The following is a 57,042-nucleotide window of genomic DNA, read 5'->3' as shown; positions in this document are numbered from 1 at the left end:
TTCTGCGGCCTGTGTGAAGAGGCGTGCCCGACCACCGCGATCCAGTTGACCCCGGATTTCGAAATGGCCGAGTTCAAGCGTCAGGACCTGGTGTACGAGAAAGAAGATCTGCTGATCTCCGGCCCCGGCAAGAACCCTGACTACAACTTCTACCGTGTTGCGGGTATGGCCATCGCTGGCAAGCCGAAAGGCTCTGCGCAGAACGAAGCCGAGCCGATCAACGTGAAGAGCTTGCTCCCATAAGGACAGAAAGATGGAATTCGCTTTCTACTTCGCATCCGGGATCGCCGTGGTCTCCACCCTTCGGGTGGTGACCGGCACAAACCCCGTGCACGCCCTGCTCTACCTGATCATTTCGCTGATCTCCGTGGCGATGATCTTCTTCTCCCTGGGTGCGCCGTTCGCCGGCGCCCTGGAAGTGATCGCCTACGCTGGCGCCATCATGGTGCTGTTCGTCTTCGTGGTGATGATGCTCAACCTGGGGCCGGCTTCGGTCGCCCAGGAGCGTGGCTGGCTCAAGCCGGGCATCTGGGCAGGGCCGGTGATCCTCGCCGCCCTGCTGCTGCTGGAGCTGCTGTACGTGCTGTTCGCCAATCCGAGCGGTGCTGCCATCAGCGGTACCACGGTTGACGCCAAGGCCGTCGGCATCAGCCTGTTCGGCCCCTACCTGCTGGTGGTCGAACTGGCCTCGATGCTGCTGCTGGCCGCGGCCGTCACCGCCTTCCACCTGGGCCGCAACGAGGCGAAGGAGTAAATCATGGGTGCTATCCCTCTCGAGCATGGTCTGGCGGTCGCCGGCATCCTGTTCTGCTTAGGTCTGGTCGGCCTGATGGTCCGCCGCAACATCCTCTTCGTGCTCATGAGCCTGGAAGTCATGATGAACGCCGCAGCCCTGGCGTTCATCGTCGCCGGTGCCCGTTGGGTCCAGCCCGACGGTCAGGTGATGTTCATTCTGGTGATCAGCCTGGCAGCCGCCGAGGCCAGCATTGGCCTGGCAATCCTGCTGCAGCTGTATCGCCGCTTCCACACTCTCGACATCGATGCTGCCAGTGAGATGCGCGGATGAACCTTCTCTTCCTGACTTTCGTCTTTCCCCTGATCGGCTTCCTGCTGCTGTCGTTCTCGCGCGGGCGGTTCTCGGAGAACCTGTCCGCCCTGATCGGCGTCGGTTCGGTCGGCCTCTCGGCCGCGACCGCCGCCTACGTGATCTGGCAGTTCAACGTCGCGCCGCCTGAAGGCGGTGCGTACAGCCAGCTGCTGTGGCAGTGGATGTCGGTGGACGGCTTCGCGCCGAACTTCACCCTGTACCTGGACGGCCTGTCGGTCACCATGCTCGGCGTGGTCACCGGCGTTGGCTTCCTGATCCACCTGTTCGCGTCCTGGTACATGCGTGGCGAAGCCGGTTACTCGCGCTTCTTCTCGTACACCAACCTGTTCATCGCCAGCATGCTGTTCCTGATCCTGGGCGATAACCTGCTGTTCATCTACTTCGGCTGGGAAGGTGTAGGCCTGTGCTCCTACCTGTTGATCGGTTTCTACTACAGCAACCGCAACAACGGTAACGCGGCACTGAAGGCCTTCATCGTCACCCGCATCGGCGACGTGTTCATGGCCATCGGCCTGTTCATCCTGTTCGCCCAACTGGGTACGCTGAACGTCCAGGAACTGCTGGTGCTGGCACCGCAGAAATTCCAGGCGGGCGACACCTGGATGGTCCTGGCCACCCTGATGCTGCTCGGTGGTGCGGTCGGTAAGTCGGCCCAGCTCCCGCTGCAGACCTGGCTGGCCGACGCGATGGCTGGCCCGACCCCGGTTTCGGCACTGATCCACGCCGCGACCATGGTCACCGCAGGCGTCTACCTGATCGCCCGTACCCACGGCCTGTTCACCCTGGCGCCGGACATCCTGCACCTGGTTGGCGTAGTCGGTGGCATCACCCTGGTACTGGCCGGCTTCGCCGCGCTGGTGCAGACCGACATCAAGCGTATCCTCGCCTACTCCACCATGAGCCAGATCGGCTACATGTTCCTCGCCCTGGGCGTTGGCGCATGGGATGCGGCGATCTTCCACCTGATGACCCACGCCTTCTTCAAGGCCCTGCTGTTCCTTGCCTCCGGTGCGGTGATCGTTGCCTGCCACCACGAGCAGAACATCTTCAAGATGGGCGGCCTGTGGAAGAAGCTGCCACTGGCCTACGCCAGCTTCGTGGTCGGTGGTGCTGCCCTGGCCGCCCTGCCGATCCTGACCGTGGGCTTCTACTCCAAGGACGAGATCCTCTGGGAGGCCTTCGCCAGCGGCAACACCAACCTGCTGTACGCAGGCCTGGTCGGCGCGTTCATGACCTCGCTGTACACCTTCCGCCTGATCTTCATCGCCTTCCACGGCGAAGCGAAGACCGAAGCCCACGCTGGCCACGGCATCAGCCACTGGCTGCCGCTGGGCGTGCTGATCGTGCTGTCGACCTTCGTCGGCGCCTGGATCCACCCGCCGCTGGCAGGCGTGCTGCCTGAGAGCGCCGGTCACGCCGGTGGCGAAGCCAAGCACTCGCTGGAGATCGCCTCGGGCGCCATCGCCATCGCCGGTATCCTGCTGGCTGCGGTGCTGTTCCTGGGCAAACGTCGCCTGGTCACCGCGATCGCCAACAGCAGCATCGGTCGCGTCCTGTCCGCCTGGTGGTTCGCCGCCTGGGGCTTCGACTGGATCTACGACAAGCTGTTCGTCAAACCTTACCTGCTGATCAGCCACATCCTGCGCAAGGACCCGGTTGACCGCGGTATCGGCCTGATTCCTCGCATGGCTCGCGGCGGCCACGTCGCCATGAGCAAGACCGAGACCGGTCAGCTGCGCTGGTACACCGCCTCTATCGCCGTAGGTGCCGTGCTCGTGCTCGGCGCCGTGGTAGTGGCCGCGGTATGACCATGAATATTGCGAACCTCGCGAACCTTGCGACTCTGCGAAAGGAAACGAACCCGTCATGATTCTGCCTTGGCTGATCCTGATCCCCTTCATCGGCGGCTTCCTGTGCTGGCTGGGTGAGCGCTTCGGCGCCACCCTGCCGCGCTGGATCGCGCTGCTGACCATGTCCCTGCTGCTCGGTATCGGCCTGTGGCTGTGGGGCACCGGTGACTACACCCTCGCCCCCGCTCCGGGCGCCGAACCTGCCTGGGCTGTGGAATACAAAGTCCAGTGGATCCAGCGCTTCGGCATCAGCATCCACCTGGCCCTGGACGGCCTGTCGCTGCTGATGATCCTGCTCACCGGCCTGCTCGGTGTGCTGTCGGTGCTGTGCTCGTGGAAAGAGATCCAGCGCCACGTCGGCTTCTTCCACCTCAACCTGATGTGGATTCTCGGCGGCGTGGTCGGTGTGTTCCTGGCGCTGGACCTGTTCCTGTTCTTCTTCTTCTGGGAAATGATGCTGGTGCCGATGTACTTCCTCATCGCGCTCTGGGGTCACAGCTCGGCGGATGGCAAGAAGACCCGGATCTACGCGGCGACCAAGTTCTTCATCTTCACCCAGGCCAGCGGCCTGATCATGCTGGTGGCGATCCTTGGCCTGGTGCTGGTCAACTACAACGCCACCGGGATGATCACCTTCAACTACAGCGACCTGCTCAAGGCACAGCTGCCGCCAGGTGTCGAATACCTGCTGATGCTGGGCTTCTTCATCGCCTTCGCGGTCAAGCTGCCAGTGGTTCCGTTCCACTCCTGGCTGCCTGACGCCCACGCCCAGGCGCCGACTGCAGGCTCCGTCGACCTCGCCGGCATCCTGCTGAAGACTGCGGCCTACGGCCTGCTGCGCTTCGCCCTGCCGCTGTTCCCGAACGCCTCGGCCGAGTTCGCGCCGATCGCCATGACCCTGGGCCTGATCGGTATCTTCTACGGTGCCTTCCTGGCCTTCGCCCAAACCGACATCAAGCGCCTGATCGCCTTCTCCAGCGTCTCGCACATGGGCTTCGTGCTGATCGGTATCTACTCCGGCAGCCAGCAGGCCCTGCAGGGTGCGGTGATCCAGATGCTGGCCCACGGCCTGTCGGCTGCGGCGCTGTTCATCCTGTCCGGCCAGCTGTACGAGCGCCTGCACACCCGTGACATGCGCCAGATGGGTGGCCTGTGGCACCGCATCGCGTATCTGCCAGCCATCAGCCTGTTCTTCGCCGCCGCGTCGCTGGGCCTTCCGGGCACCGGCAACTTCGTCGGCGAGTTCCTGATCCTGATCGGCAGCTTCGCCCACGTGCCATGGATCACCGTGATCGCCACCACCGGCCTCGTGTTCGGTTCGGTCTACTCGCTGATCATGATCCACCGCGCCTACTTCGGTCCGGCCAAAGCCGACACCGTGCTGGCCGGCATGGACGGACGCGAGCTGATCATGGTGCTGGGCCTGGCGGTGCTGCTGATCGTGCTGGGCGTCTACCCGCAGCCGTTCCTCGACACCTCTGCCGCCACCATGAGCGGTGTGCAGCAGTGGCTCGGTTCCGCTTTCACTCAACTCGCTTCGGCCCGGTAAGAGCGCTATGGAATTCACCACTCAACACTTCATCGCATTGGCGCCGATGCTGATCACCACCATCACCACGGTGGTGGTGATGCTGGCGATCGCCTGGAAGCGCAACCACTCGCAGACCTTCCTGCTGTCCACCGTGGGCCTGAACCTGGCCCTGCTGTCGATCCTGCCGGCACTGAAAGTCGCACCGCTGGCGGTCACCTCGCTGGTGACCATCGACAAGTTCGCCTGCCTGTACATGGCGATCATCCTGGTGGCCACTCTGGCATGCGTTACCCTCGCCCACGCCTACTTGGGCGAGGGCTCCAAGGGCTTCCCGGGCAACCGTGAAGAACTCTACCTGCTGCTGCTGATGTCAGCGCTGGGGGGCCTGGTGCTGGTCAGCGCCAACCACCTGGCAGGCCTGTTCATCGGCCTGGAGCTGCTGTCGGTGCCGGTCTATGGCCTGGTAGCCTATGCGTTCTTCAACAAGCGCTCGCTGGAAGCCGGCATCAAGTACATGGTGCTCTCGGCTGCAGGTTCGGCCTTCCTGCTGTTCGGCATGGCCCTGCTCTACGCCGATGCCGGCGCCCTGACCTTCGACCAGCTGGGCAAGGCCCTGGCCGCCACCAGCATGCCAAGCCTGCTGGCCCAGCTGGGCCTGGGCATGATGCTGGTAGGCCTGGCCTTCAAGCTGTCGCTCGTGCCTTTCCACCTGTGGACGCCGGACGTGTACGAAGGTGCTCCGGCACCGGTCGCCGCCTTCCTGGCCACCGCCAGCAAGGTTGCGGTATTCGCCGTGGTCGTACGCCTGTTCATGCTCTCCCCTGCCGCCAGCAGTGGCGTGCTGAGCACCGTACTGGCAGTGATCGCCGTCGCCTCGATCCTGGTCGGTAACCTGCTGGCGCTGACCCAGAGCAACCTCAAGCGTCTGCTGGGTTACTCGTCCATCGCCCACTTCGGTTACCTGGTCATCGCCCTGGTGGCGAGCAAGGGCCTGGCACTCGAGGCCATGGGCGTGTACCTGGTCACCTACGTGATCACCAGCCTGGGCGCCTTTGGCGTGATCACCCTGATGTCCTCGCCGTACGCCGGCCGTGACGCCGACGCGCTGTACGAATACCGCGGCCTGTTCTGGCGTCGTCCGTACCTGACCGCGGTACTGACCGTGATGATGCTGTCGCTGGCCGGTATCCCGCTGACTGCAGGCTTCATCGGCAAGTTCTACATCATCGCCACCGGCGTCGAATCGCACCTGTGGTGGCTGGTCGGTGCTCTGGTGATCGGCAGCGCCATCGGTGTGTACTACTACCTGCGGGTCATGGTGACCCTGTACCTGGTAGAGCCGAACCTGCGTCGTCACGATGCGCCGCTGAAGTGGGAACAGCGTACCGGCGGCGTCATGCTGCTGGCCGTTGCGATCCTGGCCTTCGTGCTGGGTGTATACCCGCAGCCGTTGCTGGAACTGGTTCAGCAGGCTGGCCTGCACCTGGTGGGCTGATTCGTTCTGCGCTCGCTGTATCAAGACACCCCGCCTCGGCGGGGTGTCCTGTTTTTGGCATCGGTAAAACCGACCTTCAACCACAGCGGGCACGGTCGCGTGCCGGGCACTCAGCTCGGTGCAGGTTCAACGCGGTATTGATAATGCCGATGTGGCTGAACGCCTGGGGAAAATTCCCCAGCATTCGCTGCCCAAGCGGATCGTACTGCTCGGCCAGCAGGCCCACGTCGTTGCACAACCCGGTCAGGCGGTCATACAAGGCCTGCGCCTGGGCCTGACGCCCCAGCAGCACATACACGTCAGCCAACCAGAACGAACACACCAGGAAGGTCCCCTCCCCAGGCGCAAGGCCATCGCTGCAACTGTCGCTGTCATAGCGCAGCAACAAACCATTCTTCAGCAGACGATGCTCGATCTGTTCCAGCGTGCGCAAGAAACGCGGATCTTCCGCTGGCAGAAAACCGGTCAGGGCAATCTGCAACAGGCTGGCATCGAGCTCGTCCGAACCATAGGCCTGCACGAAGTACTGCCCACCAGCGTCCAGCCCTTGCTCGCACACCTCTCGGTGAATCTGCTCGGCTACCTGACGATAGTGCCTGCCCCGTTCGCGATCCTCCTCGGTGGTTTCAGCCAGACTCGCCGCACGGTCGAACGCAACCCAGGCCATCACCTTCGAATGCACGAACTGTTGGCGACCGCCACGCACCTCCCAGATTCCTTCGTCGGGCTCGCGCCAGATGCGCTCCACATACGGCATGATCAACCGGGCGATTGCGGCACTGCGAGGGTGGCGGGGCAGCCCGCCCTTGATCGCCTGGGCCATGGCATCGGCCACCTCACCATAGATATCCAGTTGGCGCTGCCCGGAGGCTGCGTTGCCGATGCGCACCGGGCTTGAGCGTTCATACCCGGCCAGCCAGGGCAAGGTGAACTCGGCCAGGTCGCGCTCGCCTGCCAGGCCATACATGATCTGCATCTGCTCCGGATTACCGGCCACCGAGCGCAGCAGCCATTCGCGCCAGGCCTGCGCTTCATCGAAGTACCCCAGGTTCATGAACGCCAGCAGGGTCATGGTGGCGTCCCGCAACCAGCAATAGCGATAGTCCCAGTTACGCTCGCCACCAATGCGCTCGGGCAGCGAAGTGGTGGCCGCGGCGACGATCCCGCCGGTGGGCGCATAGGTCAGCGCCTTGAGGGTTAGCAGCGAGCGACGCACCAGGGCGCTGTGCGGCCCCATGTCAGGGCAGCGGGCAGCGAAGTCCTGCCAGAGCTCCAGGGTGCGTGCGAGCGCCTGATCGGCGTCGAAATCCGGCGTGTCGGGCAGGTGCGAGGGTTGATGACGCAAGGCGAACACCTGCCGCTCGCCCGCGCCCACATGAAAGCGGCAGACGCTGTGATGGTCCATTGCATGCAACCCGACCGTGCTACGCAGGATCAGCCGGTCGGGGCCGGCAACGGCACTGAGGGTCAGTGGATCGAGCCGCTCCACCCAGGGAACACTGCGGCCATAGTCGAAGCGCAGCACCAGATCGAGCTCGAATCGGGTCTCCCCCGAAAGACCTTCGACGATGCGTAGCACGGCGTTGTCTTCACCCAGGGGCATGCAGTCGAGTACCCGGGCACGGCCGCTGGCAGTGGTCCAGGTGGTTTCCAGTACCAGGGTATCGCCCAGGTACTTCCGGCTGCACTGCTCCACCGGGTCGCTGGGCGCCAGGCGCCAGCGACCATTTTCTTCATTGCCGAGCAAGGCGGCGAACACCGCCGGGGCGTCGAAACGGGGCAGGCACAGCCAGTCGATCGAACCATCGCGGCTGACCAGGGCTGCGCTACGGCAGTTGCCAAGCAGGGCATAGTCTTCGATGTGCGCGGGCATTGGAGCTCCTTGGATTGAGGCTTGGGTTCGCTCTGTTGCTTGTGACCACAACCGAGCACGCTTTGCACCCCTCGCCCGAATCCTGCAGTACATCAACGACGTCGCCCCCCTGGCCTGCTACTGTTCTCCCCAGCCCCAACCCGTGAAGGATCACCCTGCCCCATGTCTTCCGACCTGCTCCTGGTCCTCGGCCTGCTGGCCATCGTCGTCACCCTGTTCATCCTCAACCGCCCGCGCATGGATGTGGTTGCCCTGTTGGTGATCCTGTTTCTGCCGCTGTCCGGCATCCTCACCGTCGAGCAGGCCCTGGCCGGCTTCAGCGATCCCAACGTGGTGCTGATCGCCGCGCTGTTCGTGATCGGCGAAGGCCTGGTGCGCACCGGCATCGCCTACCGCATCGGCGACTGGATGAGCGAGCGCGCCGGCAACAGCGAGGCACGCTTGCTGGTGCTGTTGATGGTCGCAGTCGCCGGGCTTGGCTCGGTAATGAGTTCGACCGGGGTGGTGGCGATCTTCATCCCGGTGGTGCTGAGCATCGCTGCGCGTCAAAAGCGCTCGCCAAGCCGCCTGATGATGCCGCTGAGCTTCGCCGGCCTGATCAGCGGCATGCTCAGCCTGGTGGCGACGCCACCGAACGTGGTGGTGCACAGCGAGCTGGTACGCCATGGGCTGGAGGGCTTCAACTTCTTCAGTTTCACCCCGTTCGGCCTGGTCATCCTGGTGCTGGGCGTGGGCTACATGTTGCTGACCCGCCGCTGGCTCAACGGCGAGGTGCGCAAGGACGGCCGCAGCGAAAGCCGTCGCACCCTGCTCGACCTGGTGCTGGACTACAAACTCAGCGGCCGCGAGCGGCGGCTGCGCATTCGTCCACATTCGCCGCTGATCGGCCATACCCTTGGCGAGCTCGAATTACGTACCCGCCATGGCGCCAATGTGGTCGGCATCGAGCGCCAGCACAAATTCACCACCCGGGTGATCGCCGCCGACTCCGGCACCTTGCTGCAACAGGGCGATGTGCTGCTGCTCGACCTGTTCGCCAATCGCGACGATCTGCGCAGCCTGTGCCAGACCATGCAACTGGAACCCCTGCACTTCAAGGCCGCCTACTTCATCGATCAATCGCAGGAGGTGGGCATGGCCGAGGTCTCGCTGCCGCCCGGCTCGCAACTGATCGGCAAGACTATCCTGGAGCTCGCCTTTCGCAGCCGCTACGGCCTCAATGTGGTCGGCCTGCGCCGCGAGCAGAACGCGGTCGATGAGCAACTGGTGGAAGAGAAACTACGCCTGGGCGATACCCTGCTGGTCATCGGCCCCTGGAAGGCCGTGCGCCAGCTGCAAAGCCAGCCGCGCGACTTCCTGGTACTCAGCCTGCCAGCCGAAGTCGATCAGGTCGCGCCTGCGCGCGCCCGTGCTCCCCACGCCTTGCTGAGCCTGGCGGTGATGGTCGGGCTGATGGTCAGTGGCCTGGTACCCAATGTCCTCGCTGCGCTGATCGGCTGCCTGTTGATGGGCGCCGGACGCTGTATCGACATGAACAGCGCCTACCGCGCAATCCATTGGCAAAGCCTGGTACTGATCGTCGGCATGCTGCCCTTCGCCCTGGCCCTGCAGAAGACCGGCGGTATCGACCTGGCCGTCACCGGGCTGGTCGGCCTGCTCGGCGGCGCCGGCCCGCTGGCCATCCTGGCCTGCCTGTTCGCCCTCACCGCAGTGATCGGGCTGTTCATCTCCAATACGGCTACGGCAGTGCTCATGGCTCCGGTTGCAATCAGCACGGCGCAACAGCTGGGGATGTCACCGTACCCCTTCGCCATGACCGTGGCCCTGGCCGCCTCGGCAGCCTTCATGACGCCGGTGTCCTCGCCGGTGAATACCCTGGTGCTCGGCCCGGGCCAGTACCGCTTCGCCGACTTCGTCAAGATCGGTGTGCCCTTCACCCTGCTGGTGATGGGAGTGACCGTGGTGATGGTGCCCTGGTTCTTCGGGTTGCAGTGAGCCGGCTGAAAACCTGTACCAAACCTGAAATATCAGGGAGGATCGGCACAAACTAATATCCAATTGACATCAATTCGTTTCATGAACCACACTGCAAGCCATGTGTCCCAGGTGTTCGCTGTAGTCGTCCTGGATTACGTTTCCGCTTGTCGGTCGAGCCCATGGTGTTTTCAGCCCAGTCGCGCCTGCTGCCTCCGTTGATCCTGTTTGGCCTGACCTTCGCCCTGACGCTGGGCGGCATCCTGGCCAGGCCGATCGAATCCCTGTCGCTGTTCTGGCCGGTCAATGCGGTGTTGGCCGGGGTTCTGCTGCGCCATCCGCGCCAGGGCAGTATCCTGGGCGTGGCCCTGATGTACGTGGCGATGGTCAGTGCCGACCTGATCTGTGGCAGCGAGTGGCGCCCGGCCCTGTGGTTCAACCTGTGCAACGTCGGTGCGATCGTCACCTTCTGGCGTTTGTTGGCGCACTTGCCCCGCTCCCACCGGCGCCTGCGTACACCTCACGGCGTACTGCGCGTGTTCGCTGCCTGTGCCGCAGGGGCCGTGGTGGCTGCGAGCCTCGCCTGCGTGATGGCCGCGCCCTGGTTCGATCAGTCATTGCGCGCCACCTGGCTGGCCTGGTTCAGCGAACAGTTCTCCACCAGCGTACTCGTGCTGCCGATCATGCTCACTGCGCCGTCGCTACCGGCCCTGGTGCGCAGCGGAGGGCTGCCTGTGCGACTGGCACCCTTGCTGGTGCTGCTGGCGTCGCTGGTGCTCAGTATCGTTTTCGGCGGCCCTGGCGCAATCGCCTTCCCCATTTCTGCGCTGCTGTGGTGCGCCCTGAGCTATTCCCCCTTCATGCTTTCGTTGCTGTCCCTGACAGCGGGCAGCACCCTCATCGTTGCCGTGGCCCAGAACCTGATGCATTTCAGCGTGCCGCAGAGCGAGCCTGGCGTCACTGCGCTGATGTCGGCTCGCCTGGGCATCGCCATGCTGGTGCTCGGGCCGCTGGTGGTGGCCTGTGTGAGTAATGCCAACCGTGCCCTGCTGTCGCGCCTGGCGCACCAGGCGACCATCGATCACCTGACCGGCGCCCTGACCCGCAGCGCCTTCGCTCGCCAGGCCAACGCCCTGCTCGAAGGCCGGCAGCAGCATGCCCAGGCGCTGCCGCTGACCTTGATGATGCTCGATATCGACTACTTCAAGGCCATCAATGATCGCCATGGCCACGCCGTCGGCGACTACGTCCTGCGCCAATGCGCCAGGGCGCTGCAGGACCAACTGCACGATGGCGAATTGTTCGCACGCCTGGGTGGCGAGGAGTTCGTCATCGTCATTCCGGGGCTGGCTCCTGAACAGGCCGCGTTCACTGCCGAGCGTCTGCGCCGGGCCGTGCAGGACCTGCAGATGGTGCAAGGCGAGGTGCCACTGCGTATCACCGTGAGCATCGGTGTCAGTGGCTGCAACGATAGCCAACCGATAGCCGACCTTGATGCCTTGCTGGCCGACGCCGACCAGGCGCTGTATCGCGCCAAGGCCCATGGCCGCAATCGTGTCGAGCAGGCCCAGCGCCAGGTCATCTGAGTCAGCCGATCAGGTCCCACGAAAGCTTGCCGATCAGCACGCACAGCAGCACCAGGAACAGCCCGCGCACGAACCCTGCCCCCTTGCGTACCGCCAGCCAGGTACCCGTCAAAGCCCCCAGGATGTTGAACACCGCCATCGGCAATGCAATGGCCCACAGCACGTTACCCGAGGGAACGAAGAACACCAGCGCTGCGAGATTGGTGGCGATGTTCACAAGCTTGGCCGACGCCGAGGCGTGGAGAAAATCCAGCGCGAAAAAGCGGATGAACAGGAAGATCAGGAAGCTGCCCGTGCCAGGGCCGAACAGACCGTCATAGAAACCGATGGCACCGCCGATCAGTACCGCCAGGCACTGTTCCCTGCGGCCGATGCGCGTCGGTGTGTGCACGGCACCGAAGTCCTTCTTGCAGAACGTGTAGATCGCCATCAATACGATCAGCACCAGCACCGCTGGGCGCATCACGCTGGGAGGGACCAACGATACGGTCGCAGCCCCGACGAACGACATCACAAAGGCACTGGCCATCGCCGGCACGATCAGCCCCCAGTCGAGACTGACCTTGCGAATGAACGAGCGCGCAGCGAAAGCCGTGCCGCACACCGACGCAAACTTGTTGGTGCCCAGCAGCGCTGCCGGTTGAGCACCGGGCAACACATTGAACAATGCAGGAATCTGGATCAGCCCGCCGCCGCCGACCGCAGCATCGATCAATCCGGCAGCGAAAGCGAACAGGGACAACAGGACGATATCCGTCATTTGAAAGGTTCCAGGCAGAGAGAGCGTGCGCAAAGCCTAATCAAATGGCCGCACCTGTGTTGAAATGCCATATTGCACAAACCGCAATGAGGAACTCGCCATGGCACTGGACATGCTGCGCGAAATACAGGCCTTCGTCAGCGTCGCCCACAAGCGCAGCTTCGTTGCCGCCGCCCGCGCGCTGGGGCGCTCCCCCAGCGCCGTAACCCGCGCGGTGCAAGCACTGGAGGACAACGCTGGCACCCGCCTGCTCAATCGCAGTGCCAACGCCGTGACCCTGACCGAAGCCGGTGAGCACCTGCTGCCACATGCACAACGCTTGCTGGAGGTGCAACGTGATGCCGCCGATGAGCTGGCGGCGCTGAGCGGTTCGGCACAAGGCTGGATCCGCTTCGCAGTGCCCGAGCTGTTAGGCCAGAAAGTACTGCCAGCGGTACTCGCCGACTTTTCCCAGCGTCACCCCCAGGTAACCCTGGACGTACAGTTCGTCGACCAGGCCCTGGACCCGATGCAAGGCAAGTTCGATTTCGTCGTGCGCGGCGCCTTTCCCCAGTCAAGCGAACTGATCGGCTACCCACTGTGGAACTACCGCCGCCACCTGTACGCCAGCCCGGCGTACCTGCAGCAACACGGCTTGCCACTGGAACCCGAGGAGTTGGGCGGCCATGCGCTGATCCTGCACACCGCTCCCCGCATTCTCAAGGCTTGGCATTTCTGCCGCGATGGCCAGATCACCAGCCTGCGACCACGTCCGCGCCTACGCCTGTCCGCTGGCACTGCGGTGTACCAAAGCGCGCTGGCAGGCGCCGGCATCGCCCGCCTCGCCGACTGGCTGGGCGAACCACAAGTGCAGGCCGGGCGCTTGCTGCGGGTATGTCCGGCGTATCACCTGACCTCCAGCAGCGGCCAGGATCCACAGATGCATGCGCTCTATCCGCCAGGCGAACAACCGGCTCGGGTCCGTGAACTGCTGCAAGCGCTGCGTCGTGCACGTCCCTGACCCCAAGATGGCGCTGTACAAATTCTGCTCAATTTAACAAAGGCCGCTTCACTCCTGGCTTGTAGCGTTTTATCCACAGACCTACCCACGTTTTTTGTGGACAGAATTCCGAGGCCAGATAACGACTTATCGCACACGCACCAGTGCAGCATTTGCTAGCTTGACCAATTCGATCCACTCGCCAACGTTGATCGCCCCGGCCTGCTCAAGTTGTTCGGCACAGACCAGTGCCTGCTCGTAATCCCGTTCGCTGGCGATACCTGTGCCAACGAACCGCTCCCGCCACTCCAGCATCGCTGCAGTGCCCTTCTTGCTTTCCATGTACGACTCCGAGACAGGTGGGCTGCCGTCAAGCCAAAACTCCAGACGCCCCCACGCTCAGGGGCCGAAAACGGCCGCGGGAGATTACACGAGCGGTCATCAAACAAGAATAAATATCAACAAGAAGCCGACGGAAAGTCGATGAGAGGCGTAGCAGGAGGTAAAGCGCATCGAGCCCGTCTCACGGGTAGACGGGCTCGGGAAAGTGGGACGGGCATTTCAGCCCGGCGGGATGGTACCCAGCAAGCCGATCAGGATCGTCAGCATCAGGAAACCACCCAGGAACAACGCAAGCTTGCCCATTGGAACCTCGACAAAGTGGGGACTGAACGGCAGAGCTGCCCGTCAGGGATACGGTGCAGCCGCGCTTGCCCAGCGCATACCGCTTCGTACGGCTGGGCTTGAGGGGCATTGTCAGGCCTTGGCTGATACGGTTACAGATTCAGGTTGCTGGAAAAAAAGCATATCAGATTGATCGTTCAGTCCATCTGTCGCAACTTTTCCAACGGCAACCACCCCAGTTCACCGTTGCGCTGGCGCCGACACCAGAGCCAGCCGTTCAAGCGCCGGAGCCCCACCATCACCTGCCCGGGATCGGCGTCCAGCTCATAGGCCGAGTACGACTCCAGTGCCCGCCCCTGGCCAACACCCAGCCGCTCGATCAGTTGCCCCGGTACCCAGCCTGGCTCTTGCCCCTCACAACTGCACAGGTACCAGTCCTGCCAGTCTTCCTCGCCCTCGTAACGCTGCCCGATCTGCAACAACGTCCCTCGGGCGAAGCTGATGGGTCGAGGGTATTCACTGCGATGGCTTTCGATCACCACGTATTTCATATGCCGCTCCCTGGCTATAGAAGAATCAGTCCTGGCAGTCGCTCAGAGGCTCATGACCATTTCATGCCAAGCCATACCACCGTGATCGGAACTGGAAGGTTTTACGTACTCGTATCCCATCTTTTCGTACAACCCTACATGCTGGTCTTTGCACATCAGGTGAATGGTCGCCTTGCCACGTTCACGCATCTGCGTGATGAAGCGCGTCATCAGTTGCCCGGCGAAACCGCGCCCCTGAAACGCCGGATCGACCACCACCGACATGATCACCACATTGGGCGCCTGGGCATCGTGCCCGACCAGTTCCTTGAACGCCTCATCGGACATCACCACCTCATGGGCACAACCACTGTTGATGAAGCCCACCACTTGACCGTCCTGTTCCAGGACCAGGAAACCCTCCGGGTACTGGGCGATGCGCGTGGCAATCTTCTCCCGCGTGGCCGCTTCGTCACCTTCGTAGGCAGTGGTTTCGATGTGATAGCAGCGGTCCACATCCGAAGGCGTGGCGGGGCGGAAAACAGGCGTATTCATGGGGCAGGTCCGTGTCTCGATAAGCAGAGGACGACATCCTAACCGCAGCGGCTCAGCTTCGCACCGCGATCACACGTCACACCTCGCTTAACCGAGCATTACCTGTGCCCCCCGCTTTTGTATGTTTACGTATCAAAACCCAGCGCAGATACGTAGGAAAACCACACCCAACGTCATCAGACACATCCTTGATACACCCCGACATTTTACTGGTGCCACCCCCGCCCCACGGCCAAGCCAAGGAAATGTCCATGTCCAGCCCTCACCGTTTCAGATACCCCGCTCTGCTCGCCGCCGTACTGATGCCGCTGAGCCTCGTTGCCACAGGCGCAGCCTTCGCCGCCGACCCAATGCCTGCCGCCCCAAGCACGCAAACCGCTCACGACACCTTTGGCCCGCTCAAGCACATCAAGGCCGGCGTGCTGGATGTCGCCTACGTCGAACAGGGCCCCGCCGCCGGTCCCGTAGTCATCCTCCTGCACGGCTGGCCCTATGACATCCACAGCTTCGAAAGCGTGACGCCCCTGCTCGCTGCCAAGGGCTATCGCGTCCTGGTGCCCTATGTTCGCGGCTACGGCGACACCCGCTTCCTCTCCGACAAGACACCTCGCAACGCTCAACCCTCGGCCCTGGCCAGCGATGTGATCGCCTTCATGGACGCCCTGCACGTGCAAAAGGCCGTGCTCGCCGGCTTCGACTGGGGTGCGCGCAGCGCCGACATCGTCTCGGCCCTGTGGCCCGAACGGGTCAAGGCGCTGGTCTCGGTCAGCGGCTATCTCATCAGCAGCCAGGAGGCCGCCAAGACCCCGCTGCCGCCCAGTGCCGAGCTGCAATGGTGGTACCAGTTCTACTTCGCCACCGAGCGCGGCCGTGCCGGGTATGAAAAGAATCGCCATGATTTCGCCAAGCTGATCTGGCAACTCGCCTCGCCGAAGTGGGCATTCGACGATGCCACCTTCGATCGCAGTGCCAAGGCGCTGGACAACCCTGACCAGGTGGCGATCACAGTCAACAACTACCGCTGGCGCCTGGGCCTGGCGCAGGGCGAGACTCAATACGACCCGCTGGAAGCGAAACTGGCCAAGTTCCCCGCAATCACGGTACCGACCATCACCCTCGAAGGCGACGCCAACGGCGCACCACATCCGCCGGCAGACGGCTATCGGCAACGTTTTACCGGGAAGTACGAGCATCGCTTGCTGACCGGCGGGATTGGTCATAACCCACCGCAGGAGGCACCTGCAGCCTTCGCGCAGGCGGTGGTGGATGCCGACCACCTTTGACCGGCCCTGGCTCATCCGCAAACAAAAGCCCTGGCATGCCAGGGCTTTTTGCGCAGGACAACAGGTCATCAGGACAATAAAGGTCAACGGCCTGTGGCAGGTCGGAATTCCAGCATTGAACGCACCCCGCATCGCTGCATGATAGAACAGCGCCTCCTGCCAAAACTGACCAACGCCTGTTCTGAGGTCACCGAGTCTGGCGGCCGGCAATCAGCACCTTCATCGCGCCAACTCCCCGACGGCCTTGGGCGTGTTGCGGAAACTGATGGCCATACGGTTGTAGGCGTTCATCAAGCTGATGGCGATCGTCAGGTCGATCAGCTCGCGCTCGGCAAACACCAGGCGGGCTGCCGCATAGGCGTCATCCGGCACACCGGTCTGCGCCACTCGCGTGACCTGCTCGGCCCAGGCAAGTGCCACCCGCTCGCGCGCATCGAACAGATCGGCCGATTCTGCCCAGGCCTGGACCAGGGCGATCTTCTCGATCTTCTGGCCTTTCTTGATCAGGTCGCGGGTATGCATGTCCAGGCAATAGGCGCAGTTGTTGATCTGCGAGACCCGCAGGTAGACCAGTTCTACCAGCGTTGCATCGAGGCCGCTCTGCATGACATAGGCGTAGACCCCTCCCAGGGCCTTTGCCCCACCGGGTGCCAGTTGGTTGTAATCGAGTCGGTTGGTCATCTTACTTCTCCCCGGCGTGTGCGACAGGTGTGGTGAGGGCTTTGTCATCGCTATCGACAATGAAGACCGCGAGCAACTTCGCAGGCGCTGTCTTGCTGGCATTGCGGCTCACGGTATGACGCGCGCCGGGGTTCTCGTACCAGCTTTCACCGGCCTTGAAGACCTGCTTGGGGCCATCATCGACCTGGGACTCGATGGCCCCCGATACGACGTAGGCGTAGATGAATGCCGATTGGGCGTGCACATGCGAAGGCGACTGTGCCCCCGGCGCATAGTCCACCTCGACCGCCACCAGCGATTTGCCTGGAATGTTGGGAATGGCATGTTCGAAGTTGGGCGTCACTACCTCGCCGACACCATGCGCCTGGGCCGTCAGCGAAGCGACCAACAGGACGCCGGCAAAAAGGGTAGCCGTGAGCGAAAAACGCTTCATCAAGAGTTCCTCGTAGAATGAATGGCAACGTCAGTCTCGGTGCTATCTGGTACATTAAAAAGCACCAAAAACACCTTTTTTACATGTACCAGGCGGCTACCTCGTCGCGTCCAGGCCTAAATACTCATGCCGCTCAACGTCAGCATCGACCGCGCTGCAAAAACACCCTTGACCGAGCAGATCCGCGCCAGCATCGGTGCCGCGATCGAATCCGGCGTACTCAAGCCTGGCGCACGCCTCCCCTCCTGGCTGGACCTCGCCGCCCAGTTGGGCGTATCGCGCGGCACCGTGCGCGCCGCCTACGAGATGCTCGTGGATGCCCAGTTCGTGGTCGCCTCACGGGCGGATGGCACACGCGTCTGCGACCGGCCAGCACTCCCCGCGCGCGAAGAAACACCCCCGCGCGAAACCCCGTTCATGGAGTTGTACCGCGAGTTCACCGCAGGCCCCGCAATCTTCCAGCTCGGGGTACCGGCCCATGAAAGCTTGCCAGCGAGGCTGTTCAGCCAAATCCGCTCACATGCCATGCGCTCGGAGATGCGCGGCTCGATCCAGTACCCCGACCCGCGGGGCGAGCTGGAACTGCGCCGGGTGGTGGCCGCCTATGTGGCCATCGCCCGAGGCATCGAGTGCCTGCCCTCACAGGTGATCATCACCAGTGGTTTTGCCGGCGGGCTCGGCCTGCTTCTGCAGACGCTGGGCATCGGCGGCCGCAAGGCCTGGATCGAAGACCCTGGCTTTCCGTTCTCTCGAAAAGGCCTGGAGCTCGCCGGGCTGGTGCCGGTCCCCGTACCGGTGGACGCATCGGGCATGGATGTCGAACAAGGCCTGCGCCTGGCGCCGGATGCTGGTGTGGCGCTGGTCACCCCCGGACAGCACGCTCCACTGGGCGTCACGTTGTCCCTGCCCAGGCGCCTGAGCCTGCTCGACTGGGCCGCGCAGAACAACGCCTGGATCATCGAAGACGACTACCTCAGCGAGCTGCAACTGGAGTCCAGGGCCGCACCCGCCCTCGCCTCACTGGACCGCAATGGCCGTGTGGTGCACATCGGCTCCTTCAGCAAGACCATCAGCCCCGCGCTGCGCCTGGGCTTCCTCATCGCCCCACCGGCACTGGCCCCCAGGCTCGGCGAAGTCGCCGCCTGCCTGAGCCCCGCGCCGGGCCCGGCCGTGCAACTGGCCACAGCAGAATTCATGCAGCAGGGACATTACCTGCGCCATCTTCGCCGGGCGAAACGCCTGTACCGCAGCCAGCGTGACGAACTGCTCAGCGCCTTGAAAGAAAGGCCACTGGGCGCCGACATTTGCTCCGCCGGGCTGGCGGTGCTGCTGCGACTGCCGGCTGGGACGCCGGATGTGAGTATTGTCAGAGAGGCGTCGATGTTCGGCATGTCGCCTGGGGCATTGTCGCCGTGGTATCTGGATCAGGCGCAGGCCAGTAGCGGGATTCTGCTTGGTATTGCGACCAGTTCGAGGCGAGAGCTGGAGCGGTGCTGTGATCGGCTGGATGAGATTGTTGGGCGGTTTGTGGAGGGGTAGTGGTGTGCGGGGCGTCATGGGGTTGTCGAGCCTGGTCTTGATCGCCCGGATGCGAGCCAGGGCCAATGTACAGCTCGGGTTTGAGCCGAAACCGGCCAGACACAAAAAAGCCCCTACAAATCAGGTCGTTAATGAGAGTTAATGGCGGAAGCGTAGAGATTCGAACTCAACGGATCCGCACAGGCCGGGCTGGAGGCCTTGATTTCCGTGGGCCAGCGAGTGTGTGTGCGTGTGTTTTTGTTCCCTAGGTGTTCCCAGCGTGGGCGTCTACGTCACCCGCCGGCACGGCTCGCCCATAGGTCACCGCCGTTTTAGGTTGACCCCTCAAAAAAAGGTAATTTTGGTAATTGGTTTTCTGAAACGCTCTGTAAGCCACGTAAATCAAGAGCTGTAGAGATTTTGAAAAAGGTAATTTATTGGTAATTGAAAGGTAATCGGATTACCTCTTGAAGGGGTAGGCAGCGGGAAACTTCATATCCTTTAAAATCAATTGGTTAGCTAAAAATTACTTTTCCACTTACCTCAAATTACCTTTTTGGGTAATCGATGAAAGCCTTGTAGTAGAGGGCTTGCGAGGCACTCAGCGACACCCCCTTACCGAAATTACCTTTTTTTATGAGTCCACCTGAAAAAGGCTTAAACTGCTGCCCTTGCACCGCCAGACACACCCTCTGCGCAGGGTTCCGCAGGGATTTTCGTTCACCTCTAATCCAACGCAAGCCTGTACCAAGGCCCCCAGGGGTTAGGTGCAAGGATGCAGAATTTCCGACACGTTTAGACCGCGGGCGCGGCGGGGGGACGATTGCGCGCGCCAGGGCAGAAGTAGGTAAACCGCACTTTCAAAGCTCACCGATTTCGCTTGAAGCATTTCTACTTCGGTCAGAGAAATCTCTGGCATTTGGCCAGCCATGGACTAGGCAGACGTCTCGGGGCGAAGTAAGATGCCTACAGAGGGGCGTAGGTTCTTCCTCTCCTTCGTGAGGGCGGTTCTAATAATTACAGCTTCGGCTGTGAGCGAAAGCTCCGGATCCTTAGGGATGTTCAACGATACTCAAACTGTCCTACGCCCCTCTTTTTCAAAAGGAATTGAAATTGCGCGACAAAGTCTGGTTTACGTACAAAGCACGCATCCAAGCTCATAAACGACTTGAATGGCTTGACTTTCATTCCCAGTTGCTGCTGGTTTGGTATGCACTACTGGGGGCAGCTCTTGCTGTGTCCACCATCAAATATCCGGAACTACTTGGAAAAGACACGAGTGTTCTTTCTGCAATTTTATCGATTGGTCTCCTTGGCGTTTCCTTAGCAGTAGCAAATAGAGACTTCAAAGGACGAGCAATCCAAATGCGCCGAAACTACCTTGAGCTTCAGCGCCTATACAATTCGATACCATCCAACTCATCAAGCGCGGCCCCCCATCAATCCCAATATGATGCTATATTGGCGGAGTGCGAAAATCACACCGAGACTGACGACCGCGTCGCCAGGGTTTTCTCACATGGACTTACTAGCAGAATCCCCACATGGGACGAATATTTGCATGTAGCATTCTGGCTCGTTAGACGCTGGTTATTTAGCATAATCTTATATCTAACCCCAGCCGCAGTTGCAATTTACGCGTGGAAGTTCTCATGAGTGCCTCATCAACATTCAATAGAAAATTCTCAAAGCGCAGTCTATCCGAGATCTACAAAAACCGAATAAAAAACTCTGGCGCTATCGGCATTGACAGGGTTAGACCGGCCAACATTGAAAAAACACTCAAGAGCGAAGTTGAATTTATATCTGAGCGAGTCAAGTCAGGCGCATTTAAATTCACGCCTTACAAAGAGAAGCTAATACTGAAGGGGGCCACCTCTTGCCCTCGGCAGATCTCAATCCCTACTGCTCGTGACAGGATAGTTCTCCGTGCACTTTGCGACTCCTTGGCAGTTATATTCCCAGAATCAAAACTCGCGCTTCCACAAACAGTCATTGAGTCACTTAGCGCCGCCTTGGCCAGCGGCAAATACTCAGAATACATTAAAGTTGACCTGCAGAAATTTTACCCATCAATCCCTCATGAGCTCATAGAAAAATCCATAAAGAACAAAATACGGAAAGTTGAGTTTCGAGAGCTTATAAATGCAGCGATCACCACTGCGACTGTTCCTGAGGCTAAGGGCGGGAAAAATGCCCCTAAAAACATGCGAGGCATCCCTCAAGGGCTTGCAATCTCCAATATTTTGGCGGAAACAGCCCTGCAGACGATTGATTGCAAATACAAAAGTGACAATACGATATGGTTCAAGCGCTACGTAGACGACATCTTGATACTAACTACTCGAGGACGGTCAGCAGATATTGCAGATCAGATAATCGATGATCTTAAGCGCTTAGGTTTGTCACCGCACGCTATCGAAGCCGGTTCAAAATCAAAAATTGACAAACTTTCCGTTCCCTTTGATTTTCTAGGCTATGAAATAGATAAAAACCAGATACAAATTAAGCAATCCAGCATCTTGCGCTTTGAGTCCTCGCTCGCAAATATCCTCACCGCATATAGACACAGGCTTGCGGCAGCGAGATCCAAGAAGGATAAAGAAAGAGCCGTGGCTTATTGCTCATGGAAATTGAACTTGAGAATCACCGGATGCATATTGGAAGGGAAGCGCTTAGGGTGGGTCGCCTATTTCTCTCAGATATCAACAACAACTCAATTAAGGAGCATCAACCATACAATATCAAAGCTAATCGAACGTGCAGGCCTGACAGGGAAAATCAAGCTGAAGTCATTGATCAAGACTTTTTACGAGCTCAAACACGGCGAAAAGCAAGAGCACAAATACATTCCAAATTTTGACAACATGACCATAGGACAGAAGCGCGAAAGGCTTAAAATGTGGTACGGGGACCTAGTCGATAAGTTCTCCGATTCAAAAGTCGAACGACTATTGATGATCAAAATCAAAAAGGCCGTACGCGAACTGGAAGAAGACATCGCTCAAAAATCTTGACAATGCCAAAGCTTGCACTCAGCACCAACTCGTCGCAGGCTGCTCAGGTCTTCCACTGCGCCTCGTTCACTGCGCAGGGGATTTCACCCCCGCGCTGGTATCTCGAATGGTGCGAAACGCACCACCTCCTCTCCAATCCAGTCATTGACCTGAGCCAAACGTGTCTGGACAGGCTCTAGTTCGTTCATCGCCCAAATTTCCGTCGCCTCCTTGATCGAGCCGAAGCCGCCAGCGTTCTGGGGCACGATGCCCATCAGTTGCGGCGGAATGCGCAGGGCTGCGAGCAGGTCATCCCGGCTGATGTTCTTTATCGCCCCGAAGTCATCCTTGGCCGCCACTTCGCTGATCGGCAGCAGCTGGATACCGTCTTCCCGTTGGGCGCGTACATGAACAGATTGCGGAAATTGCCTGGCCCTTTGCTGTTCTTCATCGCATCCCGCAGGTCGTCGACGAACTTCTCGCTGTGGGCCGGATCGGTCGTGTAGAGGATGAGGCCGGCGTGGCTGCCGTTCTGGTAGAACTTGCGCCAGAAGAGCGTGGAGCTCTCGTTCAACAGCGCGCTCTGCAGCGCAGGCAGCCACCCAGCATCCGTTCGTTCTGGTTGAGCTCAAGCGACTCAACCTCAGTTGGTTTATCGGCCTCCACTTGCCTCATTGACATGTTTCACTCCATTCCACACGCACGAGCGGCCAATACCAACCTCGGTACCGATGAAAGCACCTGCGAGGCGAAATTTTCGCTGCCTATCTGAATCGACCGACAGAACGCACTCCCACGCCAGTAAATTCGACGCTTGATATTCAGTGCCCCCTTGAAGCATGCTTGAGAGATTCAGTAGAGTCGAGCATCTCCCAGCCCGACCAAGGAACGGCCAACGCATGTCTGCAAGTACCCCGACTCTTGACAAAGAAAAAGTTCTACAAAACGCAATCGCATCTGTGAAACTAGGGATAGAAGATTACCAGCTCAGCCAAGGAAGGTCTGGAAATCCGCTGAGAGCAATCTCAGCAGCTAGAAACTTGTTTGCAGGCGTACTTCTACTTTTCAAATATAAAATTGCAGACCTCGCTCGTTCTCCAGAGCATGCAGCAACGCTTATTTACAAAGCTAGAAAATTTAAACCCTATCGTACAAGCAGCCACAACATCGAATGGCGCCCTGAACTAGAGCGCAACAAGACGATTGATGTTGCAGACATAGAGCTTCACTTCAATGGACTTGGCATAAACACAAACTGGAAAGCTGTCAACGAACTGCAAAGATGCCGAAACGACCTTGAACACCTCCATCCAAAACATCCTGTTGAAGACATAAATAAATTCCTACTAGAACTCTTCCCACTACTGAAAGACTTTATAACGAACGAGCTAGAAGAGAACCCAGCCGCCTTATTGGGTGACGCCTGGGAAACCATGTTAAGGAATCATGAGTTCTTCGCACGCAACCTTAATGAATCTCGTCGAAAGTGGGAGGGCATCGGTCTTCTCAAACACACGCTGATGCTATTTGAGTGCTGCAACTGCCAATACTGTGGCTCCCCATTGCTGGAGCCCAATAGAGAGGATATGCAGGCAAGGATTCCATTTGACAACATCGAATTTAGATATACTTGCCTCGTCTGCAATAGCTCCGACTCCTTTGTAGAATTGCTTAGCGAAGAGCTAAGATCCACAAAGGAAGATTTTTACGAAGATGACGAGATCATTGAAAACTGTGGAGGTTGTGGCAACCCACTGTTCGACCTTCAAGAAGAACATTGTCACTTATGCTCCTATCAGAATCATATAGCTCGATGCACCGGATGCCATAAAATTCTTGAAACTTACGAAACTGAGAATGGCGAACTATGCAGCCGATGCGACGAATACAGCAACATATATGACGAATACGAACCAAGCGTGCGATAGGATTGCGTGGAGAACAATCAACTCGCCACGCCTCATGAAACCTCACCTATCACATAGTTTTTGAGCACACTCAACTATATCGCTACAATCCATTTTTATCACAGGCATATTGGGATTGAGTTTAGTAATATCTTGACCTTCTGCCCAACCCCGCTCTTTAGTATGGATTCTTGCACTTCCACTTAATGCGTACACGGTCCCACCTCCAGTCCGAGCCAAAGCTTTTGGCGAATATCCAAAACATATAAGATCAACTAATTCAACAACAAAAGTCTAATTCTGACCGTACTCCGTAACGGAGACAGTTTCTGACTTATCATCTCCTGCTCCTCAGCCCACCAAAATGAGCATGCAAGTCCAAGGCAAGTTGCAGAAATCCAAAGATCCATGAGTGCAGTGAAAGCATATGACGCTTAGTATTGGTGCCAGCACGCTGCCAAGACATAGCGTTCGCTTGATGAGTTATGATTAATTACTTTAATTCAGCCTCCCTGAGAGGCACTCAAGATCAAAGGAATAATTACTATGACGACCATTTTTACACTCAATGCTCGGGGTAACGTATTTCTGGAGTCAGTGGGTGATCATTACAAGATACCAGCCCCCAGGATGCGAAAAGAAATCCAATGGATGTTCGGCACCACTGTACAGAGCCTCGCCAAAAGCGGAGTAAATTATGAGACCCTCAGAACGACACTCGTCCCATCCACCAAAAAGGATGAGGCAGCTTTTCTTTTCGATTCCACCATGATAGATGATTACAGCTATGGACGTGTCGCCATGGATAAGCTCTTACGTCTACTCGACCCTAGAAGCTCTCACAGCATCCTGGTTGGAGACCTTGTTGGATCTAATGAACTGCAACAACGAATCTATGAAATTCTCAAGGAGCAATTAATTCTAGCAAGATCGTACGAATATCAACACAGCACTAATATTTTCTGCATTTACGTCAACAATCTAAGTAATGCGTCGCTGGAGCGGATCAACGAAAGTCTTTCACCAGACCAAGCATACATTGGATATATTCCCACCACCTATGAGTCGCGAGCGAAGTCATATCTTTCAACGGTTCTGGCAAATCAGTGCATCAAACATGGTAATATGATGATTGTCGCACACGAAGACGATCGTTCGAATGACGAAAACGTAAACATAACAAGCTATTCATTCGAGAATTACGGTTACAAAATCAAAAGCTTCCAACAGCATTACTTCAGTCACTTCTTAAGCTACAAGATAGAAAGGAAACCGATACCGGGCTTAGAGTTTGACACCTATTTTTCGCTAAACGCCATTTCCGATAACGTATCCCAACTCACTGAAATGGATGTCTTCATCGAAGACGCCAAATTCAATTACCTGATCACCGCTGGCAAGCTTGTAAAAGGAGGGATCACAGACATTGAAAAGGACGAACTGGCTTTTCTCATCCGCATGAAGATCGAAGACAACTATATCTACGGCCTTCGTTATCAGAAAGAACATGACGTTATGAGCTTTAACGTCGTAATTGAACTTTCTCGGCATGATACACACCGTCCTATCCGGATGAATGTTGGCCTTGAGTACAGGCCAACCGAGAACATTTTGAGAATGATCACGTGCTTCTAGGAGCGTTTATCAAGGCTTTTTAATCAGCCAAGCCCTATCCCAAAGTAATGAGCTAAAAGGGCGACCTTAGGATTGTCTCTTCATCGGCGCCCTCAATAGGCGACTTCGCCACCCTCCGTGAAAATGCCATCAACCAAAAATGGCATTTCGCCATTATTTTATGGTAAACCACATCAAGGAGCGCATGCGCGCCGATGCATTAGGGTGGACTGCCGCAGGCAGAGACAGCGGCTATGCCGGCTAGGCCTATCTGAAGGATGAGATGACATGGACACGAAAGAGACCCTCGAACAGGGTGTCCTCTATGCGCAGGCTGGCTTCAACGAACTGCAGAACCAGTTCCTGACCGATGCATTGGATCAATACTCGGTGATGCTCAAGCAATCGATCACGAGAAAAGATGGTGAGTATGCAAACTGGGCCCTGGACAAACAGCAGGGTCGAATCGCTGAAGCTCACCACGCGGGCTCGTACAACATCGAAGCAGCTGGCAAGGGCGCCAACAACCACCGAGCCACGCTGGATGTAGGGCGACACAACGATCCAGTCACCGACATTCGCATCAACACCCCTGATGGCTCCAAGGACTACCAGCTCAAGTTCTACAAGACTGCCGAGGACAGCACCAAAGCCATCAACCATGGTGACTATCAGGACGTTGGCAAGATCATCCCGGAGGAGCAGCTCGCTGACGCCCGAACCGTTGCCAAAAATGAAGCAACCAAAAACGCCCAGAAGCGACCCGAGGTCAGCAAGAACTACAAGAAGACTGCTGAGACCCTGGATGACTCGATTCACTCGGACGATCGCCCTGACATAAAGAGCAAGCCACTCAAGCGTCGTGGTAAAGGCAGCTCGGAGGAGCTCGTCAAAGATACCACCAAGGAAGATAAAGGCCCGGAGTACGCAGAAAAAAACCGAGTGCGCGCTGAGTTCACTCGCATGCAATACGCGAATGCGGCCAAGGCTGGGGCTATCGGTGGTGCAACGCTAAGCGCCGCGTCCGAGCTACTTGGCATCATGCGCAGCGATGAACCCCTCACGATGGAGCAGTGCTACGAGGCAGCCGAGCGCATTGTTCTGAGCTCGATAAAGGGCGCCGGCAATGCCGTTTTGGTTACTGGCATTCAGCACCTGGGCCAGAACCTGATCGACAGTGCCTCGCATACCGTACTCAAGAACGCAGGTGGCCACCTGATCAAAGGCAACGTCGCTTCGGCTGTCGCCAACATCGCGATAAGCCTTGGCCAGAACATCTACAAGTTTTCGCGAGGTGAAATCGACAGTCTGGAGTTCGGCGGATCAATGATCAGCACCACGGTTTCGGTCGTGGGTGGATCCTTGGCGTATAGCGCAGGTACCGCAACGGCGACCTTCCTGGGCCAATGGGTGGCCTCCGAGATCGCCTCCACCGCCCTGTTTGGCACCACGCTTGGGGCCCTTGGCCCCATTGCACTGGGCGCCGTATTCTCGATTGGGTTCTCGTTCGCTGTCTCTGCTTATGTCGGCCACTTCGCAGGCCAAGGTAGAAAGCTGGCGATGGAGGATATGCAGGCTGCGATGTCCCAGCTAACCAACGGCTCGATCAACCTGTCGCAGTACGCTGGGCTGGTCGGAACGATGTCCGAATTCAAGTTCGAGTGGAAGGACATGCTGCCGTTTTCCGGGAGTATTTCGGTGTTCTCGGAATACCGTGCTCGCAAAGGTCAACTCATGGCCGTGCAGAAGCAAATCGAAAAGCAGATCGCCAGCTTGCCCTCCCAAGAGGCAGAGGCCCTCTATCAGCTTAAGGCCAGCTATCAGCAGAAGATTCTCCAGATCAAAGAAGACTACGAGCGTCAACGGCAAGAGATCACACGACAGGCCGGTGAGCGCTACCAGATGCTGAGTAAAGACCTGAACGCTCACTTGGAGCTTCAGTTCCTCATGTTCACCCCTATCAAGAACACCCTTCTCAGCGACCGCAAGGCGCTCCAGGCTGCCAGTACCGAACAGCAACTCGAACAGGCGCGCATGGACTCCTATCGCGAGGAGCTCAAAACATTGCAGCAGTCTCTTGAAGCGACTGCATTAGAGGGTGGTGACACCGACAAAATCGCACGGACGATGCTGGCCACGATCGATGTCCGCCTCACGGATGTGCTGCCTGAGCAGACGTCCTGGGATCAGGCATACGAATTTTTTGTGCGCCCGTAGTGCAAGGAGCCCAGGATGCTAAAGAAACTTGTCCATTACTTCACCAGCCGTAGCCTGGATAAGCACCTGCAGAAAACGCAGTGCATGATCGACGAGTATGAACGCGAGGCAGCGGCTAGCCAGGCTCGGGTTCAAGCTCAAGCCGACGCTTACAAGCTGCAAATCCAGCAGCTCGCCAAGCTGCGCGAAGAGGAGCTCAAGCAGTATGTTGAGTTCCTCAACGATCACATCGAGAAGACCACAGACTACATCGACCATCTCAAAGACCTCCCACAGGCCATGTTCCTGTGTGTCGAGGCTTGGCTGCGCAAAAACATCAGCGAGCTGCGCTGGAATCTTGAGCGAGACAAAACCCAAGTCATCCGGTCGACGATTTCGTACCTGGATGAACTCAATCAAGAGATGATCCGGCTTTCCCGCGCCGAGGAACGCCGTACCTGGCAAGCGGAAATTGCGAACCGTCCGCCTCGCATCACAACCCCCGAGATCACCAAGCTCGTCAAACAATTTGCACGAGATGTCAAGTCCGATGCAAAGGACTATGAACGCGATCTGAGCCGCATCAAAAGCTATCAGAGCAAGCTGCGAAAGCAGCTAAGTGACTTCAGAATTTCCACATCCGAACTCAAGTCCGAGAAGGAGCGAAACAGTGAGCAACACCAGCTCGTGAGACAGCGTGTGAAGGCCCTCTACGAGCAGTGCGGTACCAAATTCAGAGCACTGCAGGACATCTTCGAGAACTATTACCAATTCTCGGACAGCGATTCGCCCCTGGCCAACCTGTGGATTTCACAAATGCCCGATGGCGGTACGCTCAGGGAAATCAATCAGGTGCTCATCGATACGAGGCCCGACTGGGAAGACGCCAAGCGCAGAACATCAGACCTCAAACATCGTAGGACGATTATCCAAACACGCATCAAGTGGGCCCACGACTTTAAAGAGTTCTCCACACTCGATGCGGACAAGGAAGCACGCTCAGAGATTGTACATTCGCTGGCAGCCGCCCGCGAACACCAGGACAACTTCTTCAAGGCCCGTCAGGTGTTCACATCTCGTCGCGATGAAATCAAGAAACTCATGGGCTGGATCAACGACCTACACCCCTCAAAAACCATCGAGCAGGTATTCACCCTGCTCTCGCGCGACGACACAGACATCTACTGGCCAGCGATCGGCCTGGCAACGAAGTCAGTGCGTCACCCAGCAAGGAGGCAACCATGAGCACATCAAGCACAACACGCGTGAAGCTCAGCTTCCAATGGGGTGCCTGGCAATTCAGGGAGTGCTTCATCGCCATTTCCGAGGCCGTGCGACTGGGCTACACCACCAACGATGAGTTAATCAACGCGCTGCCCCAATTTACGGTCAACCGCCTTGTCTTGGGCTTGGACAAATTGCTCGCAGCGGAAATGGCACACCTCAACATGGACACGCTCTCCATCGATGATGACATGCGTATCGTTGAGGCACTCGCGGCTGGCCAAGTGCTTGAACTGCCGTTGAGCATCGAGCAACTGGAACGAAACGACCCACTGATGAGCAAGATTCTGATGGGCATTGGCGTACGAAACCCAGCGGGCGCACTGTCGCTCTTGAAGCCGAAAGTTGAGGTGATCTGAGATGACATCTAAAGAGCACTTCAACCAGGAAGACCTGAGCACATCTCCTTCCCCTATCGCGCCGAATCCAGACTTCCTCGATCACATCGACGACTGGCTGGAGTACTTGGTAAAGCTTGTCGAGATGACAGCCGATCCGATCACCCGCGCAAAGTATGAAAGACAGATCAAGTATGTCCTGCGATTCCGCAGTGGTGCCAACTGCAACGTCGCTCACAACAACACCCTGGCCAAGTATTACACCGAGGCGGCTGAATCCACAGACGATGCATCGGACAGCAAGCCGGCAGGCAACGCCCGCGCTACCGATCGCAAAACGAAGGTTGGAGCTGAACTTGCCGAACTGGGGCTGCACGATTCGATGGCCATCCATGCCACCGCTCCGATGCAGGAGTGCTACTTGGCTGACACTTATGCCTACTCCCAAATCCAGAAAGCCTTGGCTTGCGAAGACATTTTCTTCCTCCAAGGGCCTCCTGGCACCGGTAAAACCACCGCAATCGTGGAGATCATCCTCCAGACCCTACGTAGCAAACCCGAAGCGCGAATCCTCATCAGCTCCGAAACACACGTCGCAGTCGACAACGCTCTTGATCGCCTGACCACGCACCTTTCAGCTTCCGATATGTCCATGGTGATGCGCTACCCACGCTTCATGGTCACCACCTTGGAAAACCCAGCAGCCATCGAAGTACAAGCTTTTGATCGGGCTGATGCCGTATGGAGAGATGCCTGGGAGAAAGCGCCAGAGCTCACAGAGCGTTTGTGGCAAAAGCTGGATCGCGGACGCACGAACAGCGACGGGAGCGTCGATCTTCCCCGGTGGCTAGTGCGCAACCTCGCCGACCGCTATCAGATCATCGGCGTTACCTGCAACCAGGTGGATCACTTCATCGACAAGGACAGCGACATGTTCGACTTGGCCATTGTCGATGAATGCTCCAAAGCTACTCTGCCCGAGTGGCTCATGGCACTCACAGTGGCCCGCAAATGCGTCCTGGTCGGCGACCACAAGCAATTGCCACCGACCTTCTGCAAGGAAGAGTCTTCAGCCCTATCGGCACTCGATAAAGCCCAGGAGAAGCTCATCAGAGGCGGCGTCATCGAGCGCATCTTTGAAAACTTCCCGGGGCACATGAAAGGCACGCTGCTGAAGCAGTACCGAATGCTGCCTGAGATCGGAAAATTCATCTCCAAGCACTTCTACAACAACAGCCTCGCCCACAGCCGCACGAAAGGTAATGGTCTGTTCGAGCATTTCGCCTGGCTGACTTACGATTCCAAGGGCTACTTCGTTCCCCCTGAACGCAAAAACGAAGTAGAGAAGACACTTATCAACCAGCGCGAGATTCAGATCATCGTTGATCGCCTGAAGACCATGTGTGAGCAAATTGGCGATGCGAAAGCTGCGGTGACTGCTAATGCCGCCGCCGGTGGTGGTGATGCTGCAAAATCTGGTGATGTGATGCTGAATGACAGCACCCCCACGCCTGAAGGCGAAGAGTCCAAGCCTTACTTCAGCGACGGCAAGCGGCTGAGCGTAGCCGTGATCACGCCGTACCGCGCGCAGTGTAGGCAGCTCAAGCTTGCCCTGGGAAAACTCGATTTCCGTGAGCACCTGACGATCGAGGTTGATACCGTCGATGCGTTCCAAGGACGGCAGGCTGACGTCGTCTTCTTCTCGTTCGTGCGTACCGTCGGGCCCGCCACGTTCTATGCGGACGACCGACGCATGAACGTTGCCATTTCCCGGGCCAGAGACAGCGTGTATCTGGTGGGAAGCATCGACTACATCCGGAGCAAGAGGCTGCCTGCACTGACAGCGCTCGTGGGAAGACCAGTGATGTCCAAGGTTGGTTGAGGCAGGCTCCGCAAGTCACTCTCTGAGCAGGAAGCTCGGTAGGTATGAATCGCGCCTGGTTTCGTAGACACCTTCAAGCCTCATAATGAGGCCCAAATAGGAGGCGCCATGAGTCGTCAGCGTTACCCCGAAGAGTTCAAGATCAGAGCGGTCAAGCAAGTGACCGAGAAAGGCAAGCGGGTGACAGCGCCCATGCTGCGCCACCGCTGGGACGATGCCAGGGAGGAAGTGGTGAAGGAAGCAGTCGCCGCCGGTGACCAGGCGCTAGCCAGCAGGATCGGACAATTGCAATTCCGAGACATTCGCCCGAAGGCTGCGTCTGAGATCGCTGATATCGACCACGCCAGCCTGCTGCTTGGCCACACCAAGGGCGACATTATCGAGCGGGTTTATCGTCGAATTGGAGCCCTGGCGAAACCAACCAAGTAGCAAAGTATTGTCAGCGCTGACAAATCAAACCATTCCCAAGGGCGTTCCCACGGGTGGTTTTTCCATGCTCCAGAAACGCAAAAAGCCCTGAAAAATCAGGGCTTTGAATGTGGCGGAAGCGTAGAGATTCGAACTCTAGGATAGTTGCCCATCGACGGTTTTCAAGACCGTTGCCTTAAACCACTCGGCCACGCTTCCAGCTTGTTTTGCGGCGGCAATCATACCGTAATGAAACACGCTGTCAAACTCTCTCTGTCGCCCGTTGCAGAGGCTCTGTTATGATCTTTGCATCTGAACGTTTCAAACCCACAGGAGTGTCGCCATGCGCGAACAGGATTACGCCGTACAACACGGCCAGCAGGTCGAACAGCAGGAGGTCAGCAAGGTCCTGCGCAACACGTACAGCCTGCTGGCGCTCACGCTTGCCTTCAGCGGCGTGATGGCTTTCGTCGCTCAACAGATGCGTGTTGGTTACCCGAACATCTTCGTGGTGCTGATCGGCTTCTACGGGCTGTTCTTCCTCACCGCCAAGCTGCGTGACTCGGTCTGGGGCCTGGTTTCGACCTTCGCCCTCACCGGCTTCATGGGCTTCATCCTCGGCCCGATCCTCAACCGCTACCTCGGCATGGCCGGTGGCGCTGAAGTGGTCAGCTCGGCCTTCGCCATGACCGCACTGGTATTCGGTGGCCTGTCGGCCTACGTGCTGATCACCCGCCGCGACATGAGCTTCCTCAGCGGCTTCATCACCGCGGGCTTCTTCGTGTTGCTGGGTGCCGTGGTCGCGAGCTTCTTCTTCCAGATCAGCGGCCTGCAACTGGCAATCAGCGCTGGCTTCGTGCTGTTCTCGTCGGTCTGCATCCTGTTCCAGACCAGCGCCATCATCCATGGCGGCGAGCGCAACTACATCATGGCGACCATCAGCCTGTATGTATCGATCTACAACCTGTTCGTCAGCCTGCTGCAGCTGTTCGGCATCATGGGTCGTGACGACTGATCGTTAGCGATTGGACGGTTCAGGAAAGCCCGCTTCGGCGGGCTTTTTTGTGGGCGGGTGCTTTTGGGGTTGCACGCCCCCCCCCACCTCCACAAAGAAACAAAGAGCAGCCCGGCCAAGACGTACCTCTACCCCTTCGCCGTCGGGCCCCGTAAAATGCGCTCCTTTTTTCTTCGGGGCGGTTTCCCATGAGTTCACTCGAACACGAGCCGGGCGCGACGGCGCCTGCCAACGAACTGGTCCTTGGCCTCGAGGACAAGCCGCGGCCACTGATCGGCCTGCTGGCAGCACTGCAGCACTTGTTGGCGATCATCGTGCCAATCGTCACTCCCGGCCTGTTGATCTGCCAGGCGCTGGGCGTTTCGCCGCGGGACACCAACCTGATCGTGTCGATGTCGTTGGTGATCTCGGGCATCGCCACCTTCGTCCAGTGCAAGCGCTTCGGGCCATTCGGCGCGGGATTGCTGATCGTCCAGGGCACCAGCTTCAACTTCGTCGGGCCGCTGATTGCCGGTGGTGCGCTGATGGTCAAGCAAGGCACGCCAGTCGAAGGCGTGATGGCGGCGATCTTCGGGGTCGTGATCGCCGGCTCGTTCGTGGAGATGGGCGTTTCGCGCATCCTGCCGTTCATCAAGCGCCTGATCACCCCACTGGTGACCGGCATCGTGGTGCTGATGATCGGCCTCACGCTGATCAAGGTTGGCCTGATCAGCATGGGTGGTGGCTTTACGGCCATGGGCAATGGCACCTTCGCCAATGGCGAGAACCTGCTGCTGTCGGGCGTGGTGCTGGCGATCATCGTGATCCTCAACCGGATTCCGGTGGTGTGGATGCGCAGCTGCGCCATCGTCATCGCGCTGGCGGTGGGCTATGCGTTGGCAGGCTACCTGGGGCGCCTGGACTTCACTGGTATGCACGAGGCAGCGCTGTTCCAGGTGCCGGTCCCGCTGCACTTCGGCCTGGGCTTCTCCTGGGCGCTGTTCATTCCGATGCTGGTGATCTATCTGGTGACCTCGCTGGAAGCCATTGGCGATGTGACAGCCACCAGCAAAGTGTCGCGCCAGCCGGTCGAGGGGCCGGTGTGGATGCAACGGATCAAGGGCGGGGTGCTGGTCAATGGTGCCAACTCGCTGCTGGCGGGCCTGTTCAACACCTTCCCCAGCTCGATCTTTGCGCAGAACAATGGGGTGATCCAGCTGACGGGCATCGCCAGCCGTCATATCGGTGTCTGGATCGCGCTCATGCTGGTACTGCTGGGGCTGTTTCCGAGCGTAGCCGGGGTGATCCAGGCCGTGCCGGAGCCTGTGCTGGGTGGCGCTGCGATGGTGATGTTCGGTGCGGTGGCGGCATCAGGGATCAACATCCTGGCCAGCACCCGCCTGGACCGGCGGGCGCTGCTGATCATCGCCGTGTCGCTGGCCCTGGGGCTGGGCGTGGCGCAGGTGCCGGAGTTCCTGGCGCACATGCCGGCGGCGCTGCGTAACGTTCTGGAGTCGGGCGTTGCCACCGGCGGCATCTGCGCCCTGGTGCTGAACTGGTTCCTGCCAGAGAGCAAGGAACGCGCCTGACCATCGTTGCCGTCAGACAAAAGCCCGCGCCTACAGGTGCGGGCTTTTTGCTTTATCATGACGGCATTTCTTTGCACGAGCCTTCCATGAAATTCGCCATCGCGGTGTTTTCTCCGGCCCATGCGCCCTCCTCGCGCCGCGCGCTGCGCTTCGCCGAGGCGGCCCTGGCCGGCGGACACGAGATTACCCGACTGTTCTTCTATCAGGATGGGGTGCACAGCGCCTCGGCCAACGTCGTCGCGCCGCAGGATGAACAGGATGTGGCAGCGCAATGGCGCAGCTTCGTCAGCGACCATCAGCTCGATGCCGTGGTCTGCATCGCCGCAGCATTGCGCCGTGGCGTGCTCGACGAGGCCGAAGCCAACCGCTACCAGCGCCCTGCCGTGAACCTGCCCAAACCCTGGGAGCTGTCCGGCCTTGGGCAACTGCACGAAGCTGCGCAAATGGCAGACCGCCTGGTCTGCTTCGGAGGCGATTGAAATGGCCAGATCCTTGTTGATCATCAGCCGTCAGGCGCCTTGGAATGGGCCATCCGCCCGCGAAGCGCTGGATATCGCGCTTGCCGGTGGCGCCTTCGACCTGCCGCTGGGCATGCTGTTTCTCGACGACGGTGTCTTCCAGCTCGCCAGCAGCCAACAACCGGCGCTGCTGCAGCAGAAGAACCTTGCCGCCAACCTGCAGGCGCTTCCGATGTTCGGGGTCGAGGAACTGTTCGCCTGCGCGCACAGCCTCCAGCAGCGCGGGCTGGACGGCAGCACGCTGGAACTGCCGGTACAGGTTCTCGACGATGCAGCGCTGCGCGCACTGATCGCCCGTTTCGACCAGGTGGTGACCCTCTGATGATGACCTTGCATGTAATCAGCCATTCGCCCTTCGGCGACGACCGCCTGGCCAGTTGCCTGCGTTTGCTGGACACCCAGGACGCGCTGCTGCTGTGCGGCGATGCAACCTACGCCCTCAAGCCTGGCAGCGAACCTTACCGGGTGTTGCACGCTGCAGGCCTGGAGCAACGCCTGTTCGCCCTCGAAGAAGACCTACAGGCCCGCGCAATCCCCAGCGAGTTGGCAAAGGCCGTGGACTATCCCGCCTTCGTCGAGCTCTCGCTGCACTACGACAAGGTCAACACCTGGCTATGAGCAACCTGACTGTCGGCGATCGCTCGATCGCCCTGGACAAGGACGGCTTCCTGGTCGACTTGCAGGACTGGTCCCACGAGGTCGCCCAAGCCCTGGCCGCCCGTGAAGCGATCGCATTGACCCCGGACCATTGGGAAGTCCTCGAACTGCTGCGTCAGTTCTACGACGAATATCAGCTTTCGCCAGCGACTCGTCCGCTGATCAAGTACACCGCCCTGAAGCTGGGCCCGGACAAGGGCAACAGCCCGCACCTGAACCGTCTGTTCAACGGCACCCCCGCCAAACTGGCCGCCAAGCTGGCGGGCCTGCCCAAGCCGACCAACTGCATATGACCGAGCCGATGACCGACAGCCCAAGCCCCCTGACCCTGGAAACCCCGGCCGAACACCCCTTCGCCGAATTCGTGCGCATTCTTGGCAAGGGCAAGCGAGGGGCACGGGGCTTGACCCGCGAGGAAGCGCGCGCGGCGATGACACTGCTGCTCGAAGGGAAAGTCGAAGACACCCAACTGGGCGCCTTCCTGATGCTGCTGCGGCACAAGGAGGAAAGTGCCGAGGAACTGGCTGGTTTCACCGAAGCCCTGCGCAGCCACCTGCAAGCGCCATCGATCGCCGTGGATATCGACTGGCCAAGCTATGCCGGCAAGAAGCGCCACCTGCCCTGGTACCTGCTGGCCGCCAAGTGCCTGGCTGGCAACGGCGTGCGTATTCTCATGCATGGCGGCGGCGCCCACACGGCCGGGCGCCTATACACCGAACAGTTGCTCACCCTGCTGGACATCCCCCTCTGCCGTGACTGGCAAGCGGTCGCCAGCAGCCTGGATCAGCAGCAACTGGCCTTCTTCCCGTTGCAGGACTGGGCGCCGCAGTTGCAGCGGATGATCGACCTGCGCAACACCTTGGGCCTACGCTCGCCGATCCACTCCCTGGCCCGCGTGCTCAACCCACTCGGCGCCCGCTGCGGCCTGCAAAGCATCTTCCACCCCGGCTACCAGGCCGTGCACCGCGAAGCCAGCCGCCTGCTCGGCGATCACGCCCTGGTGATCAAAGGTGATGGCGGCGAGATCGAGGTGAACCCCGATGTCGTCAGTCACTTGTACGGCACTACTGGCAGCGAGGCCTGGGACGAAGAATGGCCCGCGCTGAGCGCACAACGCCACGTCAAGCCGGCAAAGCTTGAGCCTGAGCATCTGTTGGCGGTATGGCGCGGCGCGGCGCAGGACAGCTATGGCGAGCTGGCAGTAGTCGCGACCATGGCCCTGGCGCTGCGCGGTCTGGGCCAGGATCGCGAACTGGCGTTCAGCACCGCGCGCACGTTCTGGTCAAACCGAAACATCTAATCACTCGATCAATGACCGGCGATATTTGCGCTATTTATTCGAACGGTATGCCCTAGACTGAGCTCCAACGACAAACGACTTGTAATTGGAGCTCCACATGGGCCTTTTGATCGACGGCCGCTGGCATGACCAGTGGTACCAGAACAGCAAGGATGGCGCCTTCCGCCGCGAAAACGCCCAGCGCCGAAATGCGCTACCTGCGGCCGAAGCAGGCCGTTACCACCTGTATGTTTCGCTGGCATGCCCATGGGCGCACCGCACCCTGATCCTCCGCGCACTCAAGGGCCTGGAGCCACTGATCGACGTATCTGTAGTGAGCTGGCTGATGGGCGAGCATGGTTGGACCTTCGACACCGCACAAGGCTCGACCGGCGATCATCTCGACGCTCTCCGGTACCTGCATCAACGCTATACCTTGGATGATCCGCACTACACCGGACGGGTGACGGTACCCGTGCTGTGGGACAAGCAAGAGAAGCGCATCGTCAACAACGAATCAGCGGAAATCATCCGTATCTTCAACAGCGCGTTCGACGAGTTGACCGGCAACCGTCTGGACCTCTACCCCGAACCACTGCGCGCCACCATCGATGCGCTCAACGAACGCATTTACCCGGCGGTGAACAACGGCGTTTATCGCGCAGGCTTCGCCACCACCCAGGAGGCGTACGAGGCAGCGTTCGATGAGGTGTTCAATGAGCTGGATCACCTAGAGGCGCTGCTCCACACCCAGCGCTACCTGGCAGGCGAATACCTGACCGAGGCGGATGTAAGGCTGTTCACCACGTTGGTGCGCTTCGATGCGGTGTATCACGGGCACTTCAAGTGCAATCTGCGACGACTGGCGGACTATCCGAACCTCTCCAACTGGCTGCGCGAGCTTTATCAGTGGCCGGGGGTGGCGCAGACGGTGAATATGGAGCATATCCAGAAGCACTACTACATGAGCCACAAGACCATCAACCCGAACGGCATCGTGCCCAAGGGGCCATTGCAGGACTTCTCGTTGCCCCATGATCGTGAGCGGTTGGCGGGCAAGGGAATATGGCAGGGTTGAAATAGCTGGGGCTGGTTAGCAGCCCATTCGCGGGCAAGCCCCCTCCCACAGGTTTAAAGCGACGCCGTACCTGTGGGAGCGGGCTTGCCCGCAAATGGATCACAAAGTGGTCCCAGTGATCAGCTGTTCTGCGCCCCTTCGAACCAGGCCAGCTTGTCACGCAACTGCACCACTTCCCCAACGATCACCAGGGTCGGCGCATGCACTTCATGCCGGGCGACCAGGTCCGGCAGGTCTGCCAGGGTCCCGGTGAACACGCGCTGATTGCGGGTAGTGCCCTGCTGCACCAGCGCTGCCGGCGTGCTTGCCGCACGACCATGACGGATCAACTCGGCGCAGATGGTCGGCAAGCCAACCAGGCCCATGTAGAACACCAGGGTCTGGGCTGGCGCCACCAGGTCATTCCAGGGCAGGTTGCTGGTGCCGTCCTTGAGGTGACCCGTGACGAAGCGCACCGACTGGGCGTAGTCGCGGTGAGTCAGCGGAATACCGCCGTAGGCCGAACAGCCGCTGGCCGCCGTGATACCCGGCACCACCTGGAAGGGGATGCCCTCGTCGGCCAGTTCCTCGATCTCCTCGCCGCCCCGGCCGAAGATGAACGGATCGCCGCCCTTCAGGCGCAACACACGCTTCCCTTGGCGGGCCAGATCGACCAACAGGCGGTTGATCTGGTCCTGGGGCACGGCATGGTCAGCGCGACGCTTGCCGACATAGATACGCTCGGCATCACGCCGGCACATCTCGATGATGGCCGGAGCCACCAGACGGTCGTAAAGCACCACGTCAGCCTGCTGCATCAGGCGCAAGGCACGGAAGGTCAACAAGTCGGGATCACCAGGGCCGGCACCGACCAGATAGACCTCACCGCCCTGTTGCACAGGCGCGCCATCGACCATGGCCTGCAACAGGCGCTCGGCTTCGGCGCCCTGCCCGGCCAACTGGCGCTCGGCGATCGGCCCCTGGAACACTGTCTCCCAGAAGCCGCGCCGCTGGTTGACGTCCGGGTACAGCGACTTGACCTTGTCACGAAAACGCGCGGCCAGGCCTGCCAGCTCGCCATAGGTGGACGGAATCCAGGCCTCGAGCTTGGCCCGGATCAAGCGTGCCAGCACGGGCGCATCGCCGCCACTGGATACCGCCACCACCAAGGGCGAGCGATCGACGATGGCAGGGAAGATCACCGTGCACAGGGCCGGTGCATCCACCACGTTGACCGGCAGGCTGCGCGCTTGTGCGTCTTCCGACACCTGCGCGTTGAGCGCCGGGTCATCGGTGGCAGCGATCACCAGACGGCACCCCTCCAGGTCAGCGACCTGATAGCCACGCACCAGCACCTCTCCGCTGCCTTCCCTGGCCAGTGCGGCCAACTGGCCGTCGACTTCCGGCGCGACCACCCGTAGCACACCCCCGGCATCCGCCAGCAGACGCGCCTTGCGCAGGGCGATCTCACCGCCGCCGACGACCAGAACCCGGCCGCCCTGCAGCTTATGGAACAGCGGCAGGTACTTCATTTAGCGGATAACCTCGACGCCGCCCATGTAGGGCTTGAGCACTTCAGGGACGCGAATCGAACCATCGGCCTGCTGGTAGTTCTCCAGCACCGCAACCAGCGTACGGCCCACGGCCAGGCCCGAACCGTTGAGCGTGTGCACCAGCTCCGGCTTGCCGGTTTCCGGATTGCGCCAGCGGGCCTGCATGCGGCGGGCCTGGAAGTCGCCACAGTTGGAGCAGGAGCTGATTTCGCGGAACTTGCCCTGGCTCGGCACCCACACTTCCAGGTCGTAGGTCTTCACCGCACCGAAGCCCATGTCGCCGGTGCACAGGGCCAGTACGCGGTATGGCAGTTCCAGCAACTGCAGCACGCGCTCGGCGTTGGCGGTCAGGCCTTCGAGGGCTTCCATCGACTTGGACGGCTCCACCACCTGGACCATCTCGACCTTGTCGAACTGGTGCTGACGGATCATGCCGCGAGTGTCACGGCCCGATGCGCCGGCTTCGCTGCGGAAGCACGGGGTGTGGGCGACCAGTTTCAGCGGCAACTGCTTGGCGTCGAGGATCTCGCCCGCCACCAGATTGGTCAGCGACACTTCGGCGGTCGGGATCAGGTAGAAGTCGGCCTCGCCTTCGCGGGTGATCTTGAACAGGTCTTCCTCGAACTTCGGCAACTGACCGGTGCCCTGCAGGGCCGGGGCCTGTACCAGGTACGGGGTATAGTGCTCCTCGTAGCCGTGCTCGCCGGTGTGCAGGTTGATCATGAACTGCGCCAGGGCGCGGTGCAGACGGGCGATCGGCCCACGCAGCACGGCAAAGCGCGCGCCGGACAGCTTGGCCGCGGCTTCGAAGTCCAGGCCACCGCTGACCTCACCCAGGGCAACGTGGTCCTTGATCTCGAAGTCGAAGACCTGCGGCGTGCCCCAGCGGCGCACTTCGACATTGTCTTCTTCGCTGGCGCCGACCGGCACGCTGGCGTCCGGCAGGTTGGGGATGGTCAGCAGGATGCCGTCGAGCTCGACCTGGATCTCGTCCAGCTCTGTCTTGCCGGCCGCCAGCTCGTTGGCCATGCGCTCGACGTCCGCCATCAGCGGGGCGATGTCTTCGCCCTTGGCCTTGGCCTGGCCGATGGATTTGGAACGGGCATTACGCTCGGCCTGCAGCTGCTCGGTGCGGGTCTGCACCGACTTGCGGCGCTCTTCCAGTGATTCGATGCGCGCGACATCCAGGCTGAAGCCACGGGAGGCCAGGCGTTCCGCCACTTCCTGAAGTTGGCCGCGTAACAGTTTGGAATCGAGCATATCGTTCTCTCGTTGTGTTTAGGTGTTGGTTCAGATTCGGGTCAGGGCCAGGCCAGCCCAGGTGGCGAGCAGCCCGCCCAGCACGCTGGCGGCGGCATAGCCGAAGGCCAGGGGCGCCTGTCCGCTTTCGAGCAGGCGCACGGTATCCAGTGAAAAGGATGAAAAGGTGGTCAACCCGCCGACGAAGCCGACAATCAGCCCCGCACGTACCTCGATCGGCACGCCGGGCTTGTTGAGAAACAGGCCGTACAGCACACCAATGATCAGGCAGCCCACCAGATTGACCGCAAGCGTAGCGAGATAGAAGTGCCGTGGCCAGTGGGCATTGACCCAGTTGCCCGCCGCAAAGCGAAGCAAGGTGCCCGCAATACCTGCGGCGCTCACCGAAGCGATCAGGGCAATCACGTTTTTCTCCGTTGACGGGGGCTGTTGCGGTCCAGTTCGGCAAGGTGGCGCAGTTTCTCGCCAATCTTCAATTCCAGGCCACGTGGCACTGGCTGGTAATAGGGGCGTGGCTCGAGCTCGTCGGGGAAGTAATCTTCGCCTGCTGCGTAGGCATCCGGCTCGTCGTGGGCGTAGCGGTACTCATCGCCATAGCCCAGTTGCTTCATCAGCTTGGTCGGTGCGTTGCGCAGGTGCAGTGGCACTTCGAGCGAGCCATGCTCGGCGGCCTCGCGCAAGGCGGTCTTGAAGCCCATGTAGACGGCGTTGCTCTTGGGTGCGCAGGCAAGGTAAGTGATGGCCTGAGCCACCGCCAGCTCGCCCTCGGGGCTGCCCAGGCGTTCCTGGACATCCCAGGCTGCCAGACACAGGCTCAGTGCGCGGGGGTCGGCGTTACCGATGTCCTCGCTGGCCATGCGCACCACGCGACGGGCGATGTACAAGGGATCGCAACCGCCATCGAGCATGCGCGCGAACCAGTACAGCGCACCGTCAGGATTGGAGCCGCGCACCGACTTGTGCAGCGCTGATATCTGGTCATAGAACGCCTCGCCACCCTTGTCGAAGCGGCGGCGGCTGTCGCCAAGCAGGCTTTGCAGCATCTGCACGTCGATTTCGCTGCCATCCTCGGCAAGGTCGGAAGCGTTCTCGAGGAAGTTGAGCATGCGTCGACCATCACCATCGGCGGCAGCCATGAGCATTTTGAACGCCTCATCGCCGACCCGCAGGTTGCGCTTGCCCAGCCCACGTTCTTCGGTCAGCGCACGGTTGACCAACTTGCGCAGGGCCGCTTCGTCCAGGCTCTTGAGCACATAGACCCGAGCCCGCGACAGCAAGGCGTTGTTCAGTTCGAACGAAGGGTTTTCGGTGGTGGCGCCGATGAACAGCAAGGTGCCGTCTTCGACGTAGGGTAGGAAGGCATCCTGCTGGGACTTGTTGAAGCGGTGCACTTCATCGACGAACAGGATGGTACGCCGACCATACTGGCCGGCCTGCTGCTTGGCCACCTCGACGGCCTGGCGGATTTCCTTGACCCCCGCCAGCACCGCCGAGACCGTCTCGAAATGTGCATCGCAAAACTGCGCAAGCAGCCGGGCCAGCGTCGTTTTGCCAACCCCCGGCGGCCCCCAGAAGATCATCGAGTGCAGCGCACCCTGCTCCAACGCTTCACGCAGCGGCTTGCCGCGCGCCAGCAGGTGCTCCTGGCCCACGTACTCGTCCAGGTTGGACGGACGCAGGCGAGCAGCCAGAGGCTGGGCAACGGGTTCGCTTCGAAACAGGTCCATGATGCCTCGCGTTACTCCTGGATGACGTCGGCGCCTTCCGGGATCTTGAACTGGAACGTGCTCGCCGGGACAGCCTGGTTGGCCTTGACCCCGTTAAACAGGATGTTGGTGCGCTGACCGACGCTGTCGATCAGTTGCATGTCATTGATCAGCCCTTTGCGGAACGAGATGCGCAGGGAGTCGAACAGCGTGTCCTTGGTCTTGGGCTTGAGGGTGAAGTCCATGACCTCGCCCTGCTCCTTCGACGCGATTTCGAAGCTCTGGCTGATCTTGGAGACATCGCCGGACAGCAGCAGCGCCGGGGTCTGGCTCAAACGCACGTCAAGCTTCTTGACCGTGGCCTGTTCCAGGTCCGGGTCCCAGAGGGTGACTTTTTGCCCATCGGACACCACCACCTGCTCCTGCGGAGCATCGGTGTGCCAGTAGAACAGCCCCGGACGCTTGACCGTCATCTTGCCGGTCGTTTCCTGCAAGCTGGTGCCGCTGGCATCCAGGGTCAGCTGGGAGAAGTTGGCCTCGATGGTCTGGGACTTTTCCAGCAATTGGGTCAGGCGCTGTACGTCTTGCTCACCGGCATGAGCCGTAACCGAGCCCAGGGTCAGGGCAGAAACCAACAGCATGCGAATCGCGCGCATGGGAATCCTCATTGAGCAGTGAATAGGCCGAACGCCGTCGTTGGCGCCCGGCAAAGTGATCATCAATCGCGCGGGCCACCCGGGGCAATCACTTCCCGCGAGCCGTTGCTGTTCATCGGGGTGACTACGCCGGCCATCTCCATCGCCTCGATCATCCGCGCGGCACGGTTGTAGCCGATCTTGAGCTTGCGCTGTACCGCGGAGATCGACGCCCGGCGGCTCTCGAGTACGAACTGCACCGCTTCGTCGTACAGGGCGTCGGTTTCCGCATCGTCACCATCGCCACCACCGCCGCCACCTTCGAAGCCGCTGCCGGCCTCTTCGACACCGTTGAGGATGTCGTCGTTGTAGTCCGGTGCGCCACGCAGCTTCCACGCCTCGACCACGCGATGCACTTCATCGTCGGACACGAAGGCACCATGAACACGGATCGGTAGGCTGGTACCCGGCGGCATGTAGAGCATGTCACCATGACCGAGCAGCTGCTCGGCACCGCCCTGGTCGATGATGGTCCGCGAGTCGATCTTGCTCGACACCTGGAACGCCATGCGGGTCGGGATGTTGGCCTTGATCAGGCCGGTGATCACATCGACCGACGGACGCTGGGTGGCGAGGATCAGGTGGATACCGGCCGCCCGCGCCTTCTGGGCGATACGCGCGATCAGCTCTTCGACCTTCTTGCCGACGATCATCATCATGTCGGCGAATTCATCGACAACCACCACGATGGTCGGCAGGGTCTTGAGCGTCGGCGGCTCGTCTTCCATGCTCTCGCGACGGTACAGCGGATCGTGGATGACCTCACCCGCTTCCTGGGCGTCCTTGATCTTGCGGTTGAAGCCCGCCAGGTTACGCACGCCCATGGCAGCCATCAGCTTGTAGCGGCGCTCCATCTCGGCGACGCTCCAGCGCAGGGCGTTGGCGGCGTCCTTCATGTCGGTGACCACCGGGCACAGCAGGTGCGGAATGCCTTCGTAGATCGACAGTTCGAGCATCTTCGGGTCGATCATGATCAGCCGCGCATCTTCAGGGCCGGACTTGAACAGGATCGAAAGGATCATCGCGTTCACACCCACCGATTTACCGGAACCGGTGGTACCGGCCACCAGCAGGTGCGGCATCTTGGCAAGGTCGGTGATCACTGGCTTGCCGCCGATGTCATGACCCAGCGCGAGGGTGACCGGCGACTTCTGCTCGTCGTACTGCGGGGTCGACAGCACTTCGGAGAAGCGCACCATCTGGCGGTTCTCGTTGGGGATTTCGATACCCACGGTTGTCTTGCCGGGGATCACCTCGACCACCCGCACGCTGGTCACTGCCAGCGAACGCGCCAGGTCCTTCGCCAGGTTGGCGATGCGGCTGACCTTGACACCTGCAGCCGGCTGGATTTCGTAACGGGTAATCACCGGGCCCGGATGGATGGAGTCCACCGACACCTCGACACCGAACTCCTTCAGCTTGATTTCCAGCAGGTGACCGACGCCAGCCAGCGACTCGGGCGAATACTCGATCTTCTTCTGCTCGGCCGGGTCGAGAATGGAGATCGACGGCAGCGTGCCTTCGACGGCGCTGTCGACGAACAGCGGCGCCTGCTTCTCCTTCATCACCCGCTTGCTCGGTTCGGGGGCCTTGGGCGGCGGCGCGGGGATGTTGATCACCGGGGCCGGCTGTTGCTCGCGCTGGGCCACGTGCTTGGTGAGTGCCTCGTCGCGCTCGATGATGCGCTCGCGGGCCTTGATCTGCTCGCGTTTGTCCGCGACCACAGGAGCAACCACCTCATCGACCTGGTCATCTACCTCGCGCAGTTGCGCCACCAGGCGCTTGCGCTCGTTGCGCGCCTCCCACCAGCGAGTGGCTGCGCCCTGCACCAGTTCGAACAGATCGAGGGTGATCTTGCCGGTGACATCCATCACCTTGAACCAGGACAGATCGGTGAACACGGTCAGGCCGAACAGGAACAGGGCGATGAACATCAGCGTGCTGCCCTGCACGTTCAGCAGGTTGCGCGCCAGGTCACCCAGGCTTTCACCCAGGGCACCGCCTGCGGAGAACGGCATGCTCGCAGTGGGGTGGAAATGGATATGCGCCAGCGCCGCGCCCGACAGCACCAGGAACACCAGGCCGATCAAGCGCCAGGAGAATAGCCAGCCGCTCCATTGCCAGGGCTGATGGCGCTCGCGGAAGATCTGCCAGGTCTTGATTGCCAGCAGCAACGGGAAAATGTAGGCGAAATAGCCGAGCACCATGAACAGGATGTCGGCGAAGAAGGCTCCGGCGCGCCCGGCAGCATTCTGCACCTGGTCGACGTTGCTGGTGTGGCTGAAGCTCGGATCGGACGTGTCGTAGGTCAGCAGCGCCATCCACAGGTACAGGCACAGGGCACCGACGGCGATCAGCGCGCCTTCCTTCAGGCGATAATGCAACTGCTGGCGCCACAATGGCACGGGCAAAGGGGTCGGGGTTGCGGTGGATTTCTTCAAAACGCGTCTATTCCTGCGCTCGCTGCGCGTTAAATAGTGATCGAGCCGATGACTGGCCGACGAACCACTACTTTTATCATTACTGCCCGCCTGCCGCCATGGCGGCACGCCGCATGGCGCATGAACGGAGGGCCGATTTCCATGGGTGCAATTTGAGCATGCATTTTGTTCTGTGACAAAGGCTTATGCTGTATTTTTGCACAGGTATGACAGCAAATGTCCGGGTTGGTGCCGGATGGCTCATTAATGCGTAGGAAACCGCCGAATAGGCTGTGCCAAAACCACCCATGGCGGGCAGGAACCAATCCCATTCGCTGGCAGCCCCTCAGGCAGCACAAGGCCAGACGTTGACCACGTTTCTTTCAGCCGCCATGCTGCCCTCTCCCCTCCCCTACCGCCGAAAGACCATGCTCACCTGGCTGACCCGCGACTCGCTGACCTTCCCGCCCCTGGAAAAAGCCCTGAACGAGCCCAACGGCCTGCTCGCCGCCGGTGGCGACCTGACGCCAGAGCGCCTGATCCAAGCCTATCGTCATGGCTGCTTTCCCTGGTACCAGGACGGCCAACCCATCCTCTGGTGGTCACCGGACCCGCGCACCGTACTCTTCCCGGACGAGTTGCACGTTTCGCGCTCACTGGCCAAGCTCCTGCGCCAGGGTCGCTATCAGGTCAGCTTCGACAGCGACTTCGAACGGGTCATCGCCGCGTGCGCCGCACCGCGCGACTACGCCGACGGCACCTGGATCACCGACAGCATGCAGGCCGCCTACTGTGAACTGCATCGACGCGGCATAGCCCATTCGGTGGAGGTGCGCCAGGATGGCGAGCTGGTCGGCGGCCTGTATGGCTTGGCCATGGGCCAGCTGTTCTTCGGAGAGTCCATGTTCAGCCGCGCCGACAACGCTTCGAAGGTTGGTTTCGCAACCCTGGTCGAGCACCTGCGCCAGGCCGGCTTTGCCCTGATCGACTGCCAGATGCCGACAAATCACCTGCACAGCCTCGGCGCTCGCTCCATCAGCCGCGCCGAGTTCGCCCGCTATCTCGCGCGCCACCTCGACCAGCCCAGCAAGGCAACCTGGGTTCGCTAGGCGAGTTCCCATTGCTGGCATACACTTAAGACAACGTCTTGCCGAGGGGTCAATCATGACAGAGTTGGCGCGGTTGAAGTTCTATGCCACTCAACCTCACTCCTGCAGCTATCTGCCGGAGGAGCAGGCGACCACGCTGTTCCTGGACCCCAGCCAGCCGATGGACGTCCATGTGTACGCCGACCTTTCGGAAATGGGTTTTCGTCGCAGCGGCGATCACCTCTATCGCCCGCACTGCCAGAATTGCAATGCCTGCGTACCGGCACGCATCCCCGCGGCACGCTTCATCCCCAACCGCCAGCAGCGGCGCATCCTCAAACGCAACGCCGACGTCACCGTCACCGCTGCGCGCCCAGCGTTCAAGGAAGAGTACTTCGACCTGTATCGACGCTACATCGAACAGCGCCATTCGGACGGCGACATGTACCCGCCCAGCCGCGACCAGTTCTCCACCTTCCTGGTACGCGACCTGCCATTCTGCTGGTTCTACGAGTTCCGCCTCGAAGGCCGCCTGCTGGCGATCGCCGTGTGCGACCTGCTGCCCAACGGTCTTTCGGCGGTCTACACCTTCTACGAGCCCGATGAAGAACGTCGCAGCCTGGGGCGCTTTGCCATTCTCTGGCAGATCACCGAAGCGCTGCGGCAGAATCTCGAGGCTGTCTACCTGGGTTACTGGATCAAGAACTGCAAGAAGATGAACTACAAGACCCAGTATCGCCCCATCGAATTGCTGATCAACCAGCGCTGGGTCAGCCTCAACTGAAAGCATTGGCTTGAAACACAGTTTTCGGGCATAATCCACGCCACTTTTTTTGCCCGGTGCAGTCGTGCGTCGGGCCATCACTGGATACCGAGGGCTTTACTGCATGTCGAAAGAAGACAGCTTCGAAATGGAAGGCACTGTCGTCGACACCCTGCCCAACACCATGTTCCGCGTGGAGTTGGAAAACGGGCACGTCGTTACCGCGCACATCTCCGGCAAGATGCGCAAGAACTACATCCGTATTCTCACTGGCGACAAGGTTCGCGTCGAACTGACGCCATACGACCTGAGCAAGGGCCGCATCACCTACCGCGCCCGCTAAGCTCCAGCCATGAAAAAGCCCGGCCTATGTGCCGGGCTTTTTTGTATCTGCTTGAATGTAGACCGGCCGTGCCTGTGATCGCGACCAAAGCCGCTCCCACAGGCACAGCGCGACACCGCTGTTACGCAACCTCGGCCGCGGTCTCGAAATCGAAGACCAGCTCACCGTCACGCAACTCGACATGCACCACGCCACCGTGCTCGGACAGCTCGCCGAACAGGATCTCCTCGGCCAGCGGCCGCTTGATCTTGTCCTGGATGAGCCGTGCCATCGGCCGTGCGCCCATCTGTACGTCGTAGCCCTTGACTGCCAGCCAGCCGCGCGCCTCGTCGCTGACCTCCAGCAACACGCGCTTGTCTTCCAGCTGGGCCTGCAGCTCGATGAGGAACTTGTCGACGATACTCTTGATCGTCTCGTGGCTCAGGCGGCCGAACTGGATGATGGTGTCCAGGCGGTTGCGGAACTCCGGCGTGAAGCTCTTGCGGATGACCTCCATGGCATCGGACGTATGATCCTGCTGGGTGAAGCCGATCGAGGCACGCGCCGCGGTTTCGGCACCCGCGTTGGTGGTCATGATCAGGATCACGTTGCGGAAGTCGGCCTTGCGCCCGTTGTTATCGGTCAGCGTCCCGTGGTCCATCACCTGCAGCAGCAGGTTGAAGACTTCAGGATGGGCCTTCTCGATCTCATCGAGCAGCAGCACACAGTGCGGTTGCTTGGTGATCGCCTCGGTCAGCAGACCGCCCTGGTCGAAACCGACATAGCCGGGCGGCGCACCGATCAGGCGCGACACGGTATGCCGCTCCATGTACTCGGACATGTCGAAGCGCACCAGCTCCACCCCAAGCGCCTTGGCCAGCTGACGTGCAGCCTCGGTCTTGCCGACACCGGTCGGGCCTGCGAACAGGAACGAACCGACCGGCTTGTCCGGCGCCTTCAGGCCTGCACGCGACAGCTTGATGGCGGTGGACAGCGAGTCGATCGCCGCATCCTGACCGAACACGGTCAGCTTGAGATCACGCTCCAGGTTACGCAGCAGCTCCTTGTCGGAACTGGTGACGTGCTTCGGCGGAATCCGCGCGATCTTGGCGACGATGTCCTCGACCTGCGGCACCTCGATGCGCTTAACCCGGCTGGCTTCCGGCTGCAGGCGCTGGTATGCACCCGCTTCATCGATCACGTCGATGGCCTTGTCCGGCATGTGGCGATCATTGATGTAGCGAGCAGCCAGTTCTGCAGCCGCGCGCAGCGCCTCATCGCTGTACTCGATGTTGTGGTGGCTTTCGAAACGCCCCTTCAGGCCACGCAGGATACCGACTGTATCTTCCACCGACGGCTCGCTGACATCGACCTTCTGGAAACGCCGCGCCAGGGCACGGTCCTTCTCGAAGATGCCACGGAATTCCTGGAAGGTGGTGGAGCCGATGCAGCGGATATCCCCGGAGGACAGCAACGGCTTGAGCAGGTTGGACGCATCCATCACCCCACCGGATGCCGCACCGGCACCAATGATGGTGTGAATCTCGTCGATGAACAGGATTGCCTGCGGACGCTTGCGCAGCTCACCGAGCAGCGCCTTGAAGCGCTTCTCGAAATCGCCGCGGTACTTGGTGCCGGCCAGCAGGGCACCCAGGTCGAGCGAGTAGACCACGCTCTGCGCCAACAGGTCCGGCACCTGGCCATCGACGATACGCTTGGCCAGGCCTTCGGCGATGGCAGTCTTGCCGACGCCCGCCTCCCCGACCAGCAGCGGGTTGTTCTTGCGGCGACGGGCCAGGATCTGCGCGACGCGCTCGACCTCCTGCTCACGCCCCACCAGCGGATCGATACGACCGGCACGGGCCAGTTCGTTGAGGTTGCTGGCATAGGCGTCCAGCGGGTTGCTTGACGAGGACGCCTCGCCCCCCTCCTCATCCTGCATTTCCTGGTCGCTGTCGGCATGCGGACCGTGCCCCGGCACCTTGGAGATGCCATGGGCGATGTAGTTGACCACATCGATGCGCGCCACGCTCTGCTGCTTGAGCAGGAACACGGCCTGGCTTTCCTGTTCGCTGAAGATCGCTACCAGCACGTTGGCACCGGTCACTTCACGCTTGCCGGAGCTTTGCACGTGGAAAACGGCGCGCTGCAGCACACGCTGGAAACCGAGCGTAGGCTGGGTTTCGCGGTCCTCGTCGTGGACGGGAATCAGTGGCGTGGTCGAATCGATGAACTCCTGCAGGTCATGCTTGAGCTTGTCGAGATTGGCGCCACAGGCGCGCAGAACGGTCGCGGCGGCCTCATTGTCAAGGAGTGCCAGCAACAGGTGTTCGACGGTCATGAATTCATGACGCTTCGAACGGGCCTCCTTGAAGGCCAGATTGAGGGTGACTTCGAGCTCGCGGTTTAACATAGCTTCACCTCATACCCAAGTGGTCGGCGATTAACCGTCCTTCTCGATTTCACAGAGTAGCGGATGCTGGCTTTCTCTTGCGTATTGATTGACCTGCATGGCCTTGGTCTCGGCGATGTCGCGGGTAAACAATCCGCACACTGCCCGGCCCTCGGTATGGACGGTCAGCATGATCTTGGTCGCCAGCTCGCGGTTCAGACTGAAGAACGTCTCGAGCACTTCGACGACGAAATCCATCGGCGTGTAGTCATCATTGAACAAAACCACCTTGTACATCGGTGGCGCCTGCAGGATCGGCTTGGCTTCCTGCACTGCCAGACCTGCACCGTCGTCCTCATCGGACTTCGGATGATCCTGATTGAATGTTAGTCGAATCTGCCTGAGTGCATGCATGGAAAGAATTTCATCATATCGACAGGTTAGGGTAATGGATTGACCGCGCAGTCACCGCAGGAGCGGCCGCCGCATGACCTTGACTATCGGCAAAACGGTGTTACAACCAATAAGAACCCACCGTGGTCTATAAAGATCCGCGCAGTCAACCAGATTTTTCGCACGGTTCGTATGCGGATGAAGTGGATGATACTCCAGTGATGGAGTCCTTTGCAGAGGGACATAGGGATGGCAAGCGGTAAAGTCAAGTGGTTCAACAATGCCAAGGGCTATGGGTTCATCAACGAAGAGGGCAAGACAGACGACCTGTTCGCCCACTATTCGGCGATCCAGATGGACGGCTACAAGACATTGAAGGCCGGCCAGACCGTCTCCTTCGACATCGTCCAAGGCCCCAAGGGACTGCACGCGGTCAATATCTCCAGCCCCAACACCACGGTAGGCACCTCGCAGGCGAACACGGCTGCCGAAGCCTGACCCCGACTCCTGTCCTATACGAAAAAACTGGCCGCCTCTTTAATATGAAGAGACGGCCGGTTTTTTTGTTACCTCACATGTGCTTGATCATCTCATCGCCGAAGCCCGAGCTGCTCACCAGCCTGGCGCCGTCCATCAGGCGCTCGAAGTCGTAGGTCACGGTCTTGGCGGCGATCGCGCCGTTGGTACCCTTGATGATCAGGTCGGCCGCCTCGGTCCAGCCCATGTGCCGCAACATCATTTCGGCAGACAGGATCACCGACCCCGGATTGACCTTGTCCTGCCCGGCATACTTGGGCGCAGTGCCATGGGTCGCCTCGAACATGGCCACGGTATCGGAAAGGTTGGCGCCCGGCGCAATACCGATACCGCCCACCTCCGCCGCCAGCGCGTCGGACAGGTAGTCGCCATTGAGGTTGAGCGTGGCAATCACGTCATACTCGGCCGGACGCAGCAGGATCTGCTGGAGCATGGCGTCGGCAATGGCGTCCTTGACGATGACTTCGCGGCCCGATTTCGGATTGCGGAACTTCATCCACGGGCCGCCATCGAGCAGCTCGGCGCCGAATTCGTCTTTCGCCACTTCGTAACCCCAGTCCTTGAAAGCACCCTCGGTGAATTTCATGATGTTGCCCTTGTGCACCAAGGTCAGCGACTCGCGATCGTTATCCACCACATACTGCAGGGCCTTGCGCACCAGGCGCTTGGTGCCCTCGCGCGAGACCGGCTTGACCCCGATGCCGCAGTCCTGGTCGAACCGGATCTTGGTGACGCCCATTTCCTCCTTCAGGAACTTGATCACCTTGTTGGCCTCGGGCGAGCCAGCCTTCCACTCGATACCGGCGTAGATATCCTCGGAGTTCTCGCGGAAGATCACCATGTCGACATCGCCAGGCTTCTTCACCGGGCTGGGCACGCCCTGGAACCACAATACCGGGCGCAGGCAGACGTACAGGTCGAGCTGCTGGCGCAGGGCGACGTTCAGCGAGCGGATACCGCCACCCACCGGCGTGGTGAGCGGGCCCTTGATCGACACCACGTAGTCGCGCACCGCATCGAGGGTCTCCTGGGGCAGCCAGGTGTCCTGGTCATAGACCTGCGTGGCCTTCTCGCCGGCGTACACCTCCATCCAGGCAATCTTGCGCTTGCCGCCGTAGGCCTTCTGCACGGCGGCATCCACCACCTTGATCATGACCGGAGAGACATCGACACCGATGCCATCGCCCTCGATGTAGGGGATGATCGGGTTGTCGGGAACGTTGAGCGAATGATCTGCATTGACGGTGATCTTGGCGCCATCCGTCGGAACCTTGATTTTCTGGTATCCCATGCTTGCACTACTCCGCTGTCGGGGGTGGTTGGACATCATGCGATCCAATGAGCCTAAACCACATCCGCCGACCTGCAAGCCGGACAGCCCCCGCACCCTGCGGCATCACGCCACATTGCCCGTACATCTTTGGTCTTATAAAGGCGTCGATATCACTTCGCCTTGCTGATTAGCCCAAAGGGTTTGATATACTCCGGCCCTGACCGCAGGGTCATCGGGGCGAACCCTTGGAAAATGCGGCTCGCCCTCGGCCAGGAAAGGCCAGAAAGCCTGGGCTGTTACCGCATCCCAGCATTTGACGCTCGACTGATGCATCCACCATCACCGCTCGCAGCCTCTCGACCATCCGCTCATGGCGTCGCCAGGGCGAAGCGCCTACCCTGCGCACCTCGAGACTCGAGTACGCTCAGCACATAGAGAGTTAACCCGCATGCCCACCCGTTCCAAGATCATCTACACCTTCACCGACGAAGCCCCCGCCCTCGCCACCTACTCGCTGCTGCCGATCATCGAAGCCTTCACCGCTTCGGCTGACATCGCCGTCGAAACCCGCGACATTTCCCTGGCTGGCCGTATCCTCGCGGCGTTCCCGGAACAACTGGGCGCAGAGAAGCAGGTAGGCGATCACCTGGCGGAACTGGGCCAGCTGGCCACCACCCCTGAAGCCAACATCATCAAGCTGCCGAACATCTCCGCTTCGGTTCCACAGCTGAAGGCGGCGATCAAGGAACTTCAGGCCAAGGGCTTCAACATCCCCGACTACGCCGACGAGCCGGCCAGCGCCGAAGAGAAAGAGTCCCGCGCGCGCTACGACCGCATCAAGGGCAGCGCCGTGAACCCGGTACTGCGCGAAGGCAACTCCGACCGTCGTGCACCGCTGTCGGTCAAGAACTACGCGCGCAAGCACCCGCACAAGATGGGTGCCTGGGCCGCCGACTCCAAGTCGCACGTTGCCCACATGACCCAGGGCGACTTCTACGGCAGCGAGAAAGCCGCGCTGATCGAGGCTGACGACAGCCTGCGCATCGAGCTGGTCGGCAAGGACGGTTCCACCACCGTCCTGAAAGAGAAAACCGCCGTCAAGGCCGCCGAAGTCATCGACTGCGCCACCCTGAGCCGCAAGGCCCTGAAAGCCTTCATCGCCGAGCAGATCGCCGATGCCAAGGCCTCGGGCGTGCTGCTGTCGGTACACCTGAAAGCCACCATGATGAAGGTTTCCGACCCGATCATGTTCGGCGTCATCGTCGAAGAGTTCTACAACGACGTGCTGACCAAGCACGCGGCTGCGCTGGCCGAAGTGGGCTTCAACGCCAACAACGGCATCGGCGACCTGTACGCCCGCATCAAGGACCTGCCAGCCGACAAGCAGGCCGAGATCGAAGCCGACATCCAGGCCCTGTACGCCGTTCGCCCGGCCCTGGCCATGGTCAACTCCGACAAGGGCATCACCAACCTGCACGTACCGAGCGACGTCATTGTCGACGCCTCGATGCCAGCGATGATCCGCGACTCGGGCAAGATGTGGAACACCGCAGGCGAGCTGCAAGACGCCAAGGCGATCATTCCTGACCGCTGCTACGCCGGCATCTACCAGGCCACCATCGAAGACTGCAAGAAAAACGGCGCCTTCGATCCGACCACCATGGGCAGCGTACCGAACGTCGGTCTGATGGCGCAGAAAGCCGAAGAGTACGGCTCCCACGACAAGACCTTCCAGATCAAGGCCGACGGCGTCGTGCGCGTGGTCGATGGCAAGGGCAACGTCGTTCTGGAGCAGAACGTCGAAGCCGGTGACATCTTCCGCATGTGCCAGACCAAGGACGCACCGATCCAGGATTGGGTGAAACTGGCTGTCAACCGCGCCCGCCTGAGCAACACCCCGGCGGTGTTCTGGCTGGACCCGGCTCGTGCCCACGACGGCGTGATGATCGAGAAGGTACAGAAGTACCTGAAGGATCACGACACCACTGGCCTGGACATCCGCGTCCTGGCGCCGGTCGACGCCATCAAGCTCTCCCTGGCTCGCATCCGCGAAGGCAAGGACACCATCTCGGTGACCGGCAACGTGCTGCGCGACTACCTGACCGACCTGTTCCCGATCATGGAACTGGGCACCAGCGCCAAGATGCTGTCGATCGTGCCGCTGATGAACGGCGGTGGCCTGTTCGAAACTGGCGCCGGCGGTTCGGCACCGAAGCACGTGCAGCAGTTGGTCGAAGAGAACTTCCTGCGCTGGGATTCGCTGGGTGAATTCCTGGCCCTGGCTGCCTCCCTTGAGCACCTGGGCAACACCTACGACAACCCGCGCGCCAAAGTGCTGGCCAACACCCTGGACCAGGCCACCGGCAAGTTCCTCGACACCAACAAGTCGCCTTCGCGCAAGGTCGGCGGTATCGACAACCGCGGCAGCCACTTCTACCTGACCCTGTACTGGGCCCAGGCCCTGGCTGCCCAGAGCGACGACGCTGCCCTGCAGGCACGCTTCGCCCCACTGGCCAAGACCCTGACCGAGAACGAAGCGACCATCGTCGCCGAGCTCAACGCCGTCCAGGGCAAGCCGGCCGACATCGGTGGCTACTACGCGCCTGATGCCGAGCTGACCGCCAAGGTGATGCGTCCAAGCCAGACCCTGAACAGCGCCATCGCCGCCCTGTAAGGTTCGCTTGAAGTAACAGCACAAACCCCGGCCACGCACCGGGGTTTGTGCTTTCTGGATAAAAGATGTCTAGCGGCCTACGCGAGCCCTGCGGGAGCGGGTTTACCCGCGAATGCGATACTGGATCCACTGACGCATTCGCGGCGGTTCGACGCCTCGATAAACCCGCCCCTACAGGGTCCGTACCAGCCCTTATGGAGCTGTTCATGACCTGGCAACCTCACATCACCGTCGCCACCATCGTCGAACACGAGGGCAAATTCCTCTTCGTCGAAGAGTTCAAGGCTGGCAAGCACGTCTTCAACCAACCCGCCGGCCACCTGGAAGCCAACGAAACCCTGCCCCAGGCCGCCCTGCGTGAAACCCTCGAGGAAACCGCCTGGGAGGTCGAATTGACCGGCGTGGTCGGCATCTACCTCTACACCGCGCCAAGCAACGGCGTGACCTACCAGCGCATCTGCTTCGCCGCCCGTCCGCTGCGCCACCACCCCGAGCGTGCCCTGGACAGCGACATCGTCCGCGCCGTGTGGCTGACCCGCGAGCAGTTGCTCGCAGAACCCGAGCGCTGGCGCAGCGAGTTGGTGCCACGCTGCCTCGACGACTATCTCGCAGGCCCGCTGCACAGCCTCTCGCTGCTGCGCGACTGACGCGGATGCGCCGTCCTGATAGAATCGGAATTTTTCCCCCAGATACACATCGGTAGCCATGACCAGCCCAACACCCAAAGACCCTTCCAGGACCCGCGTCATCGTCGGCATGTCCGGCGGCGTGGACTCTTCCGTCTCCGCCCTTCTGCTCATGGAGCAGGGCTACCAGGTGGAAGGTCTGTTCATGAAAAACTGGGAGGAGGATGACGGCACCGAGTACTGCACCGCCCGCGAAGACCTCGCCGACGCCCAGGCCGTGTGCGATCGCATCGGCATCAAGCTGCACACCGCCAACTTCGCCGCCGAATACTGGGACAACGTGTTCGAGCACTTTCTCGAAGAGTACAAGGCCGGCCGTACACCCAACCCGGACATCCTCTGCAACCGCGAAATCAAGTTCAAGGCCTTCCTTGACTACGCCCTGTCGCTGGGTGCCGACCTGATTGCCACCGGCCACTACGTGCGTCGCCGCGATACCGGCGAGCTGACAGAACTGCTCAAGGGCCTGGACCCGAACAAGGACCAGAGCTACTTCCTGCATGCCGTGGGCGGCGCCGAAATCGCCCGCACCCTGTTCCCCGTTGGCGAGCTGGAAAAGCCCGAAGTACGTGCCATCGCCGAAAAACACGGCCTGGCCACGGCGAAGAAAAAAGACTCCACCGGCATCTGCTTCATCGGCGAGCGTCGCTTCAGCGACTTCCTCAAGCAGTACCTGCCCGCCCAGCCTGGCGAGATCCAGACCACCGACGGCGAAGTGATCGGCCAGCACCACGGCCTGATGTACCACACCATCGGCCAGCGCCAGGGGCTGGGCATTGGTGGCCTGAAAGACGCCGGCGACGAGCCCTGGTACGTGCTGGAAAAAGACCTGGCGCGCAATGTGCTGGTGGTGGGCCAGGGCAACGAACACCCGTGGCTGTTCTCCCGCGCCCTGCTCGCCTCGGACATCTTCTGGGTCAACCGGCTCGACCTGAGCAGCCCACGTCGACTCACCGCCAAGGTGCGCTACCGCCAGAGCGACCAGCACTGCACCCTGGAACGCACCGCGAACGGCTACCGCGCGGTGTTCGACGAACCGCAACGCGCCGTGACGCCGGGTCAATCGGTGGTGTTCTATGACGGCGAGGTATGCCTGGGCGGCGGCGTGATCGAGAGCGCCGAGCCTTGGAGCCCACGCGCATGAGCAATCTGCAGGAGCAACTGATCGCCCTTGGCGGCGTGTTCCAGGCTGCTGTGCTGGTCGATCGCATCGCCCGCACCGGGCAGGCCAGCGAAGCCAATATCGGCTGCATGCTCGGCAGCCTGCTGGTACGCGACCCGAACAGCACCCTGGAAGTGTTCGGCGGCGACGACCTGAACCTGCGTGACGGCTACCGCGCACTGGTCGGCGCCCTGGAGCGCGACCCCAGCAGCTTGCAACGCGAGCCGCTGCGCTACGCCCTTTCGATGCTGGGCCTTGAGCGTCAACTGGCCAAGCGTGGCGACCTGCTCGACACCATCGGCAACCGTCTGCCGCAGATCCAGTCGCAAGCCGATCATTTCGGCCTGGTTCACGAAAACGTCATCGCTTCCAGCGGAGCCTTGTACCAGGACACCCTGAGCACCCTGCGTCAGCGCATCCAGGTGCACGGCGACATGCGCTTCCTGCAGCAGGCCAGCAACGCCTCGAAGATCCGCGCCCTGCTGCTGGCGGGCATCCGCGCCGCACGCCTGTGGCGCCAGCTGGGCGGGCATCGCTGGCAGTTGGTGTTAAGCCGACGCAAGTTGCTCAATGAACTGTACGACATGATGCGCGCGCCTTCCTGACCTGTAGGAGTGGG

Annotated in this window: 52 protein-coding genes, 1 tRNA gene and 2 pseudogenes (1 of these 55 only partly in view); 37 read left to right on the top strand and 18 right to left on the bottom strand. The window is 60.3% G+C overall.

Annotation, left to right across the window (positions count from 1 at the left end; all coding sequences use genetic code 11):
* The 6 genes in view from nuoI to nuoN are tightly spaced (at most 58 nt apart) and all read left to right on the top strand, a layout consistent with a single transcriptional unit that may run on beyond the window.
* On the top strand, positions 1-243 hold the 3' portion of the coding sequence (nuoI, locus tag VA602_RS19275; protein WP_011534620.1) for an NADH-quinone oxidoreductase subunit NuoI. Its footprint begins 306 nt before the window's first position; 243 of the gene's 549 nt are visible here — the last part of the coding sequence; its start codon lies off the left edge, out of view; its stop codon occupies positions 241-243.
* Positions 244-253: 10 nt separating this feature from the next.
* Positions 254-754, top strand: coding sequence for an NADH-quinone oxidoreductase subunit J (gene nuoJ / locus VA602_RS19270; protein WP_054892700.1), 501 nt, complete (start codon positions 254-256; stop codon positions 752-754).
* Positions 755-757: 3 nt separating this feature from the next.
* Entirely contained in the window at positions 758-1,066 is a 309-nt protein-coding gene (gene nuoK, locus VA602_RS19265) for an NADH-quinone oxidoreductase subunit NuoK (protein ID WP_023631349.1), read from the top strand.
* The gene (gene nuoL / locus VA602_RS19260; RefSeq protein WP_054892699.1) at positions 1,063-2,916 is read left to right on the top strand and encodes an NADH-quinone oxidoreductase subunit L; all 1,854 of its coding nucleotides are present in this window, start codon (positions 1,063-1,065) and stop codon (positions 2,914-2,916) included. The genes nuoK and nuoL overlap by 4 nt, the downstream gene beginning before the upstream one ends.
* Positions 2,917-2,974: 58 nt before the next feature.
* A complete protein-coding gene (nuoM, locus tag VA602_RS19255; protein ID WP_323454005.1) occupies positions 2,975-4,507 on the top strand; it encodes an NADH-quinone oxidoreductase subunit M in 1,533 nt (510 codons plus the stop codon).
* 7 nt (positions 4,508-4,514) lie between these two features.
* Positions 4,515-5,984, top strand: a complete 1,470-nt coding sequence (nuoN, locus tag VA602_RS19250; RefSeq protein WP_054892697.1) for an NADH-quinone oxidoreductase subunit NuoN — start codon at positions 4,515-4,517, stop codon at positions 5,982-5,984.
* 76 nt (positions 5,985-6,060) lie between these two features.
* Here nuoN and VA602_RS19245 read toward each other — a convergent pair whose 3' ends face one another.
* Positions 6,061-7,857, bottom strand: a complete 1,797-nt coding sequence (locus VA602_RS19245; protein ID WP_323454004.1) for a glycoside hydrolase family 15 protein — start codon at positions 7,855-7,857, stop codon at positions 6,061-6,063.
* Positions 7,858-8,019: 162 nt separating this feature from the next.
* Between VA602_RS19245 and VA602_RS19240 the strand changes: the two genes are divergently transcribed.
* Together VA602_RS19240 and VA602_RS19235 are read left to right on the top strand one after the other, a co-directional pair.
* Positions 8,020-9,852, top strand: coding sequence for an SLC13 family permease (locus tag VA602_RS19240; protein WP_054892695.1), 1,833 nt, complete (start codon positions 8,020-8,022; stop codon positions 9,850-9,852).
* 146 nt (positions 9,853-9,998) lie between these two features.
* A complete protein-coding gene (locus VA602_RS19235) occupies positions 9,999-11,417 on the top strand; it encodes a GGDEF domain-containing protein (RefSeq protein WP_323454003.1) in 1,419 nt (472 codons plus the stop codon).
* A 1-nt stretch (position 11,418) separates the two neighbouring features.
* On the opposite strand, the gene VA602_RS19230 is transcribed toward VA602_RS19235, so the two are convergent.
* The gene (locus VA602_RS19230; RefSeq protein ID WP_054892693.1) at positions 11,419-12,177 is read right to left on the bottom strand and encodes a sulfite exporter TauE/SafE family protein; all 759 of its coding nucleotides are present in this window, start codon (positions 12,175-12,177) and stop codon (positions 11,419-11,421) included.
* Positions 12,178-12,277: 100 nt separating this feature from the next.
* On the opposite strand from VA602_RS19230, the gene VA602_RS19225 reads away from it, so the two are divergent.
* Positions 12,278-13,177 carry a LysR family transcriptional regulator gene (locus VA602_RS19225; RefSeq protein ID WP_323454002.1) on the top strand — a complete coding sequence of 300 codons (900 nt, stop codon included), beginning with the start codon at positions 12,278-12,280 and terminating at the stop codon, positions 13,175-13,177.
* 126 nt (positions 13,178-13,303) lie between these two features.
* On the opposite strand, the gene VA602_RS19220 is transcribed toward VA602_RS19225, so the two are convergent.
* The 3 genes from VA602_RS19220 to VA602_RS19210 all read right to left on the bottom strand — a co-directional run bounded on the left by VA602_RS19220 (position 13,304) and on the right by VA602_RS19210 (position 14,865).
* Entirely contained in the window at positions 13,304-13,498 is a 195-nt protein-coding gene (locus VA602_RS19220) for a hypothetical protein (RefSeq protein ID WP_063544312.1), read from the bottom strand.
* A gap of 479 nt (positions 13,499-13,977) precedes the next feature.
* Positions 13,978-14,331: an SH3 domain-containing protein gene (locus tag VA602_RS19215; RefSeq protein ID WP_054892690.1), complete on the bottom strand. Its 354-nt coding sequence runs from the start codon at positions 14,329-14,331 to the stop codon at positions 13,978-13,980.
* Positions 14,332-14,373: 42 nt separating this feature from the next.
* On the bottom strand, positions 14,374-14,865 hold the full coding sequence (locus tag VA602_RS19210; protein ID WP_063544307.1) for a GNAT family N-acetyltransferase: 492 nt from the start codon (positions 14,863-14,865) through the stop codon (positions 14,374-14,376).
* A 251-nt stretch (positions 14,866-15,116) separates the two neighbouring features.
* Here VA602_RS19210 and VA602_RS19205 point away from each other — a divergent pair, with 251 nt between their 5' ends.
* Positions 15,117-16,148 (top strand): alpha/beta fold hydrolase, encoded by a 1,032-nt coding sequence (locus VA602_RS19205; RefSeq protein ID WP_407682518.1) that lies wholly within the window; start codon positions 15,117-15,119, stop codon positions 16,146-16,148.
* Positions 16,149-16,367: 219 nt separating this feature from the next.
* Here the strand turns inward: VA602_RS19205 and VA602_RS19200 are convergent, their stop codons facing one another.
* Both VA602_RS19200 and VA602_RS19195 read right to left on the bottom strand, forming a co-directional pair.
* Positions 16,368-16,829: a carboxymuconolactone decarboxylase family protein gene (locus VA602_RS19200; protein ID WP_323454001.1), complete on the bottom strand. Its 462-nt coding sequence runs from the start codon at positions 16,827-16,829 to the stop codon at positions 16,368-16,370.
* A gap of 1 nt (position 16,830) precedes the next feature.
* Complete coding sequence (locus VA602_RS19195; RefSeq protein WP_323454000.1) at positions 16,831-17,262, bottom strand: cupin domain-containing protein; 432 nt, start codon at positions 17,260-17,262, stop codon at positions 16,831-16,833.
* A 126-nt stretch (positions 17,263-17,388) separates the two neighbouring features.
* On the opposite strand from VA602_RS19195, the gene pdxR reads away from it, so the two are divergent.
* From pdxR to VA602_RS19180, 3 genes are all read left to right on the top strand, one after another.
* Positions 17,389-18,801 carry a MocR-like pyridoxine biosynthesis transcription factor PdxR gene (pdxR, locus tag VA602_RS19190; protein ID WP_323453999.1) on the top strand — a complete coding sequence of 471 codons (1,413 nt, stop codon included), beginning with the start codon at positions 17,389-17,391 and terminating at the stop codon, positions 18,799-18,801.
* 1,086 nt (positions 18,802-19,887) lie between these two features.
* Positions 19,888-20,436, top strand: coding sequence for an SLATT domain-containing protein (locus tag VA602_RS19185; RefSeq protein ID WP_323453998.1), 549 nt, complete (start codon positions 19,888-19,890; stop codon positions 20,434-20,436).
* On the top strand, positions 20,433-21,797 hold the full coding sequence (locus VA602_RS19180; RefSeq protein WP_323453997.1) for a reverse transcriptase domain-containing protein: 1,365 nt from the start codon (positions 20,433-20,435) through the stop codon (positions 21,795-21,797). The genes VA602_RS19185 and VA602_RS19180 overlap by 4 nt, the downstream gene beginning before the upstream one ends.
* Positions 21,798-21,880: 83 nt before the next feature.
* Here the strand turns inward: VA602_RS19180 and VA602_RS19175 are convergent.
* Positions 21,881-22,377, bottom strand: a pseudogene (locus VA602_RS19175) (phage portal protein); the annotation flags it as partial.
* 298 nt (positions 22,378-22,675) lie between these two features.
* Between VA602_RS19175 and VA602_RS19170 the strand changes: the two are divergent.
* From VA602_RS19170 to VA602_RS19135, 8 genes and pseudogenes are all read left to right on the top strand, one after another.
* Positions 22,676-23,704 carry a hypothetical protein gene (locus VA602_RS19170; protein WP_323453996.1) on the top strand — a complete coding sequence of 343 codons (1,029 nt, stop codon included), beginning with the start codon at positions 22,676-22,678 and terminating at the stop codon, positions 23,702-23,704.
* Positions 23,705-24,229: 525 nt separating this feature from the next.
* Positions 24,230-25,318 carry a hypothetical protein gene (locus tag VA602_RS19165; RefSeq protein WP_323453995.1) on the top strand — a complete coding sequence of 363 codons (1,089 nt, stop codon included), beginning with the start codon at positions 24,230-24,232 and terminating at the stop codon, positions 25,316-25,318.
* Between the two features lie 267 nt (positions 25,319-25,585).
* Positions 25,586-27,514, top strand: a complete 1,929-nt coding sequence (locus tag VA602_RS19160) for a hypothetical protein (RefSeq protein WP_323453994.1) — start codon at positions 25,586-25,588, stop codon at positions 27,512-27,514.
* 15 nt (positions 27,515-27,529) lie between these two features.
* Complete coding sequence (locus tag VA602_RS19155) at positions 27,530-28,738, top strand: hypothetical protein (protein WP_323453993.1); 1,209 nt, start codon at positions 27,530-27,532, stop codon at positions 28,736-28,738.
* On the top strand, positions 28,735-29,136 hold the full coding sequence (locus VA602_RS19150; RefSeq protein ID WP_323453992.1) for a hypothetical protein: 402 nt from the start codon (positions 28,735-28,737) through the stop codon (positions 29,134-29,136). The genes VA602_RS19155 and VA602_RS19150 overlap by 4 nt, the downstream gene beginning before the upstream one ends.
* Position 29,137: 1 nt before the next feature.
* Positions 29,138-30,997, top strand: a complete 1,860-nt coding sequence (locus VA602_RS19145; RefSeq protein ID WP_323453991.1) for a DEAD/DEAH box helicase — start codon at positions 29,138-29,140, stop codon at positions 30,995-30,997.
* Positions 30,998-31,105: 108 nt separating this feature from the next.
* Positions 31,106-31,180, top strand: a pseudogene (locus VA602_RS19140) (transposase); the annotation flags it as partial.
* Positions 31,157-31,426, top strand: coding sequence for an integrase (locus VA602_RS19135; protein WP_456154090.1), 270 nt, complete (start codon positions 31,157-31,159; stop codon positions 31,424-31,426). The pseudogene VA602_RS19140 and the gene VA602_RS19135, both read left to right, overlap by 24 nt.
* A gap of 110 nt (positions 31,427-31,536) precedes the next feature.
* Here the strand turns inward: VA602_RS19135 and VA602_RS19130 are convergent.
* Positions 31,537-31,624, bottom strand: a tRNA-Ser gene (locus VA602_RS19130).
* 124 nt (positions 31,625-31,748) lie between these two features.
* On the opposite strand from VA602_RS19130, the gene VA602_RS19125 reads away from it, so the two are divergent.
* The 8 genes from VA602_RS19125 (at position 31,749) to VA602_RS19090 (ending at position 37,520) form a co-directional block, all read left to right on the top strand.
* A complete protein-coding gene (locus tag VA602_RS19125; RefSeq protein ID WP_054892316.1) occupies positions 31,749-32,420 on the top strand; it encodes a Bax inhibitor-1/YccA family protein in 672 nt (223 codons plus the stop codon).
* 188 nt (positions 32,421-32,608) lie between these two features.
* Entirely contained in the window at positions 32,609-33,988 is a 1,380-nt protein-coding gene (locus VA602_RS19120) for a nucleobase:cation symporter-2 family protein (RefSeq protein WP_323453990.1), read from the top strand.
* Between the two features lie 86 nt (positions 33,989-34,074).
* On the top strand, positions 34,075-34,467 hold the full coding sequence (tusD, locus tag VA602_RS19115) for a sulfurtransferase complex subunit TusD (RefSeq protein ID WP_323453989.1): 393 nt from the start codon (positions 34,075-34,077) through the stop codon (positions 34,465-34,467).
* Between the two features lies 1 nt (position 34,468).
* Positions 34,469-34,828, top strand: a complete 360-nt coding sequence (gene tusC / locus VA602_RS19110) for a sulfurtransferase complex subunit TusC (protein ID WP_065864358.1) — start codon at positions 34,469-34,471, stop codon at positions 34,826-34,828.
* Positions 34,828-35,124, top strand: coding sequence for a sulfurtransferase complex subunit TusB (tusB, locus tag VA602_RS19105; RefSeq protein ID WP_153773019.1), 297 nt, complete (start codon positions 34,828-34,830; stop codon positions 35,122-35,124). The genes tusC and tusB overlap by 1 nt, the downstream gene beginning before the upstream one ends.
* Positions 35,121-35,456, top strand: a complete 336-nt coding sequence (locus VA602_RS19100; protein WP_054892321.1) for a TusE/DsrC/DsvC family sulfur relay protein — start codon at positions 35,121-35,123, stop codon at positions 35,454-35,456. The genes tusB and VA602_RS19100 overlap by 4 nt, the downstream gene beginning before the upstream one ends.
* Before the next feature lie 8 nt (positions 35,457-35,464).
* A complete protein-coding gene (locus tag VA602_RS19095; RefSeq protein ID WP_323453988.1) occupies positions 35,465-36,463 on the top strand; it encodes a glycosyl transferase family protein in 999 nt (332 codons plus the stop codon).
* A gap of 97 nt (positions 36,464-36,560) precedes the next feature.
* On the top strand, positions 36,561-37,520 hold the full coding sequence (locus VA602_RS19090; protein ID WP_323453987.1) for a glutathione S-transferase family protein: 960 nt from the start codon (positions 36,561-36,563) through the stop codon (positions 37,518-37,520).
* Positions 37,521-37,639: 119 nt separating this feature from the next.
* On the opposite strand, the gene cysG is transcribed toward VA602_RS19090, so the two are convergent.
* The 6 genes from cysG to ftsK all read right to left on the bottom strand — a co-directional run bounded on the left by cysG (position 37,640) and on the right by ftsK (position 45,154).
* On the bottom strand, positions 37,640-39,031 hold the full coding sequence (gene cysG / locus VA602_RS19085) for a siroheme synthase CysG (protein ID WP_063544267.1): 1,392 nt from the start codon (positions 39,029-39,031) through the stop codon (positions 37,640-37,642).
* Positions 39,032-40,312 (bottom strand): serine--tRNA ligase, encoded by a 1,281-nt coding sequence (serS, locus tag VA602_RS19080; protein ID WP_323453986.1) that lies wholly within the window; start codon positions 40,310-40,312, stop codon positions 39,032-39,034.
* A 30-nt stretch (positions 40,313-40,342) separates the two neighbouring features.
* Positions 40,343-40,717 carry a fluoride efflux transporter CrcB gene (gene crcB / locus VA602_RS19075; protein WP_054892326.1) on the bottom strand — a complete coding sequence of 125 codons (375 nt, stop codon included), beginning with the start codon at positions 40,715-40,717 and terminating at the stop codon, positions 40,343-40,345.
* Positions 40,714-42,039, bottom strand: coding sequence for a replication-associated recombination protein A (locus VA602_RS19070; RefSeq protein WP_054892327.1), 1,326 nt, complete (start codon positions 42,037-42,039; stop codon positions 40,714-40,716). The genes crcB and VA602_RS19070 overlap by 4 nt, the downstream gene beginning before the upstream one ends.
* 11 nt (positions 42,040-42,050) lie before the next feature.
* Positions 42,051-42,674, bottom strand: a complete 624-nt coding sequence (gene lolA / locus VA602_RS19065; protein ID WP_323453985.1) for an outer membrane lipoprotein chaperone LolA — start codon at positions 42,672-42,674, stop codon at positions 42,051-42,053.
* Between the two features lie 62 nt (positions 42,675-42,736).
* Positions 42,737-45,154 carry a DNA translocase FtsK gene (ftsK, locus tag VA602_RS19060; RefSeq protein ID WP_323453984.1) on the bottom strand — a complete coding sequence of 806 codons (2,418 nt, stop codon included), beginning with the start codon at positions 45,152-45,154 and terminating at the stop codon, positions 42,737-42,739.
* A gap of 407 nt (positions 45,155-45,561) precedes the next feature.
* On the opposite strand from ftsK, the gene aat reads away from it, so the two are divergent.
* The 3 genes from aat (at position 45,562) to infA (ending at position 47,327) form a co-directional block, all read left to right on the top strand.
* On the top strand, positions 45,562-46,242 hold the full coding sequence (aat, locus tag VA602_RS19055; RefSeq protein ID WP_323453983.1) for a leucyl/phenylalanyl-tRNA--protein transferase: 681 nt from the start codon (positions 45,562-45,564) through the stop codon (positions 46,240-46,242).
* 55 nt (positions 46,243-46,297) lie between these two features.
* The gene (locus VA602_RS19050) at positions 46,298-47,005 is read left to right on the top strand and encodes an arginyltransferase (RefSeq protein ID WP_054892331.1); all 708 of its coding nucleotides are present in this window, start codon (positions 46,298-46,300) and stop codon (positions 47,003-47,005) included.
* Between the two features lie 103 nt (positions 47,006-47,108).
* Positions 47,109-47,327: a translation initiation factor IF-1 gene (gene infA / locus VA602_RS19045; protein ID WP_002553999.1), complete on the top strand. Its 219-nt coding sequence runs from the start codon at positions 47,109-47,111 to the stop codon at positions 47,325-47,327.
* Positions 47,328-47,448: 121 nt separating this feature from the next.
* Here infA and clpA read toward each other — a convergent pair whose 3' ends face one another.
* Positions 47,449-49,719 (bottom strand): ATP-dependent Clp protease ATP-binding subunit ClpA, encoded by a 2,271-nt coding sequence (gene clpA / locus VA602_RS19040; RefSeq protein ID WP_323453982.1) that lies wholly within the window; start codon positions 49,717-49,719, stop codon positions 47,449-47,451.
* A gap of 30 nt (positions 49,720-49,749) precedes the next feature.
* A complete protein-coding gene (gene clpS, locus VA602_RS19035) occupies positions 49,750-50,112 on the bottom strand; it encodes an ATP-dependent Clp protease adapter ClpS (RefSeq protein ID WP_054892333.1) in 363 nt (120 codons plus the stop codon).
* Between the two features lie 228 nt (positions 50,113-50,340).
* Here clpS and cspD point away from each other — a divergent pair, with 228 nt between their 5' ends.
* Positions 50,341-50,589: a cold shock domain-containing protein CspD gene (gene cspD, locus VA602_RS19030; protein WP_065864369.1), complete on the top strand. Its 249-nt coding sequence runs from the start codon at positions 50,341-50,343 to the stop codon at positions 50,587-50,589.
* A 73-nt stretch (positions 50,590-50,662) separates the two neighbouring features.
* Here the strand turns inward: cspD and icd are convergent, their stop codons facing one another.
* Positions 50,663-51,919: an NADP-dependent isocitrate dehydrogenase gene (gene icd / locus VA602_RS19025; RefSeq protein ID WP_054892335.1), complete on the bottom strand. Its 1,257-nt coding sequence runs from the start codon at positions 51,917-51,919 to the stop codon at positions 50,663-50,665.
* A gap of 430 nt (positions 51,920-52,349) precedes the next feature.
* On the opposite strand from icd, the gene VA602_RS19020 reads away from it, so the two are divergent.
* The 4 genes from VA602_RS19020 to hflD all read left to right on the top strand — a co-directional run bounded on the left by VA602_RS19020 (position 52,350) and on the right by hflD (position 57,028).
* The gene (locus VA602_RS19020) at positions 52,350-54,575 is read left to right on the top strand and encodes an NADP-dependent isocitrate dehydrogenase (protein WP_323453981.1); all 2,226 of its coding nucleotides are present in this window, start codon (positions 52,350-52,352) and stop codon (positions 54,573-54,575) included.
* A gap of 206 nt (positions 54,576-54,781) precedes the next feature.
* Complete coding sequence (locus tag VA602_RS19015; RefSeq protein ID WP_054892337.1) at positions 54,782-55,222, top strand: NUDIX hydrolase; 441 nt, start codon at positions 54,782-54,784, stop codon at positions 55,220-55,222.
* A 58-nt stretch (positions 55,223-55,280) separates the two neighbouring features.
* The gene (gene mnmA, locus VA602_RS19010; protein WP_323453980.1) at positions 55,281-56,405 is read left to right on the top strand and encodes a tRNA 2-thiouridine(34) synthase MnmA; all 1,125 of its coding nucleotides are present in this window, start codon (positions 55,281-55,283) and stop codon (positions 56,403-56,405) included.
* A complete protein-coding gene (gene hflD / locus VA602_RS19005; RefSeq protein WP_323453979.1) occupies positions 56,402-57,028 on the top strand; it encodes a high frequency lysogenization protein HflD in 627 nt (208 codons plus the stop codon). The genes mnmA and hflD overlap by 4 nt, the downstream gene beginning before the upstream one ends.
* Positions 57,029-57,042 lie beyond the last annotated feature (14 nt).

Source organism: Pseudomonas machongensis, assembly GCF_034961125.1.
In the GTDB taxonomy this organism is placed as follows: domain Bacteria; phylum Pseudomonadota; class Gammaproteobacteria; order Pseudomonadales; family Pseudomonadaceae; genus Aquipseudomonas; species Aquipseudomonas machongensis.
This window is presented reverse-complemented; position numbering and strand designations above follow the sequence as displayed.

What these genes read in the sequence shown, in the direction of transcription:
- nuoJ (WP_054892700.1), top strand. Translation starts at nt 254, where the DNA reads ATGGAATTCGCTTTCTACTTCGCATCCGGGATCGCCGTGGTCTCCACC.
- VA602_RS19120 (WP_323453990.1), top strand. Translation starts at nt 32,609, where the DNA reads ATGAGTTCACTCGAACACGAGCCGGGCGCGACGGCGCCTGCCAACGAA.
- VA602_RS19200 (WP_323454001.1), bottom strand. Translation starts at nt 16,829, where the DNA reads ATGACCAACCGACTCGATTACAACCAACTGGCACCCGGTGGGGCAAAG.
- aat (WP_323453983.1), top strand. Translation starts at nt 45,562, where the DNA reads ATGCTCACCTGGCTGACCCGCGACTCGCTGACCTTCCCGCCCCTGGAA.
- VA602_RS19165 (WP_323453995.1), top strand. Translation starts at nt 24,230, where the DNA reads ATGACGACCATTTTTACACTCAATGCTCGGGGTAACGTATTTCTGGAG.
- icd (WP_054892335.1), bottom strand. Translation starts at nt 51,919, where the DNA reads ATGGGATACCAGAAAATCAAGGTTCCGACGGATGGCGCCAAGATCACC.
- VA602_RS19050 (WP_054892331.1), top strand. Translation starts at nt 46,298, where the DNA reads ATGACAGAGTTGGCGCGGTTGAAGTTCTATGCCACTCAACCTCACTCC.
- nuoK (WP_023631349.1), top strand. Translation starts at nt 758, where the DNA reads ATGGGTGCTATCCCTCTCGAGCATGGTCTGGCGGTCGCCGGCATCCTG.
- VA602_RS19195 (WP_323454000.1), bottom strand. Translation starts at nt 17,262, where the DNA reads ATGAAGCGTTTTTCGCTCACGGCTACCCTTTTTGCCGGCGTCCTGTTG.
- VA602_RS19155 (WP_323453993.1), top strand. Translation starts at nt 27,530, where the DNA reads ATGCTAAAGAAACTTGTCCATTACTTCACCAGCCGTAGCCTGGATAAG.
- mnmA (WP_323453980.1), top strand. Translation starts at nt 55,281, where the DNA reads ATGACCAGCCCAACACCCAAAGACCCTTCCAGGACCCGCGTCATCGTC.
- VA602_RS19180 (WP_323453997.1), top strand. Translation starts at nt 20,433, where the DNA reads ATGAGTGCCTCATCAACATTCAATAGAAAATTCTCAAAGCGCAGTCTA.
- VA602_RS19220 (WP_063544312.1), bottom strand. Translation starts at nt 13,498, where the DNA reads ATGGAAAGCAAGAAGGGCACTGCAGCGATGCTGGAGTGGCGGGAGCGG.
- hflD (WP_323453979.1), top strand. Translation starts at nt 56,402, where the DNA reads ATGAGCAATCTGCAGGAGCAACTGATCGCCCTTGGCGGCGTGTTCCAG.
- nuoL (WP_054892699.1), top strand. Translation starts at nt 1,063, where the DNA reads ATGAACCTTCTCTTCCTGACTTTCGTCTTTCCCCTGATCGGCTTCCTG.
- VA602_RS19210 (WP_063544307.1), bottom strand. Translation starts at nt 14,865, where the DNA reads ATGAATACGCCTGTTTTCCGCCCCGCCACGCCTTCGGATGTGGACCGC.
- VA602_RS19095 (WP_323453988.1), top strand. Translation starts at nt 35,465, where the DNA reads ATGACCGACAGCCCAAGCCCCCTGACCCTGGAAACCCCGGCCGAACAC.
- VA602_RS19070 (WP_054892327.1), bottom strand. Translation starts at nt 42,039, where the DNA reads ATGGACCTGTTTCGAAGCGAACCCGTTGCCCAGCCTCTGGCTGCTCGC.
- VA602_RS19150 (WP_323453992.1), top strand. Translation starts at nt 28,735, where the DNA reads ATGAGCACATCAAGCACAACACGCGTGAAGCTCAGCTTCCAATGGGGT.
- VA602_RS19245 (WP_323454004.1), bottom strand. Translation starts at nt 7,857, where the DNA reads ATGCCCGCGCACATCGAAGACTATGCCCTGCTTGGCAACTGCCGTAGC.
- VA602_RS19015 (WP_054892337.1), top strand. Translation starts at nt 54,782, where the DNA reads ATGACCTGGCAACCTCACATCACCGTCGCCACCATCGTCGAACACGAG.
- VA602_RS19240 (WP_054892695.1), top strand. Translation starts at nt 8,020, where the DNA reads ATGTCTTCCGACCTGCTCCTGGTCCTCGGCCTGCTGGCCATCGTCGTC.
- VA602_RS19215 (WP_054892690.1), bottom strand. Translation starts at nt 14,331, where the DNA reads ATGAAATACGTGGTGATCGAAAGCCATCGCAGTGAATACCCTCGACCC.
- VA602_RS19145 (WP_323453991.1), top strand. Translation starts at nt 29,138, where the DNA reads ATGACATCTAAAGAGCACTTCAACCAGGAAGACCTGAGCACATCTCCT.
- tusC (WP_065864358.1), top strand. Translation starts at nt 34,469, where the DNA reads ATGGCCAGATCCTTGTTGATCATCAGCCGTCAGGCGCCTTGGAATGGG.
- VA602_RS19090 (WP_323453987.1), top strand. Translation starts at nt 36,561, where the DNA reads ATGGGCCTTTTGATCGACGGCCGCTGGCATGACCAGTGGTACCAGAAC.
- clpA (WP_323453982.1), bottom strand. Translation starts at nt 49,719, where the DNA reads ATGTTAAACCGCGAGCTCGAAGTCACCCTCAATCTGGCCTTCAAGGAG.
- infA (WP_002553999.1), top strand. Translation starts at nt 47,109, where the DNA reads ATGTCGAAAGAAGACAGCTTCGAAATGGAAGGCACTGTCGTCGACACC.
- cspD (WP_065864369.1), top strand. Translation starts at nt 50,341, where the DNA reads ATGGCAAGCGGTAAAGTCAAGTGGTTCAACAATGCCAAGGGCTATGGG.
- lolA (WP_323453985.1), bottom strand. Translation starts at nt 42,674, where the DNA reads ATGCGCGCGATTCGCATGCTGTTGGTTTCTGCCCTGACCCTGGGCTCG.
- nuoM (WP_323454005.1), top strand. Translation starts at nt 2,975, where the DNA reads ATGATTCTGCCTTGGCTGATCCTGATCCCCTTCATCGGCGGCTTCCTG.
- VA602_RS19125 (WP_054892316.1), top strand. Translation starts at nt 31,749, where the DNA reads ATGCGCGAACAGGATTACGCCGTACAACACGGCCAGCAGGTCGAACAG.
- VA602_RS19205 (WP_407682518.1), top strand. Translation starts at nt 15,117, where the DNA reads ATGTCCAGCCCTCACCGTTTCAGATACCCCGCTCTGCTCGCCGCCGTA.
- serS (WP_323453986.1), bottom strand. Translation starts at nt 40,312, where the DNA reads ATGCTCGATTCCAAACTGTTACGCGGCCAACTTCAGGAAGTGGCGGAA.
- VA602_RS19020 (WP_323453981.1), top strand. Translation starts at nt 52,350, where the DNA reads ATGCCCACCCGTTCCAAGATCATCTACACCTTCACCGACGAAGCCCCC.
- VA602_RS19230 (WP_054892693.1), bottom strand. Translation starts at nt 12,177, where the DNA reads ATGACGGATATCGTCCTGTTGTCCCTGTTCGCTTTCGCTGCCGGATTG.
- VA602_RS19100 (WP_054892321.1), top strand. Translation starts at nt 35,121, where the DNA reads ATGAGCAACCTGACTGTCGGCGATCGCTCGATCGCCCTGGACAAGGAC.
- tusD (WP_323453989.1), top strand. Translation starts at nt 34,075, where the DNA reads ATGAAATTCGCCATCGCGGTGTTTTCTCCGGCCCATGCGCCCTCCTCG.
- nuoN (WP_054892697.1), top strand. Translation starts at nt 4,515, where the DNA reads ATGGAATTCACCACTCAACACTTCATCGCATTGGCGCCGATGCTGATC.
- cysG (WP_063544267.1), bottom strand. Translation starts at nt 39,031, where the DNA reads ATGAAGTACCTGCCGCTGTTCCATAAGCTGCAGGGCGGCCGGGTTCTG.
- pdxR (WP_323453999.1), top strand. Translation starts at nt 17,389, where the DNA reads ATGCCGCTCAACGTCAGCATCGACCGCGCTGCAAAAACACCCTTGACC.
- VA602_RS19225 (WP_323454002.1), top strand. Translation starts at nt 12,278, where the DNA reads ATGGCACTGGACATGCTGCGCGAAATACAGGCCTTCGTCAGCGTCGCC.
- tusB (WP_153773019.1), top strand. Translation starts at nt 34,828, where the DNA reads ATGATGACCTTGCATGTAATCAGCCATTCGCCCTTCGGCGACGACCGC.
- clpS (WP_054892333.1), bottom strand. Translation starts at nt 50,112, where the DNA reads ATGCATGCACTCAGGCAGATTCGACTAACATTCAATCAGGATCATCCG.
- VA602_RS19160 (WP_323453994.1), top strand. Translation starts at nt 25,586, where the DNA reads ATGGACACGAAAGAGACCCTCGAACAGGGTGTCCTCTATGCGCAGGCT.
- VA602_RS19170 (WP_323453996.1), top strand. Translation starts at nt 22,676, where the DNA reads ATGTCTGCAAGTACCCCGACTCTTGACAAAGAAAAAGTTCTACAAAAC.